The sequence below is a fragment of the Stutzerimonas degradans genome (genome assembly GCF_024448505.1).
In the GTDB taxonomy this organism is placed as follows: Bacteria; Pseudomonadota; Gammaproteobacteria; order Pseudomonadales; family Pseudomonadaceae; genus Stutzerimonas; species Stutzerimonas degradans.
Genome location: NZ_JAMOHV010000007.1, coordinates 114,288 through 171,958 on the forward strand (window position 1 = coordinate 114,288; position 57,671 = coordinate 171,958).

The window sequence follows — 57,671 nt, forward strand, 5'->3', positions numbered from 1 at the left end:
AAGCCGCAGGACTACGACAGCCTCTACACCTCCGGCCAGGTCGGCGTCGATCCTTCCACCGGCGAAGTGAAGTGGTTCTACCAGCACACCCCGAACGACGCCTGGGACTTCTCCGGCAACAACGAACTGGTGCTGTTCGACTACAAGGACAAGAACGGCCAGACCGTGAAAGCCACCGCCCACGCCGACCGCAACGGCTTCTTCTACGTGGTCGATCGCAAGGACGGTAAGCTGCAGAACGCCTTCCCCTTCGTCGACAACATCACCTGGGCCAGCCACATCGATCTGAAAACCGGCCGCCCGGTGGAGAACGAAGGCCAGCGCCCGCCCAAACCCGAACCCGGCGAGCAGCACGGCAAGTCCGTAGAGGTTTCTCCGCCCTTCCTCGGCGGCAAGAACTGGAACCCGATGGCCTACAGCCAGGACACCGGCCTGTTCTACGTGCCGGCCAACCACTGGAAGGAGGACTACTGGACCGAAGAGGTCAGCTACAAGAAGGGCTCGGCCTATCTCGGCCAGGGGTTCCGCATCAAGCGCATGTACGACGACCACGTCGGCATCCTGCGCGCCATGAACCCCACCACCGGCAAGGTCGCCTGGGAACACAAGGAAAAACTGCCGCTGTGGGCCGGCGTGCTGGCCACCAAGGGCAACCTGGTGTTCACCGGCACCAGTGACGGCTACTTCAAGGCCTTCGACGCGAAAACCGGCGACGAGCTGTGGAAGTTCCAGACCGGCAGCGGAATCATCTCGCCGCCGATCACCTGGGAGCAGGATGGCGAGCAGTACCTCGGCGTGACCGTCGGCTACGGCGGCGCCGTGCCGCTGTGGGGTGGCGACATGGCCGTGTTGACCAAGCCGGTCGCCCAGGGTGGTTCGTTCTGGGTGTTCAAACTGCCGGAGTGGGAGAAGAAGACCGCGCAGCGCTGAGTACCACGCCGTGCCCGCTACGGCCGGCACGGCGCTTCCCTATAAGACGGTTCGCGGAGCGTTCCCATGGCATGTCTGGCCCCGAGTTGGCGCTCTCGCCGGCGCGCCACGCGAGCCTCCGCGCAACCGCCCCTCCCTACCGCTTCGCAGGAGAACCGTCATGAAGACCTCCCCGCTACTGCTTTTGCCTCTGGCCCTGCTCGCCGGTAACGCCGCGTTCGCCGCCAGCGACCAGCCCGCGGTCATCAATGGCTGCGTCATCCAGCCGGAAAGCCAGTGTCCGAACGCCGATCTGCGCGGCGCGGACCTGAGCAATCAGGACCTGCGCAAAATCAATCTCGCCGGCGCCAAGCTGGCTGGCGCCAACCTGCGCCACGCCAACCTGGACCTGGCCAATCTGGAGAAGGCCGATCTCAGCGGCGCCACGCTCAACCGCGCCAGCCTGCAGCAGGCCAATCTGCGCCTGGCCAACTTCACCGACGCCCGGCTGGTCGCCATCCAGGGCTGGGGTCTGTTCGCTCAGGCTGCGCGCTTCAATGGTGCCGACCTCACTGGTGCCTATCTCGAATTTGCCCGCCTGAGCGGCGCGAAGATGCAGCGCAGCACCCTGCGTGCCGCCGATCTGGAAATGACCTGGCTGAGCAAGGCCGACCTCGCTGGCGCCGACCTGACCGACGCCAACCTGCAGGAAGCCAAGCTCAACGATGCCAACCTGGCCGACGCCGTGCTCAGCGGCGCGCGGCGGCATTACGCCACGTTCCAGGGAACCAACATGGAAGGCTGCAAGGATTGTCCGCACGACTGGGAAAAGTAGCCGGCGCCGGGTGGATTCGGCATCGACTTGCCCGCCGCGCTCGGCTAGCGTTGCCTGATCGCTGCCGCTGGCGAGCCCCGGAGCACCGACGATGCAGCCCATCCGCATTCCCCTTCCTGCCGACAACGCCACCCTGCCGACCTTCGCCGGGCTGACGCCCGCACACATCGTCATGCCCGCCGACGCCACGGCGCTGGCCAGCGCCATCGGCGAGCTGCGCGCCTGCCCCTGCGTCGGCTTCGATACCGAATCCCGGCCAACCTTTCGCGTCGGCGAAGTCTCCACCGGTCCGCACCTGATCCAGCTCGCCACGCCGACGCAGGCGTACCTGTTTCAGGTCATCGTGCCAGGCTGCGTCGAGGCGGCGCGCACGATTCTGCAGGCGCCAGATGTACTGAAGATCGGCTTCGGTCTGAAAGCGGACCGCAGCCGACTGCGCGGCAGGCTCGGCATCGAGCTGGCGAACTGCCTCGACCTCGGCACCGTGCTGCGCTATCAGGACCGCAAAGGTCAGGTCGGCCTGCGCGGCGCAGTGGCCGGCGTGCTGGGTGCGCGTATCCACAAGTCGCGCCGCGTGGCGACCTCGAACTGGGCCAGCGCCGAGCTAAGCGAGGCTCAGCAGGTCTATGCAGCGAATGACGCCTATGCCGCGCTACAGGTATTCCTCGGCCTGCCCGTCGAGCGGCAACATCTGCTGCTGCAGCTGGCCAGCACGCCGCCCCAACCGCGTCGCGCCAAGCCCAGGCAGCCGCTGCATGTAGACGGTTCGCGATGATCCTCCTGACGGTTCGCTGGCAGCGCTGATCGACGAACGCGGCCAGAGCTGCGGCCGTTGCCGCTCAACCGAGACCACGCGCGGTCCGCTGCAGCAGTGACAGCGCACCGTACGCCAGCACGCCCAGCGCGGCCGACAGCCACAGTGCGCCGCTGCCGTAATCATCGATCAACAGCGCGAAGACGAACGGCGCGAAGGCCTGGGCGAAACGCGCCGGCACCATCAGCAGCCCCTGGCGCAGGCCATAACCGTGCGGGCCGAAGATCACCAGCGGCAAGGTGCCCTTGGCGATGGTCAGGATGCCGTTGCCACCGCCGTGCAACAGGGCAAACCCGGTGGTCGCCGGTGCGCCGAACAGCATCACGCCGAGCGCACCGATGGGATGCGCGATGGCCGCCAGGCGTGCCGAGAGCAGCGGATGGAATCGCTGCAGCAAAACGAATTCCAGACAGCGCGCACCGACCTGCGCCGGCCCGACCAGCGCCGCGACGGCGATGGCCGCAGCCGCCGACAGCCCGGACTCCTGCAGCAGTCGCGGCAGGTGCGCCGCCATCGCCGTGCTGACGAACCAGGTGGCCGCGAAAACGAACGCCAGCAGCCCCATGGTCAGGCCGACGCCGGCAGGTTCCTGCACAGGCTTGTCGCCCGGCGGCGATGCGGGCTGGATACCCAGCGGAATCATCAGCCGGTTCAGCGGCAGACCGAGGACGATATGCGCCCCGGCCCAGACCAGGCAGGTGCCACGCCAGCCGAGCGCAGCCTCCAGCCAGCCGCTGATCGGCCAGCACACGGTACTGGCGAATCCGGCAAGCAAGGTAATCCCGGTGATCGCACCGCGCGCATCGCGGCCGTAGATGCCGGTGAGTGTGGAGAACGCCGACTCGTAAAGCCCCAGCGCCATGCCGATGCCGATCACCAGCCAGCCGAGCCAGAGCATCAGCGGCCCGTTCGCAAGGCCGAGGGTCGCCAGCCCTGCCGCGAAGACCAGACTGGAAAGCGCCAGCACATCACGCCCGCCGTGATGGTCGATGCGCTTGCCGCACAGCGGCCCGAGAACGGCCGTCACCACCAGCGCCAGGGAAAATGCGGCGAACACGGTGCCGGTGGCCAGGCCCAGCTCGCGCGCCATCGGCTCGGCGAGAATCGCTGGCAGGTAGTAGGTCGAGCCCCAGGCCAGCGTCTGCGCGCTGCCGAGTGCGAACACGACGCGCAGGCGCGACGAGCTGATCAACGCGTCTGGCCTGCCGCAGTCAGGTGTGACGACCTGGAACGGCGGATGACTGCACAAGCGTGGTTCATTGGGGCTCCGCTGGTCGCGCCGCACAGGATGGCGGCCAAGCACACCAGCATACGCAGTCTGCCGTGACTTTTTTGCGTCACGCCTGACACATCGCCCCGCAAAGCCGGCAAGCCGGACGCAAAAGACCCGTACGGTCTGCACGGGCCTTTATCCGTTCAGCTACAGCGCGTCCCATTGGTAGCGCACGCCCAGCCAGCCCGCGCGGGGTGCACCGGGGGCGATGAACTGCTCGTGGCGCCAGCCGTCCGGGTCGTCGGCGAAGGCGTTGCCGGCGCCGACGAAGGGGTTCTCCGCCAGCGCGCCGCTGGTGGCGTAACGCTTGTCGAACAGGTTGTCGACGCGTCCGAACAGCGTCCAGTCGCGGGCGAAACGGTAGTCGGCGGTGAGGTTGAGCACCGCGTAGCCCGGCAGCTTGCCACTGCCCTCGAACTCGCCGCTCGCCTGGTGGCGGTTGTTCTCGTTGCCGCGCACGTACTGTCCGGAATAGGCCAGCAACGTGGTGCCCAGGCGCAGGCGCTCGTTCAGGTTCCAGTCCAGGCCGAGCTTGAGATTGTGCTTGGGCAAGCCCGGCAGGTGGTCGCCGCTGGCGATACGGATTTCGTCATCCGGGCAGCCACCCTCGCCTTCGGTGCTGTTGTTCTCGGCGAGGATGCATGCCGAGGAGCGGAACGTCGCCTGCAGGTAGGTGTAATCCGCGCGCCAGTCGAATGCACCGTAGCTGCCGTTCAGCCCCAGCTCGATACCCTGGCGCCGGGTGCGGCCGAAGTTGGTGAAATAGCCCTGGCTGCCACCGGTGCCGACGAACAGCAGGTCGTCGTGGTTCATGCTGCGAAACGCGGTGACGTTCCACTCCGCCCCGCCGGCCAGCTGTCCGCGCACGCCGAGTTCGAGGGTACGGGTGACCACCTGCTCGAGGAACGGGTCGGCGGCCATCGCGTTGGGCAGGCTGCAGGGGTTCTGCGGATCGGCGCAGCCCAGCTCGATCGGCGTGGGCGCGCGATTGCCCTGCGAGAAGCCGCCATAGACGGTCAGCGCCGGTTGCAGCTGCCAGGCGAAACCCAGTGCCGGGTTGAGCTTGCGATAGGTGAAGTCGCCGTCGAGGTCATCGCCCATGCGATCGCTGTTGACCACGCGTGTGCGGTTGTAGCGCAGCGAGCCAGTCAGCTGCAGCGCCTCGGTCAGCGCCCAGGTGTCGGTTGCGTAAAGGCTGGAGGTGCGTGTACGACCGAGCAGGCTGTTGGCCTGTTCCTCGTCCTCGGTGGGCAGGATGCCGCGCTCGTCGGTCAGCTCGCCGCCCTGCTCGCTCTGGTGAAAGCTGGCGCGGGTGTTGTCATGCGACAGGCCGAAGGCGAACTGGTGATCGCCGGCATAACGCGTCCACTGCAAGGCCAGGCCGTAGGCGCGCTGCGCGGTGCGGGTACGGTTGAGCACGCCGCTTTGCGGGCCTTCGCCGATAAAGCCGGCGTCTTCCCACTCCTCGTACTCGTCTTCGTACTCGTCGTTGCCGTCACCGTTCAGCGTCGCGGTGCGGGTACGGCGCAGATAAACGGTGCCGGACAGCCGATCGGCATCGCTCAGCCAGTGACTGGCCGACAGCGCCATCAGATGGCTGCGGTTTTCGGTCTGGTCGGGATGGGTGAAGATCGCGTCGTGATCGCGGTCATGCATGCTCTCGGGCAGCAGGCCGTTGCCGATCAGGTCGTTGTCGGCGTGCGCCAGGGTCAGCGCGATGTCGGTGGTCGCGGTGGTCCAGGCGAACTTGCCGAACAGCTGGCCGACATCCGATGGCGAGTGATCGCGCCAGCCATCCTCCTCCATGCCCTCGGCCGCCAGATACCAGGAAAATTCTTCGTGCTGGCCGCCGTGCTGCACCGCGCCACCCTTGCGCCCGAACGAGCCGGCGTAAACCTCGGCGGAACCGCCGGGATGGGTGTCGCCGCGCTTGGTCTGCAACGCCAGCGCACCACCCAGGGTGTTCAGGCCGTACAACGGGTTGGAGCCGGGCACCAGCGCCATGTCGGCGATGGCGCTGCGGGGAATCAGGTCCCAGTGCACCACGTCGCCGAAGGCCTCGTTGACCCGCACGCCGTCGAGAAATACCGACAGACCCTGGGCGGTGCCCAACAGCGGCGATGCGGTGAAGCCGCGGTAGTTGAGGTCAGCCTGGTACGGGTTGCCCTGGGTCTCGTTCAGATTGACGCTCGGCAGCTCGCGCTGCAGCGCTTCGGCGAGCGACTGGCCGCCGAGCTTGCGCAGTTGCGCCTCGTCCAGCGTCTGGACGTTGGCCGGCAGGCGATCCTTGGACAGACCGATACCTGGCAACGGTGTGGTGGCGACGATTTCTTCGCTGGCCAGTTCGAACGGCTCGGCGGCATGCGCCATACCTGGCAGCAGGCTGGCGATGGCGAGCGAAAGCAGCGTACGCCGGGGCAACCCGCGGCGGCAGACCTGATACGACATGGATATTCCTTGTTGTTGTGCGGCGAATCGAACGGATCACGGCTGCATGCTGGCAACCTGCCAGACCGATTATCGAAAGCCGCCGAGTCGCGCCGACAGGGAAGAATTCCCGGTTCGCCCGGGAAAATTTCCCGAATCGCCGGCACTTGGTCGTACGACCGATGGCGCGGTACGGACCAAGACCTGCGTGGCGGCCAGGCGCGCGCAGGCCGCCCGCCTGCGGCGGCAGGCGGGTTCGCGAACAGGAAACAGTCGGGGGCGTGGCGGGGGCTCAGGCCTCGCAGAGCATGCGTTCGCCGACGCGCAGCAGGCCCTGATCGATGGCCAGGTGCACCAGCTCCGCCTGGGAGCTGACGTCCAGCTTGCTCTTGAGCAGAGCCATGTGATTGGAGACGGTCTTGCTGCTGATGCACAGCCGCTCGGCGATCTCGCGGTTGCCGATGCCACGGGCGAGCATGATGAAGATCTCCATCTCGCGCGGGGTCATCTCGGCCAGACGGCCCTGCATCGGTGAGGTGCTGGGACGCTGGCGGGCCAGTGCAGTGGCCAGCGGCTGCTCGATGAAGGGCTGACCGGCAAGCACCTTGCGCACTGCCTCGACCAGCACGTCCGGCGCGCAGCGTTTGGTCAGGTAGCCGGACGCCCCGGCATCCAGCGCCTGGCGTACCAGCGCCAGTTCGTCATGCATGCTGAAGATCAGCACCGGCAGCAGCGGCAGGCGCTGGCGCAGGCGCCGGCAGGTCTCCAGCCCGCTGATGCCAGGCAGCCCGAGGTCCAGCACGACGAGGCTGGGAATTTCCTCCTGCACGCGTTGCAGCGCCAGTTCACCGCTCTCGGCCTCGGTCACCACCACCTCGGGCAGCAGCGCGGTCAGCAGGCTGGCGTAGCCCTGGCGCACCACCGCGTGATCGTCCACCAGCAGGATTTTCATGCTGTCGCTCCTTTACACGGCAGGTTGAGATAAAGCGTCCAGCCCCGTCCCGGGCAGTGCCGCAAACGCAGGTTGGCGCCGAGGCAGCGAGCCCGCTCGCGCATCGAACGCAGACCGACCCCGGCACGCTGCGGCGGCTCGCCGTGGCCGTCGTCACGCAACAGCACACGCAGCCCATGCGCGCCGCCGCGCAGGCGCAGACGCACGCAACGGGCCTGCGCGTGGCGCGCGACATTGGTCAGCGCCTCCTGCAGCAGGCGGTACAGGTGCAGCTTGTCCTCGGTGGTGAACGCCGGAATCGCTCCGCACAGCTGGAGGTGGCATTCGATGCCCTGCGCACCCTGCCATTGCTCGACCAACTGGCCGACGGCCTCTTCCAGCGGCAGGTGTTCGAGCATCACCGGATAGAGATCGCGCACCAGCGTGCGAAACCCGTTCTGCAGATCGAGGCTGTGGCGTTCCAGATGCGCCGCGGTTTCACGCACCGCATCCGGCTGCTCGGCCTGGATGCGCAGCAGGCAGGCGCGGGCGCGAATGCCGGCGACGTACTGGCCGAGATCGTCATGCATCACCTGCGCCAGACGGGTGCGTTCGCGCTCCTGCAGTTCCAGCAGCGTGCCGGTGAGCCGCGCGTTCGCCGCCTCGGCCTCCTCCAGCGCGCCGGCCATCTGGTTGAAATGCCCGGCCAGCCGGCGTGCCTCCGGCAGCCGCCGCGCGACCAGCCGCGTGGCCAGCTGCCCGCGGGAAATCTGCCGCAGGCCGCCAAGCAGGTCTTCCAGCACGCCGAGCGCATGGCCGACCGCCCAGCGTATGGTCAGCAGGCTCAGCGCCAGCGCCAGGCCGAACAGGGCGAGCAGCTGTAACAGCGAATCCCAGACCTCTTCCACTTCGTCGTCGGGATTGACCGCCAGGCGAATCTGCTCGCCGTTGGCCCGTTCGATGACGCGCGCCGGCATCACCTGCGGGTACAACCAACGGCTCAGCCAGGGTCGATCGGATGGGCCGGCCGGCTGCTGATTGCCAGCCGTCACCCGTTCGATGCGGATATGCCGCAGGCTTCGCTCCAGACCGGCGGCCAGTGCCTGCGGCTCGTCGCGCAGACTCACCGCCAGGTAATCCACGACCTGCTGCGCGGCATCGAGCTCGCGCTGCACGTCATGCGCGGCCTGGCGCAGCAGCACGGCCGTGCAGACCAGCGTCACGGCGACGAAGAACAGCGCCACCAGCAGGTAGGTACGCCTGAGCGCACTCATGAGCGCGTCGTCACTTGATCACGAAGCGCCCTTCCATGCCCTTGTTCTGCAGGCCCTTGCAGTAGAACGGGTAGGTGCCGGGCTTGACCGGCAGGAAGAAGATTTCCGCCTCGCCGGCATCCTCGAACTCCAGCTCGACCAGCGTGACCGCCTTGATCTCCACCCCGCCGGCCTCGACCTTGCGCAGGAAGATCGACTGGGCGAACTCCGGCGCCTGGAAGGCGCACTCCTTCTGCCCGTCGGCAATCACCTTGAGCTGGTAGGCGACGCCCGTCTCCAGCTGGTACTCCTTCTGCGAGACGGCGTAATCGCTTTCTTCGGAGCCGAACTTGAGGTCCGGCAGCGCCTGGGTGCGCCGTGTGAGATCGCCGGCGGCCTGGCTCTGATCGAAACCGAGCAGGCTGCCGATAAACAGCAGATTGAGCAGCATGGCTTTGCATGTGGGCATGGCGATGGCCTCTTTATTGTTTTGGATGCCCCATCCTAGGCACCCGCGCGTCAACCACCCTCCTACCTTGGTACCGATCCGGCGCCGCCGCCCGCGTCCGCCGACGCGCATTGGAAAGGAAAAACGACGGAGTCCGAGAGCGATCCGATCCGTTGTCATCCGCTGCGCCCCGCAGCGCCACGCCTGCGGTGGCCCCCGCCCGAACCCGCACCGAAGGCCGCATCGCACGTACCGCTACTAACGCAGCAGTACCAAGGTAGCGATCAACTTATCAGCCGCCACGCCGCCACATTCGGGCACTCGGGATGCCGTTTTGCCATCGGCGATCTTCGGCCGCACTTCGGCGTTCAGGCACGCCCCCGCAGGTTCTTTTGCATTGCTCAGGAGTAGGAACCGTCATGACACTCAGGTCCATACAACAGCGAATCGCGCTCATCGGCGGGCTATGCCTGCTCGCAACGGCGGGCATACTCATTGGCTACAGCGTCTATCTCGCAAGCTCCACGCAGCAACTGGTGTCGAACCGCGTCAGCCAGCAAGCGCAGGATGAGGCGCTGCAAACCCTGCAACACCTCGGCGGCAAGTACGCAGGGGAAATCCGCGCGGAATTCACCAAGGCGCTGGAAGCCGCCCGCGGCATGGCCACGACCTTCGCCGTCGCGAAGATGGGCGCGGCCGACAATGGCGGCCTCGAGATCGGCCGCGACCAGGTCAATGCCGTCCTGCTGAACGTGCTCAAGAGTTACCCGGACTTCAACGGCACCTACTCGTGCTGGGAGCCGGACGCCATCGACGGCCAGGACGCGCTGTTCGCCGGTACGCAGAATGGCAACAACGACCAGACCGGGCGCTTCACGCCCTACTGGACGCGCGGCGCAGACGGCAAGATCGCCGTCCAGCCGCTGGTCGAATACGACACCATGGACAAGCACCCGAATGGCGTGCTGAAGGGCGGCTGGTATATCGGCCCGAAGGAGAACCGGCGCGAAAGCGTGCTCGGCCCGCTGCCCTACATCGTGCAGGGCAAGCAGGTGTGGCTGGCGACGCTTTCCGTACCCATCGTGGTCAACGGGCGCTTCATGGGCGTGGCGGGCACCGACTACAACCTCGATTTCGTGCAGAAGATCAGCCAGGAAGTCTCCGGCAAGCTGTTCGACGGCCAGGGCGAGGTGGCGATCATCAGCGATCAGGGTCTGGTCGTCGCGGAAAGCCGCCATCCCAACCTGATCGGCGAACACTTCAAGCAGGTGCTGCCCGATGACTGGCAAGCCGCGCTCGGCTCCATCCAGAAAGGCGAAGAGCTGGCACGGCTGGACGACAGCGGCATGGTGATCGTCTTCGCGCCCATCGCGCTCGGCCGGACCGGCAAGCCGTGGTCGATGATGCTCAAGATCGACAAAGACATCGTGCTGGCAAAAGCCGCCGCCCTCGAAGCGGAAATGCAGACTCAGAGCAGCCGGAGCATGCTGCAACAGATCGGCGTCGGGGTGTTCATCTCGCTGCTCGCGGTCATCGCGCTGTGGATCTCCTCGCGCTCGGTGGCGCTGCCGATCCGCAAGGCGGCGCAGCTCGCTGGCGCGATACAGCGCGGCGACTTTTCGCAACGCCTCGCACACCGCTCGGCGGACGAAGTGGGTCAGCTTTCCGCCAGCCTCGACCGCATGGCCGAGAGCCTGCAGCAACAGGTGCATGTCGCCGAGCGCATTTCCCAGGGCGATCTAACGGTGGACGTGCGCCTGGCCTCGGACGGCGACCAGCTCGGCCTGGCACTGCGGCGAATGGTCGACAACCTCAACGAACTGGTCTCCCAGGTGCAGCTCAGCTCGGCGCTGATCAACGACAAGGCCGGCGAAGTGACGCGCCTGAGCCATGACCTGTCCGGGGGCGCGACGGAGTCGGCCTCGGCGGTCACCGAGATCAGCGCCACCATCAACCAGATGGCTTCGCAGATCCGCCAGACTTCCGAGTACGCCGGCGAGGCCAATTCGCTGTCGCGCCACTCCGAACAATCCGCGCGTGGCGGCAATGAACTCATGGCGACGCTCAAGGGCGCGATGCAGGAAATCAACCAGTCCGGCCAGGACATCACCAACATCATCCGCGCCATCGAGGAGATTGCCACCCAGACCAACCTGCTGGCCCTCAACGCAGCGATCGAGGCGGCGCGTGCCGGCGAGCACGGACGCGGCTTCGCGGTGGTGGCCGATGAAGTCCGCCAGCTGGCTGCCCGCAGCGCCGAAGCGGCGCAGCGCTCCACCCGCCTGATTCAGGAATCCAACGCGCGGACCGTCAAGGGCATGGAGCTCACCGACGAAACCGCCCAGGCGCTGGAAGCGATCGTCCAGGGCGCCGCGCAGGTCTCGCAGCTGGTCGATGAGATCGCCTCCGCCTCCAGCCAGCAGGCGTCCGGCATCGAACAGGTCAGCCTGGCCATCGAGCAGATCGATCAGGTCGTGCACCACAACAGCAGCAACTCCGAGCAGTCGACCCAGGCCGCGCAGGAGCTGACGCAACAGGCCCAGCAGATGATCGTGCAGGTCGGTCGTTTTACCGTCAGACGCGCCCGCTGAGCACCCGAGCGGCACCCCTCGCGGGTGCCGCTTCGATCTGTCGCATTTCTACGACCTTGGTACACCACGACTGGTACTTTCTGCATATTCCCCCCTGGTGGAGCGCTTCCTATGCTGCCCGCAAGCCTCAGGAGTCGCCCCATGCATCCATTCGCGTTCCATGCCGCGGTCTGTCTGATCGCCCTCGCCTGCGCCGACGCGTTCGCCGCGCCGGCCGCGCCCGAGCCGCTGGAGGTACGCATCGGCTACCTGGGCTATCGGCCCGATCCGGGGCCGCTGCTGTCCAACGTCATACCCGAGCCGGAAGACGCCGGCCTGCGCGGCGCCGAGCTGGCCATCGTCGACAGCAACAGCACCGGACGCTTCCTCAAGCATCACTACCGGCTCGATTCCGCCACCAGCGAAACACCCGAAGCGCTGCTCGAGCAGGCCGCGCGGCTGCACGCCGACGGCCTGCGCCTGTTCGTGGTCAACGCCCCGGTCGACACGCTGCGCCAGCTGTCCGCGGCGCTGCCCGACAGCCTGCTGTACAACGCCGGCAGCGCCGACGATGCGCTGCGCAGCCAGAGCTGCCTGAACAACGTGCTGCACACCCTGCCCAGTCGCAGCATGCTGGCCGATTCCCTCGGCCAGTTTCTCGCCGCGCGGCGCTGGAACCGCTGGCTGCTGATCAGCGGGCCTACCGCGGAAGATCAGGCCTACGCCGACGCGCTGCGCCGTGCGGCCAAGCGTTTCGGCCACAAGATCGTCGCGGAGAAACCCTGGAGCTTCGAGAACGACCAGCGCCGCACGGCGCAGGCCGACATGCCGCTGTTCACCCAGACCACCGAGTACGACGTGGTCGTAGTGGCCGACGAACGCGGCGATTTCGGCGAGTACGTGCCCTATCACACCTGGTATCCGCGCCCGGTCGCCGGGACCCAGGGGCTGACGCCCACCGGCTGGCACAAGACCGTGGAAACCTATGGCGCCGCACAGCTGCAGAAGCGTTTCGAGGCGCACGCCGGGCGCTGGATGAACGACCGCGATTTCGCCGCCTGGATGGCGGTGCGCAGCCTCGCGGCCGCGGTGACCAAACTGCGTACCGCCGAGGTGACGACGATCCGTCAGCTGTCGCTGAGCGATGAGCTGCCGCTCGATGGCTTCAAGGGTCGCAAGCTGAGCTTCCGCTCGTGGAACGGCCAGCTGCGCCAACCGATCCCGCTGGTCCACCCGCGCGCGCTGGTCTCCACCTCGCCGCAGGACGGTTTTCTGCACCCCACCAGCGAGCTGGACACCCTGGGCTTCGACGCCCCCGAGAGCCGCTGCCGGCTGAACGAGGCCCAACCATGAAGCGCCTTCCCGTGGCCGCCCTGCTGGCATTGGCCGCCCTGCCCGGCACCTCGGCGCTCGCCGACGAACTGGGCTACGAGGCCTATGTCGACAGCCCCAAGCGCATCAAATGCCTGTACGGCTACGTCACCGCCAAGACCGGCAATTTCGAGGCGGCCAAGGCCATCTTCGAGGACTGCGTCGCGCGCTGGAACGACGTCTACTCGCTGATCTCGCTGGCGCAGATGTACGAGAGCGGCAACGGCGTGGAGCAGGACCTGTCCAAGTCCGCCGCGCTGCTCAAACAGGGCGCCGAACAACCCGACGACGCCAGCTACGTGAGCCTGGCGCGCTATCACTGGGGCGTCGCGCTGGCCGAAGGCCGCGGTGTGGAGGCCGACCGCGTCGCTGCGCGCGACTGGCTGCAACGCGCCGCCGCCGGCGGGCAGAGCGAAGCCGACGAATACCTGCTGCGCCTGGATGCCACCCGCGCGCCGGCCCGCTGACACGCCCACGCCTATAACAACAAAGGACTCCCTCATGCCCAGAACCCTGCTTGCCTCCGCCATCGCCTGCGCCCTGAGCTGCCTGGCCGGCTCCGCCCTGGCCGCCACCGCGTACGTTTCCAACGAGAAGGATGACAGCATCAGCGTCATCGACCTGGACAAGATGGAAACGGTCGAAACCCTCGAAGTCGGCATGCGTCCGCGCGGGCTGACCCTCTCGCACGACAACAAGCTGCTCTACATCTGCGCCAGCGATTCGGACACCGTGCAGGTGATGGACCTGGCCACGCGGCAGATCATCAAGCAGCTGCCGTCCGGTGCCGACCCGGAGCAGTTCGCCCTGCACCCCAACAACAAGTGGCTGTACATCTCCAACGAGGACGATGCACTGGTAACGGTGGTCGACGTCGACAAGGAAGAGGTGCTGGCACAGATCGACGTCGGTGTCGAACCCGAGGGCATGGCGGTCAGCCCGGACGGCAAGTGGGCGGTCAACACCAGTGAAACCACCAACATGCTGCACTGGATCGATACCGCTACCAACCAGCTGGTGGACAACACCCTGGTCGACCAGCGCCCGCGGCACGTCGAGTTCACTAAGGACAGCAAGACCCTCTGGGCCTCGGCCGAAATCGGCGGCACGGTCAGCGTGGTCGACGTGGACAAGCGCGAAATCCTCAAGACCCTGACCTTCAAGATCAAGGGCGTCCACCCGGACAAGGTCCAGCCGGTGGGCATCAAGCTCACCTCCGACGGCAAATACGCCTTCGTCGCGCTCGGCCCGGCCAACCACATCGCCGTGGTGGATGCGAAGACCTACGAGGTGCTGGATTACCTGCTGGTCGGCCGGCGAGTCTGGCACATGGCGTTCAATCCCGATGAAAGCCTGCTGCTGACCACCAACGGCGTGAGCAGCGACGTGTCGGTCATCGATGTCGCCAAGCTCAAGGTGACCAAGTCGATCAAGGTCGGCCGCTATCCGTGGGGCGTGGTGGTTGCGCCATGAACGCGCTGGAAGTCGAGGGCGTCCGCTTCGCCTACGGGCCGCGGCAGGCGCTCGACGACGTTACCTTCGCCACCAGCGCGGGGCGCTTTACCGCCCTGCTCGGCCCCAACGGCGCAGGCAAGTCGACGCTGATCGCCCTGCTGACGCGGCTGTACGACCTGCAGCACGGCGCCATCCGCATCGCCGGTGCCAGCCTGCGTCAGCAACCGCGCGAGGCGCTGCGCCGGCTCGGCGTGGTGTTTCAGCAGAGCACGCTGGACCTGGACCTGACCGTGGAGCAGAACCTGCGCTACCACGCCGCGCTGCACGGCATGCCGCGCGTGCTGGCCACCGAGCGCATCGAGCGCGAACTGGAGCGCCAGCAGCTCGGCGAGCGCCGCAAGAGCAAGGTACGCGAGCTCAACGGCGGTCATCGCCGGCGCGTCGAGATCGCCCGCGCGCTGCTGCACAAGCCCAGCCTGCTGCTGCTCGACGAAGCCAGCGCCGGTCTCGATCCGGCCAGCCGCCAGGCGCTCAACCGACATGTACGCGAGCTGTGCCGCACGGAGGGCATGAGCGTGCTGTGGACCACACACCTGCTCGATGAAGTTCAGACGGACGACGACCTGCTCATTCTCAACCGCGGCCGGCTGGTCGCGCAGGGCCGGGCCGACACCCTCGCTCAGGGTGATGCCAGCCTGGAACAGACCTTCGACCGCCTGACCCGTAATCCCGCAGCGGAGCCTTCCTCATGAGCCTGTACTGGGAATGCCTGCGCGGCATCGTGCTGCGCGAATGGCTGCGCTTCGTTCAGCAGCGTTCACGCTTCTTCAGCGCGCTGGTGCGACCGCTGCTGTGGCTGGTGGTTCGCCGCCGGTTTTCGCGCCGCACTGGGCATCGCCATCATCGAGCCGTACGACACCTACATCACCTACGAGACCTACATCGTTCCCGGTCTGGCCTGCATGATCCTGCTGTTCAACGGCATGCAGGGTTCGCTGTCGATGGTCTACGACCGCGAGATGGGCAGCATGCGCGTGCTGCTCACCAGCCCGCTGCCGCGCGGTTTCCTGCTGGCGAGCAAGCTGTTGGCCACGGCGTTGATTTCGCTGCTGCAGGTCTACGCCTTCCTCGCCATCGCCTGGGTGTATGGCGTGCAGCCGCCGCCGCTCGGCCTGCTGACTGCCCTGCCCGCGCTGCTGCTGGTGGCGCTGCTGCTCAGCGCGCTGGGGCTGCTGCTGTCCAACGGCATCCGCCAGCTGGAGAACTTCGCCGGCGTGATGAATTTCGTCATCTTCCCGATGTTCTTCCTTTCCTCGGCGCTGTATCCGCTGTGGAAGATGCGCGAGGCCAGCGAGTGGCTGTACTGGGTCTGCGCGGTCAATCCGTTCACCCATGCGGTGGAGCTGGTGCGCTACGGGCTGTACCAGCGCCTCGAACCGACGGCGATGGCCGTGTGCGTCGGCCTGACGGTGCTGTTCAGCCTGCTGGCGGTGGCCAGTTTCAATCCGCAGCATGCGGCGCTGCGGCGCTCGGCATAAGGCAACCGGTACTTTGGTACTGGTTGGCGCGTCCATCGTAGGATTTCAAAGACACCTCCTTTGCTCTGTAATCGACCCCACCGACGTACGGAGAACAAAGATAAATGCCCAGGTCGTTGCTGCCCCTGCTGTTCGTCGCCCTCACCGGGATCGGCCTGAGTCCGCTCGCTAGCGCGACCGAAGACCCGGCACTGTTCTCCGCCGATGGCTACCGCCAGACGCAATACCGCAGCCCCACCCCGGCGACCGCCGAAGGCGCGCAAACGGTGGATACCGCGACGCTCCAACGCCTGCTCGCCGAGCGCTCCGACATGCTGTTGGTGGATGTCTACCGCCGCCAATGGCTGGCCGGCCAGTTCATCGACAACGAGGCGCACGCCAACCTGCCGGGCAGTGTCTGGCTGGCCAACACCGGCGACGGCTCGCTCACACCGCAATGGGCGGACTATTTCAGCAAGAACCTGGCACGCATTACCGAGGGCGACCTGCAACGGCCGCTGGTGTTCTACTGCCGCTCCGACTGCTGGCTGGGCTGGAATGCCACCCGGCGCGCCCGTGCGCTGGGCTACACCGACCTGTACTGGTACCGTGACGGCATTGATGGCTGGGAGCAGGCTGGTCTGCCGCTGCACCCTGCGACCCCTGAGCCCGTGCAGAGCAGCCAGCACGCTGACTAAGCTCACCATAATCAAAACAAAGAGGTGACCGGCCTTGTACAAGATTCTGATTGCCGACGACCATCCGCTGTTTCGCGAGGCCATTCACAACGTCATCCGCGACGGTTTTCCGGACAGCGAAATCCTGGAAACCGCCGACCTCGACAGCGCCCTGGCGCTGACCCAGGAGCATGACGACCTCGATCTGGTGCTGCTCGACCTGAACATGCCCGGCATGCACGGGCTGAACGGCCTGATCAACCTGCGCAACGAGGCGCCAACCATCCCGGTGGTGATCGTTTCCGCCGAACAGGACAAGCAGATCGTGCTGCAGGCCATCACCTATGGCGCGGTCGGCTTCATCACCAAATCCTCACCGCGCGCGCAGATGACCGAAGCCATCGAGCAGATCCTCAACGGTAACGTCTACCTGCCTTCGGACATCATCCGTAGCCAAAAGGCCACCAGCCGCCATACCCATCACAGCGAACCGTCGATCCCGCCGGAGCTGCTGCAGGCGCTGACGCGCAAGCAGCTGCTGGTGCTGGAACGCATGACCAAGGGCGAGTCGAACAAGCAGATCGCCTACAACCTCGACATCGCCGAAACCACCGTGAAGGCGCATGTCTCGGCGATCCTGCGCAAGCTCAACGTGCACAACCGCGTGCAGGCGATCCTCTCGGCCGGCGATATCGATTTCACCGCGTACCTGCGGCGCTGAACGGCGCCGTAGCGCGCAACGCCAGCCACGAGCCGGCGAGCAAACATGCGGCTTCCCGATGAACGAAGCCCGGCATGACGACGCGACGCTAAGCAACCCCTCCGAACAGCGCCGGCAGCCGTCGCCGGCGCCATTCTCTCCCGAATCCCAACCCTCGCCCCCTAGGAGTCGCCCCGCTCAAACCGGCGGTTCGATACCCTGCAAGCGCATGCGGCGATACACCGTCGGCCGTGAAACACCCAGCTCCCGGGCGACCGCGCTGACGTTCCAGCGCTGGCGCCGCAGCAGGCTGCGCAGGTCGTCGTCCGCCTCCGGACCAGCGGTCGGCACAGCAACGCGCGTCACCGCGTGGGGCAAACATTCCTCAGGGAGGTCGTGCACGGTGATTTCGTTGCCCTCGCAGGTAGCCAGCGCGTACTGCAGCACGTTGCGCAGCTCGCGAATGTTGCCCGGCCAGGGATAGGCCAACAGCGCACTCATCGCATCGCCGCGCAGGTGCGGGGCATTGCTGCGCCCTTGGGCCAGCTCGGCGTAGACCCGTTCGATCAGGTAGCCCTTGTCGGCCCGTTCGCGCAGCGGCGGCAGTTTCAGCAGTGCGCCGTTGAGGCGGTAGAACAGGTCTTCGCGGAACTCGCCGGCCTCGACCATCTGCCGCAGGTCGCGGTGGCTGGCGGCGATCACGCGGAGATCCACTTTGACCGGCCGCTCGGCACCCAGCGGGGTGACCTCGCGCTCGGCCAGTACACGCAACAGGCGCGTCTGCAGATGCAACGGCATGTCGCCGATCTCGTCGAGGAACAGCGTGCCGCCGTCCGCCTGCTGGATCAGCCCACGCATGCCCTTGCTCCGTGCGCCGGTGAAGGTGCCCGGCGCGTAGCCGAACAGCTCGCTTTCTATCAGCGACTCGGGCACCGCACCGCAGTTGATCGCCACGAACGGCGCCTGGCGGCGGCTGCCGCTCTCGTGCAGGGCGCGCGCCAGACGCTCCTTGCCGGTGCCGGTTTCGCCGTTGAGCAGCACGTTGAGCGGCTCGCTGCACAGTCGACGGGCGCGGGCGAGCATCTTGCGCATCGCCGGGTCGTCGTCGGCCAGGGCATCGAGCGCGCAGCGCGGCGCGCCCTGGGTGCGCTCGGCCGGCAGCGACACGGCACGGCGCGGCTCCATCAGTGCGGCGAAGAACAAGCGGTTGTGCCGCTGGGTGCGGAAGGCGCGCACCTGGTCGTGGCTGGCGTAGGGAATGCTGAGGATGTCCGCCAGCTCGCAATCGAAGAATTCGTCGATGCGCGCCCGCGTCAGGCTGCCGAACGGCCCCGGCGTCATCAGCCCGTGCTCGGCCAGCAGGCCGCGGGCGGCAGTGTTGCCGGCCAGCAGCTCGCCGTCGTCGCCGAGTGCCAGCAGGTAGTGGCGGTTGATCAGCACGAACTCGCGCGAGGCGTCGAAGCAGAGAATCGGCCGATCGCGGTACAGGCGCAGGAAGTAGGCATCCTCGATCATCCGCGCGTACTGCTTGACCAGTTGCAGGGCAAAGGTCTGCGAGTCCTTGGACGGCGGCGAATACAGCGCGGAGATATCTAGCACCGCCAGCAGCTGGCCCTGCGGGTTGAACATCGGCACCGCGGTGCAGGTGAGGTTGGTGTGCCAGGCGCTGAAATGGTCGTGCTGGTGGCAGGTCAGCGCCTGCTGTTCCTTGATGCAGGTGCCGACCGCGCAGGTCCCGGCGTGATCCTCGCCCCAGTCGGAGCCAAGGTAGAGACCCGTCTTGCGGTGCGCCTTCTCATCGGCCGGATCGCCGAGAAACTGCACGGCGATGCCACGGCTGTCGGTGAGCAGGATGATGTAGCCGAGTTCAGCAACATGCCGGTAAAGCTGCTCGACGCCAGCGCGGGCGACGTTGATCAGCTCATCGGCGTGGTCCTGGTGTTCGCGCAACACCTGGCGCGGCACGAAACGCGCCTCGGCCGGGCGCGCCGGGTCCAATCCGTAGTCATGCACGCAACGCCGCCAGGAGCGGGCGATGATCGGATCGCGATCACCGAGCAGTTGCGATGCGTTGGCCAGTGACAGCACCGCCTCGATATGGCTAGCAGGGGTTGCAAGCGGCGTCATGCGTCCTCCTCGTCCCGAGGCGCGGTGCTCGGGGCGGATGATTCTTGTTGTTTTCATTTCAGTTCTGCGACTGCGCCAAGAATAAATGAAATGTTCCGGCAGGGAAGTTCAACTTTGGAACATGAAGGCCCAGATAAATTGTTCGTACGTTGTAAAGCACTTTACAACGACGTTACAGGTGTAAAGCCGATGAGCTTTACAGCGCAACTGGAAAGCCGCCGCACCTAGAAATTTAGTTCTTTATTTTCAATGTCTTGAAGAACTAAAAGCGTAATTAAGAAAGTTGGCACGCCATCTGCTCTTGAAGTATTTGCGGAACAAGCCCCCGCATAACAAGAGCGCCGCGTGCCTGCACTTCTTTCAGGCTCCGGCAATAAGTCAGGAGCTGAGCCATGCAAAAACCCAACTGCCATGAAACCGCCATCAATCGACGGCGCTTTCTTTCCCTCTCTGGTCAGACTGCGCTCGCCTTCAGTCTGGCGCAGCTGATTCCCGTGCGCCTGCTGGCCGAGGAAGCGCTGCCGGAGCTGCCACCCGGCCTGCTGCGCATGGGCCGCGACGTGTTTCCCCACGACGCCATCGACGACGCGCATTACGCCCGCCCGCTGGCGGAACTGGCGAACGAGCAGCCGAAACTGGTCGCCGACGGCCTGGCCGACCTGAATCGACGCGCCATCGAGGCCCATGACCGCCCGTTCGAAGCGCTCGATGAAGCGCAGCGCGTTGCCCTGCTGACCGAAGTCGAGCGCTCGCCGTTCTTCAAGGCCGTGCGCAGCAGCCTGATGTTCGGCCTGTACGACAACAAGGCGCTGTTCCCGCTGTTCGGCTACCAGGGCTCGTCGTGGGAATACGGCGGCTACGTCAACCGCGGCTTCGACGATCTGAACTGGCTCTGAGCGCCCGCCCGAACAGCACAACAACAAGAACAAGACGAGGAATACCCCATGGCAACGTTTGCCCAGGACGACGATGGCGTCGTGGTGATCATCGGCTCCGGCGCTGGCGGCGGCACGCTTGCCAACGCGCTGGCCAAACAGAAGATTCGCAGCGTGGTGCTCGAGGCGGGCAAGCGGCACACGCTGGAGGACATCGAGAACGACGAGTGGGCGATGTTCAAGAAGATCTCCTGGCTCGACAAGCGCATCGCCGCCGGCGACTGGCACCTGGCCGAGAACAACCCCAACCTGCCGGCCTGGATCGTCAAGGGCGTCGGCGGCAGCACCGTGCACTGGGCCGGCATCGCCCTGCGCTTTCGTGATTTCGAATTCAAGATGCGGAGCATCAACGGCGATATCGCCGGCGCCAACCTGCTCGACTGGCCGGTGACGCTCGAAGAAATGGCGCCCTGGTACGAGAAGGCCGAGAAGCACATGGGCGTGACCGGGCCGAGCACCGGCATGGCCTATCACCCCTGGCACAACTCCTTCAAGGTGCTGGCCACCGGCGCCAAGCGGGTCGGCTACAAGGAGATTCTCTCCGGGCCGATGGCGATCAACACCGAGCCCTACGACGACCGCGCCGCCTGCCAGCAGATCGGCTTCTGCATGCAGGGCTGCAAGATGGGCGCAAAGTGGTCGACGCTTTACACCGACATCCCGCGCGCCGAAGCCAGCGGCTACTGCGAGGTACGGCCGCAGTCGATGGTGCTGCGCATCGAGCACGACGCCAAGGGCAAGGTGAACGGCGTGGTCTACGCCGACGCCCAGGGCACCATCCAGCGGCAGAAGGCCCGGGTGGTCTGTGTGGCCGGCAACTCCATCGAGTCACCACGGCTGTTGCTCAACTCCGCTTCCTCGATGTTCCCCGACGGGCTGGCCAATTCCTCCGGCCAGGTCGGCAGAAACTACATGACCCACACCACCGCCGGCATCTTCGCCGTGATGCCCAAGCCGGTGAACATGCACCGCGGCACCACCTGCGCCGGGGTGATCTCCGACGAGTCCTACAACGACCCCTCACGCGGCTTCGTCGGCGGTTACCGCCTGGAAATCCTCGCCCTCGGCCTGCCCTTCCTCTCCGCTTTCCTCGACCCGACGCCCAAGGGCTGGGGCCGCCAGTTCGCCTCGCGGATGGAAAAGTACAACCACATGTCTGGCGTCTGGCTGTGCGGCGAGGACCTGCCGCTGGAAAGCAACCGCATCACCCTGCACGCCACCGAAAAGGACCAGTACGGCCTGCCGATCCCGGTGGTGACCAAGAGCGATCACCCCATGGATGCCGCCATGCGCAAGCACGGCGTCGCCGCCACCGCCAAGTGTTACGAGGCCGCCGGCGCCACCGACGTGATCGAGCTGCCGCCCTACCCGGCCAGCCACAACATGGGCACCAACCGCATGAGCGCCAAGGCCCGTGACGGCGTGGTGAACAAGTGGGGCCAGAGCCACGACATCCCCAACCTGTTCGTTTCCGACGGCAGCCAGTTCACCACCAGCGGCGGCCAGAACCCCACCCTCACCATCGTCGCGTTGGCCCTGCGCCAGGCCGAGCAGATCGGCCGGCTGCTCAACGAACGCGCGATCTGACCACCAACACAAGGGAGTCGACCATGACCCAGCCCAACAACTCGCAGCGCCTGTGGATGTACGAACAGATGCTGACCAGCCGCTACATGGAGGAATCCATCGAGCGCATCTACATGGAAGGCAAGACGCCGGTGTTCAATATGGCCAAGGGGCCGATTCCCGGCGAGATGCACCTTTCCAATGGCCAGGAGCCCTGTGCGGTGGGCGTCTGTGCCCACCTGAACGCCGAGGACATCGTCACCGCCACCCACCGCCCGCACCACATCGCCGTGGCCAAGGGCGTCGACCTCAACGAGATGATGGCCGAAATCTTCGGCAAGGCCACCGGGCTTTCCGGCGGGCGCGGCGGGCATATGCACCTGTTCGATGGCCGGGTGAATTTCTCCTGCTCGGGAATCATCGCCGAGGGCATGGGCCCGGCCGTTGGCGCCGCATTGTCGCGGCAGATGCAGGGCAAGCCCGGGGTGGCGGTGTCCTTTATCGGCGAGGGCGCGGCCAACCAGGGCGCCTTCCACGAAACGCTGAACCTCGCCGCGCTGTGGAAGCTGCCGGTGGTGTTCGTCATCGAGGACAACGCCTGGGGCATCTCGGTGGCCAAGGCCAGCGCCACCTGCATCAAGCAACACCACGTGCGCGCCGCGGCCTACGGCATGCCCGGTGTGTTCGTCGAGAACAACGACCCGGACGGCGTGTTCCGCGCGGCCGGCGAAGCCATCGAGCGCGCCCGCGCCGGGGGCGGCCCGACCCTGATCGAGATCGAGACCTACCGCCTGGCCGGCCACTTCATGGGCGATGGCGAAACCTACCGCCCCGAGGGTGAGAAGGACGGCCTGATGAAAAAGGACCCGATTCCCGGCTACCGCCAGCGCCTGATCGACGAAGGCGTGATGAGCGAGACGCAGGCCGAGGACATCGCGGCGCGTGCCCGCGGGCGCATCGATGAAGCCGTGCAGTTCGCCCGCGAAAGCCCGTACCCGCGGCCGGAAGAAGCGCTCGAGCAAGTGTTCGTGTGAGCCCGCCCGACAACAACACGAGGAACACCCCATGAACAGCCAAGCCACCATGACCGCCGCCGTCTGGCACGGTCGCAAGGACATTCGCCTGGAACAGGTGCCGCTGCCCGGCGCGCCGCAACCGGGCTGGGTGCAGATTCGCGTGCACTGGTGCGGCATCTGCGGTTCCGACCTGCACGAATACCTCGCCGGCCCGGTGTTCATCCCGGTGGACGCGCCCCACCCGCTCACCGGCATCAAGGGCCAGTGCATCCTCGGCCACGAGTTCTGCGGTGAGATCGTCGCCACCGGTGACGGCGTCGAGGGTTACGCACCGGGCGACAAGGTCGCCGCCGATGCCTGCCAGCACTGCGGTCAGTGCCGTTTCTGCAAGACCGGCCAGTACAACCTCTGCGAGCAGCTGGCCTTCACGGGTCTGATGAACAACGGCGCCTTCGCCGAATTCGTCAACGTACCCGCCGAGCTGCTCTACCGCCTGCCCGAAGGCTTTCCGCTGGAGGCCGGCGCGCTGATCGAACCACTGGCGGTCGGCATGCACGCGGTGAAGAAGGCCGGCAGCCTGCTCGGCGAGACGGTTGTGGTGGTCGGTGCCGGCACCATCGGCCTGTGCACCATCATGTGCGCCAAGGCCGCCGGCGCCGGCCAGGTGATCGCCCTGGAAATGTCCGCTGCGCGCAAGGCCAAGGCGCTGGAAGTCGGCGCCACGCGGGTCATCGACCCCAGCGAGTGCGACGCCATCGCCGAGATCAAGGCGCTCACCGGCGGCTACGGCGCCGACACCTCCTTCGAGTGCATCGGCCACAAGGCCACCGCCAAGCTCGCCCTCGACGTGATCCGCAAGGCCGGTCGCTGCGTGATGGTGGGCATCTTCGAGGAGCCCTCGGAATTCAACTTCTTCGAGATCGTCGCCACCGAGAAACAGGTGATCGGCTCGCTCGCCTATGCAGGGGAGTTCGCCGACGTCATCGCCCTGATCGCCGACGGCCGCATGGACGTCACCCCGCTGATCACCGGCCGCATCGGCCTGGACAACATCCTCGAGCAGGGCTTCGAGGAGCTGGCCAACCACAAGGACCGCAACGTCAAGATCATCGTCAGCCCCAGCGCGCTGGCCGGCTGAGCAGGAGACCACCATGACCACAGCAGTAAAGGAAAGAAAACTCACCGTCGCCCGCGCCATGGCCGAAGCCGTGGCGCAGGAGATGCGTCTGGACCCGCGCGTATTCGTGATGGGCGAGGACATCGGCCAGCTCGGCGGTGTGTTCGGCAACACCCGTGGCCTCTATGAAGAGTTCGGCAAGACGCGCATCCGCGACACGCCGATCTCCGAAACGGCCTTCATCGGTGCCGCGGTGGGCGCCGCTTCGGACGGCATGCGGCCGATCGTCGAGCTGATGTTCGTCGACTTCTTCGGCGTCTGCATGGACGCCATCTACAACCTGATGGCCAAGAACACCTACTTCTCCGGCGGCAAGGTGCCGGTGCCGATGGTGCTGATGGCCTCCACCGGTGCCGGCTACTCGGACGCCGCCCAGCATTCGCAGTGCCTGTACGGCACCTTCGCCCACCTGCCGGGCATGAAGGTGGTGGTGCCGAGCAATGCCTACGACGCCAAGGGCCTGATGACCGCGGCGATTCGCGATGACAACCCGGTCGTCTACCTCTTCCACAAGGCGCTGCAAGGCATGGGCTGGCTGGGCACCGAGAAAGGCGCCACGGTGCCGGTGCCGGAAGAGCCCTACATCGTCGAGATCGGCAAGGCCAGGACCGTGCGCGAGGGCCGCGACGTCAGCCTGGTCAGCCTCGGCGCTGGCGTGCACCACGCCCTGCGCGCCGCCGCGCTGCTGGAAAAGGATGGCGTCAGCGCCGAGGTCATCGACCTGCGCAGCCTGGTGCCGCTGGACCGCGAGCACGTCATCGCCTCGGTACGCAAGACCGGCCGACTGATCGTGATCGACGAGGACTACCACAGCTTCGGCGTCAGCGGCGAAATCATCGCCAGCGTCGTCGAGCACGACATCGGCATGCTCAAGGCACGCCCGCAACGGGTGGCCTTCCCCGACATCCCCATCCCCTTCACCCCGGTCATGGAGCAATGGGCCCTGCCCAACGCGGACAAGATCGTGGCCGCCTATCACGCCATGCATAAGGAATGACGTTTATGAGTACCCCCATCGTGATTGCAGACGACCTCTGGGAAGGCGACGCCGAAGCGGTGATCACCTCCTGGCTGGTCAGCGACGGCGCCGAAGTGGCCGCCGGTGACCTGGTCGCCGAGGTCATGTCGGAAAAGGCCCAGTTCGAGATCGAGGCGCCGGCTGCCGGCGTGCTGAAGATCATCGAGGAAGAAGACGCGGTGATCGCCAAGGGTGCGGTCATCGGCCAGGTGGAATAGCCATGACTCGACTGGAAATCCTGCCCGAGCGCGCCCCCGAACGGGTGCCGCTCAAGGGCATGCGCAAGATGATCGCGGCGAAGATGCACGAAAGCCTGCAGACCACCGCGCAACTGACCCACCACAGCGAATGCAGGCTGGATGCGCTGAAGACCCGCCGCGCCGAGCTGAAGGCCGAGGGCAGCGCGGTGTCCGTGCAGGACCTGTTGCTGCTCAAGGTGATCGAGACGCTCAAGGCCCACCCCAGCCTCAATGCCACGCTGGAAGACGAGGTGATTCACCAGCACGCGGCGGTGCATCTGGGCCTCGCCATCCCACTGCCGGGCGACCTGCTGGTCGCCCCGGCGCTGTTCAGTGCCGAACAGCTGGACGGCGAAGGCCTGTGCCAGGCGCGCAAGGCGCTGGTGGACAAGGCCCTGGCCGGCAAGCTGTCGGTCAAGGAACTGACCGGCGCCACCTTCACCGTATCCAACCTGGGGCTGTCGCGGGTGCATCACTTCACGCCGATCCTCAATCCGCCGCAGGTAGCGATTCTGGGTGTCGGTGGCATTCAGCGGCGGCTGGAACTCGGGCCGAGCGGCGAGCTGATGGAAGTCGAGTGGATGGGCCTGTCGCTGACCTTCGACCATCGCGCCGTCAACGGCTCGCCCGCGGCGGAGTTTCTCGATGATCTGTGCCGGCGTATCGAGGAGCACGCGGTATGAACGGCATCGCCCGGTTCAGCGTGGCAGCCGGTCTGAATGCCGAGCGGGCCTTGCTGCAGCGCGTCTGCGACGGACTGTTCGACTGCCAGCTGCTGCTCTGGCGCCCCACCGGCCAGGCGCTGGTGATGCCCGGCAGCTTCGAGCGCCGGCCCGGCTTCGCTCTGGCCAGCCAACGCTGCGCGGCGCAGGGCTGGCCGATCCTGCTGCGCGATACCGGCGGTGAACCGGTGCCGCAATCACCGGCCGTGCTCAATGTCGCCCTGGCCTGCGCCCTGCCGGCCAGCGACGAGATCGACAGGCGCATCGTCGTCGCCTACGAGCGTCTCCTCGATCCCCTGGCGCTGTGGCTAGCCGAACATGGCCTGCGGGCCGGAGTCGGCGCGGTGCCGGGTGCCTTCTGCGACGGCCGCTACAACCTGACGCTGGAGGGCCGCAAGCTGGCCGGCACCGCGCAGCGCTGGCGGCGCAGCCGCGACGGCCGCCCGGCAGTGCTCGCGCACGCGGCCCTGCTGATGGACGACTGGCGCGAGCCGATGGCCGAAGTCGTCAACCGCTTCTATCACGCCTGCGCCAGCGACCTGCGCTGCCAGGCCGACAGCCATCTGGCGCTCGGTGAGCGGCTGCCAGGCGCCTGGAGCGAAGCCGAGTCACTGTCCGACCGCTATCAACGTGTGCTGGCCTGGCAGGGTCTGGAGCTCGGCGCCCGCCCCTTGCCGTGCCCGGTCGCAAGCACGGTCGCCGGTCCACCCTCCCCCTTGCTTTGAACAACAACACGGCCGTCAACCGATCCGGCCATACATCGGAGGAAACACCATGAGCTACCCCACCCCCTCCCCGCCCAAAGGCAGCCTGCCCGGCCAGCGCGGGTATCCAACACTTCGCCCTGCCAGTCCAGGCGAAGCGGTGACATTTTTCCGTGGCTCGTCACCGCAGCGGGTCACAACGGCGAAGCAGGCCATATAAAAGTTTAAATAAATAATTTGAAAAGCCGTGATATGCGCATGCCATTACGCGCTATCACGGGGCGCAATACCGATACCGACTTAACAACAAAAGAAACACCACAAGAGCCTTTATTCATAAATGCTCGTTGTACCCACGCACGCCTGAAACCCTAAACAAGGAATAATAAAAATGAAATCCAAACAGTCAAACCTAAGGGTGCACCTAATCATGGCTGCCTCGCTTTTTGCGATCACGCCGCTGCATGCATCAGACAGAGTCATTACCGACAAGGAATTATCTGATGAATCAAATACTGCTGATTGGCTGGCTTATGGGCGAACGCACTCCGAGCAGAGGTTCAGCCCTCTCAAAGACATCAATGTAGATAACGTCAGCCAGCTCAAGCCTGAATGGTACGCGCCGCTGCCGGACCGTTCCGATATGGTCGGGACGCCCTTGGTGGTCGATGGCGTCATGTATTACGTGGGTGAAATGAACAGAACCCGTGCATTCGACGCTCGCTCGGGCAAGATGCTTTGGGAATATGATCCGCAAGTTTCCAAAGAGATCCTCGACAACAACATGAAGAAGGTCTTCTGGAAGCATAATCGCGGCCTTTCAACCTACGGCGACAAGTTATTCATTGCCACCTGGGATGGCCGCCTGATTGCAATCAACCGAAAAGACGGCAAGGAAGTCTGGCAGACCCGTACCTTCGATCACGACCAGCCGTTGAATATCACCGGCCATCCCAAGGCCTTCGACGGCAAGGTATTCGTCGGCAATGGCGGAACCGAACTTGGCCCGATGCGTGGGTATGTAACTGCCTACGATGCCGAAACCGGCAAACAGGTCTGGCGTTTCTATATCGTTCCCGGCAATCCTGCCGATGGATTCGAGGATGCCGCTCAGGAGATGGCGGCCAAGACCTGGAGTGGCCGGTGGTGGGAGAACGGCGGCGGCGGTAATGCCTGGCACGGCTGGACGTACGACGCCAAATACAACCAGCTCATCTTTGGTACAGGTAACGGCGGCCCCTGGAACATCAAGGTGCGTAGCCCGGAGGGTGGCGACAACCTGTTCCTGTGTTCTGTCGTAGCGGTAGATGCGGATACCGGCGAATACAAATGGCACGTACAAACTGCCCCAGGCGACACCTGGGACTACAACTCGAACATGGACATCGTGCTGGCCGATTTGAAAATCGATGGCAAGGATGTTGATGCGGTACTGCATGCGCCGAAGAACGGCTTCTTCTATACGATCGACCGCTCAAACGGCAAGGTACTGTCCGCCGAGAAATTCGCAGACGCCAACTGGTCAACCAAATATGACCTGAAAGAACAGCGCCATATTGTTGCTGAAGGCGCGAGATATCCTGATGGCGAGAAGAATATCTACCCCTCGGCATTCGGTGCGCACTCATGGCATGCGATGTCTTACAACCCCGAGTTGAATCTCGCCTTCATCCCCACCAACCACTTGGGCAACACCTTCAAGGACAATGGCAAGGACACGAAGCCTGGCCACAAGATGGCGAGTCACAAACTCTACCTGGGGCTGACTGGTTGGGAATTGACCAAAGACCCGCATGAATCACGCGGCTCCCTACAGGCCTGGGACCCGATCAAGAATGAGCGTGTGTGGCAAGTCAACCAGAAGAGCCCATGGGGTGGCGGAACCTTGACCACCGCCGGCAACCTGGTTTTCCAGGGCCAGCCTGACGGCCTGTTCAAAGCCTACGATGCCCGCACCGGCGACGAACTCTGGTCCTATGACGTGGGCCTCGGTATCTCTGCGCCACCGATTACCTACAAGCTCGATGGCAAGCAGATGGTTTCCCTGCTGGTGGGCCCCGGTGGTGCATTGGCCTCCAACTTCGGCGGCTCCGGTGAACTGGGTTTTGAAAGCCATGGCTGGAAATATGGTGCGCATGAGCGCCGCATCATGACCTTCTCGCTGGACGGAAAAGCGGTTATCCCCAAACAGCCGGCACCGCAGCTTGCCAAACCCATTATCGATGCGAAGTTTGAGATCGATGCCAAGAAAGCAGAGGCCGGCGCGGGTGTTTTTGCGGAAAACCTCTGCGTTGGTTGTCATGGCGCCGGAGCTGTTGCGGGTATGAAAGCACCCGACCTGCGGGAGTCGCCGATATTGCTCAAAGGCAATGAAAAGGCCTTTGAGAGTGTCGTTCGCGGTGGCGCGCTACTTGCCAACGGGATGCCTAAATTCCCGGATTTGACAGACGCAGAGCTTGAAAGCATTCGCCATTTCGTTCGCAGGCAAGCGCACGATGGAGTGAAGTCTGGCGGCGGACATTAGGCCAGCAATTCAAACGCCAACTGAACAAACCGGTAACGCCAACTAGCAATGTAGTCAGGCGTTACCAATGGGCAGAAGTGCACGCGAATATCGTTCATTACATAGGCCTTGCAACTAACGATATTCGCTGCACGCCGCACCGTTACATCCCAAAGGATCAAAACAATGACAACCAGCCTGCGCTTCGGCAGCGGCCTTCTCGCCGCCTGCCTGTTCACTGCTGCCCACGCGGCGGACTACTCACCCGACCAGTTCCTGCTCGGCGACTGGAACGGCAGCCGCACCCGCCTGCATGAGGCCGGCGTCGATCTGCAGATCACCTACGTCAACGAGCTGGCCTGGAACACCCAGGGCGGCGATGACCACACCGGCACCTACTCCGATCAGTTGATGTTTGATGCCGCGCTGGATCTGGAGAAATTACTGGGCTGGTCCGGCGCCGGTTTCCGCTTCACGGTGGTCAACCGCAACGGCGAGAACCTCAACGCCGAGGCGGACCTCGACGTGCTGCTGCAACCGCAGGAAATTTATGGCTACGGCAGCACCACACGGCTGGTGCAGTTCTATTACCAGCAGGCGCTGCTGGATGACCGCCTGCTGGTCAAGCTCGGTCGTCTGCCCATGAGCGGCGAGGTTTTCCCCTTCGCCTGCCCGTTCCAGAACCTCGGTTTCTGCGGCACGGTGCCCGGCTACATCACGCCCAACTGGTACACCTGGCCGATCAGTCAGTGGGGCGCCACCGCGCGTTATCAGTTGAACGAAGAATGGTCGTTGCAGACGGCGCTCTATCAGGTCAATCCGCGTTTCACCGAGCGCGGGCAGGGCCTGAACTTCGGCAGCCCGTCGGGCACCACGGGCTACCACGCGGTCGCCGAACTGGGTTGGACGCCGACCTTCGCCGGCCAGCCCGGCGCCTATCGGCTGGGCCTGTGGCGCAATACCGGCGACTTCGAGGATGTCTATCGGGACGCTGCCGGGCGTCCGATGGCGCTTTCCGGCGCGCCGGCCGCCGAGCATGACCAGGCCAGCGGCGGCTATCTGATGGCCGAGCAGCAGCTCTGGCAGAGCACCGCGGTGGCGGCCAGGCGCTTCAAGCTGTTCGCCCATTTCATCCAGTCCGACCCGGACGTGACCTACATCGAGCGGGTCTGGCAGGTCGGCGGCATCCTTTCCGCCCCTTTCGCCGGCCGCCCCGACGACGAAGTCGGCCTGGCCCTCGCACGGCTGGAAGTGAACGACGATTCGCGCCGCCGTCTGCGCGAACAAGGCGAGCCGGTACCGGACAGGGAGTACCCCGCCGAACTCTACTACCGCATCGCGGTGACCCCGGCGGTTTCGCTGAGTCCGAACATCCAGTACTTCCACCAACCCGGCGGCTATGCCGATGAGCGGGACAGCGTCGTGTTCGGCTTGAAGACCGTCATCAGCTTCTGAGCTGTTGGCACCCTTTGCGAAGCACCCGTCGTGCGCCAATTGGCGAGTTGAGACTAGGCTTGCTGGTCTGACTTGCCTGCATCGAACCGGTGCCACGTTTGCCCGCCCCTTCGTTCTTGCCCTCGCCGGCAGCGCAGCCTGGTTGCGCTGCCGGCGAGCCCGGAAGGCGAAAGACGGCGGCGCCAAGGAGAACTTCGTGAACCCTCCCAGTGTTTCGCAAAAGCGCGCCGCCTTTCGCGCGCTGCATCAGTCCGGTTGTTTCGTGCTGCCTAATCCGTGGGATGCCGGCAGCGCCAGCGTACTGGCCGGGCTCGGCTTCAAGGCGCTGGCCACAACCAGTTCGGGCTACGCCTGGTCGTGCGCCCGTGCGGATGGCCAGCTGCCCCGCGACGCGGTGCTGGCGCACCTGCGCTGCATGGCCCAGGCCACCCACCTTCCGCTGAACGCCGATTTCGAGAGTGGCTTTGCCGACACGCCCGAAGGCGTCGCTGAAAACGTGCGTTTGGCGATCGAGACCGGCGTGGCCGGCCTGTCCATCGAAGATTCGACCGGCGATGCGCAGGCACCGCTGCGCGACATTTCCGAGGCGGTCGAGCGCATCGCGGCCGCGCGCGCTGCGATCGATGCGCACGGCGGCGATACCGTGCTGATCGGCCGTGCGGAAAACTTCTTCGTCGGTCGCGCCGATCTCGACGACGCCATTTCGCGCCTGCAGGCCTATGCCGCTGCCGGCGCTGACTGCCTGTATGCACCGGGCATCCGCACGCGTGAGCAGATCAGCGCCGTCGTCGCCGCGGTCGCGCCTAAGCCGGTCAACGTGCTGATCGGCTGGGACAGCGAGCTGACCGTGCAGGACCTCGCCGACCTTGGCGTCCGACGCATCAGTGTCGGTGGCGCCCTGGCGCGGGCGGCTTGGGGCGGCTTTCTGCGCGCGGCACGCGAGCTCGCCGGGCACGGCCGCTTCGACGGCTTTGCCGATGCCGCCTCCGGTGCGGAACTCGACGCGCTGTTCGGCAAGCCGGGCCGGCCGTGAAACACCGGATAGCGGGCATTTGGCCACAGGTGAAGGGAACCCTGTGCCTGCGCGTGCCTCTACTGCTCGAACGTTTGCAAGGCGAAACGAATGAACAACCCTGACCGTCCGGTGGTAGTGATCTGCGGTGCCAGCGCCGGTGTCGGGCGTGCTGCTGCCCATGTTTTCGCCGCTGCCGGTTATTCCATCGGCCTGGTGGCGCGCAGCGACGAAGGTCTGGCGCTGACGCTGGAAGAGTTGCAGCCGTACGAGGTCGCGACGCTGGCGATCAGTGCGGACGTGGCCGACGCGCAACAACTGAACAGCGCTGCGCAGCGATTCGAGGCCGAACTCGGCCCGGTGGACGTCTGGATCAACTCGGCGATGGTGACGGTATTCGCCCCGGTCGACCAATTGCTGCCGGAAGAGATACGGCATGTCACCGAAGTGACCTACCTGGGCACTGTGCACGGCACGCTGGCGGCGCTCGAGCTGATGCGTCCGCGCAACCGCGGGCTGATCATCCAGGTCGGTTCGGCGCTGGCTTATCGCGCCATTCCACTGCAATCGGCCTATTGCGGCGCCAAATTCGCGGTGCGTGGTTTTACCGACTCGCTGAGGTGCGAGCTTATCCACCACGCCAGCAAGATCAGGCTGTGCATGGTTCAGCTGCCGGCGATGAACACGCCCCAGTTCGACTGGGCGCGCAACAAGCTCGGCAAGCGCGTTCAACCGGTCCCGCCGATCCACGATCCTTACGTCGCGGCGCGAGCCATCTTCAATGTGGTGAACGCGCCGCCGCGCGAGTTGTGGCTCGGGGCGCCGACCATCAAGGCGATCATCGGCACGCTGTTTTTTCCGGGGCTGCTCGATCGACTGCTGGCGCGCAGCGCCTGGTCCGGCCAGATGAGCGGCGACACGGAGCTGGCGCCGCAGGCGGGCAACCTGTTCGAGCCGGTCAACGGGCTGCACGACGCGCGCGGCCGGTTCGATCGCAATTCGCGCCAGCGTGCGTGGGGCCTGAGTTCGAGCCATGTCATCGCCGTGCTGATCGTCGCCACCGCGCTGGTGGCCTTGTTGATTCCGTAGCACGCACGGCCCGGTCCTTCTTCATAGAAAACCGGGGTCGCGGCTCAGCTCGTCCGTGAGCTTCGTCCCGCGCCATTCGATGCGTTGCGCGTTGCGGCCGAGCAGCGCGTCACCGTGCCCGGCAGCCTGTCGCTGACGGCGCATCCCCCTGATTTGAAAGGCATTACCGAACAGAAAACACTCAATTCGCAGCTAGCACCCGGCCAGCAAGGCGCCGCGCGAGTTGTTCTCGAGATATCAACGCCGTTATCCACAGCATCTGTGGATTAATCCCGGTCACCGTTCGGGTCGAATTTCATCAGCTCAATTCAGTCGCACTGTGGCGATAGCCCCACGGCTCGGTTCGGGCAGTTCTCGTGTAAGCGGACCGCCGGTCAGCCGAAGCTCATGCATCGCACCCACGCGCCGATAGAACGCCGTCGCCACGCCCATCTGCCGGGCCGGCTGTCTTAATGCTGAGGATTAGATGTTCGCTTTCAACACGATAAAGGCGCGTTACACCATCACCTTCATCGGCTTCGTGCTGCTTGTCATGCTGCTGACGATGCTTGGCATCCAGCGCTTCGTCGCGCCACAACTCATGGCTGCGGGCGAAACCATCGTGATGTCGCAGGTCACCGAAATCGGTGAGCACATCGCGATGGAGCTGGCGCGCGTCGAAGCCCAGGCACGCAGCATTACCCAGACCGTGCCGATGCTGGAAAGCGATGAGATCGACCGCATCCTGCCTGGCCTGATCGATCAGTACGGTGACGTGAAGGTGTTTGGTGGCGGAATCTGGCCCATGCCGGGTGCGCGAACCGCCGGACAGGATAAACACAGCACCTTCTATCACCGCGATCCGGCGGGAGAACTGATCGTCAACACGCACTGGAATTCGGCCGAATCGCTGAACTACTTCGACCAGCCCTGGCACCGTGGCGGCATGCAGGCTCCGCGCGGGAAATGCGTCTGGGCCGCGGCCTACAAGGACGACGCCAGCGCCGAGCCACGTACCAACTGCGCGATGACCATCTACCAGAACGGCACCGCCTGGGGCGTTTCGACGATCGACCTGACGCTCGGCTTCTTCAATCGACTGGTCGTCGAGAAGCAGGATGAGATCGGCGGCGAGGTGATGGTCGTCGAGGCCGACGGCAAGATCCTCAGCAACCAGCCGCAGCTGCCGGGCGACATGGTGCTGCGCAACGTCGCGGAGCTGGCCGGCCAGTCGCCGTTCATCGCCACCATCCAGCAGGCGCTCGCGGGTCGCTCGCAGCAGGAGCACACGACCTACAGCGCCAAGGACGGTGAAGCATTCAGCTTCTTCCTGACACCGATCGAAGGCACGCCCTGGCTGCTGGCGGCGGCGTTGCCCACCGCGCAGCTCGAAGCGCGCAGCGATGCCATGCTCAAGACGCTCGCATCGCTACAGATTCCCATGGTCGTCGTGCTGCTGGCGCTGATGATCGTCGCCCTCAACCAGCTGATGAAGCGCCTCGGCGTGCTGCGCTCGAACATCGATGCACTGTCGGCGGGCGACGCCGATCTGACCAAGCGAATCGCCATCAAGGGCGATGACGAAGTCGATCAGGTAGGACGTTCGGTCAACGGTTTCATCGGCTATCTGCAGAAGATGATGATCGATGTGAGCGACGCCACCACGCAGATCCACAGCGAGATCGGCCAGCTCAAGCAACTGTCCCGCACAACCAACGAGGCCCTGGCGCGGCATGCGCTGGAAACGGACCAGGCTGTCACCGCCATCAACGAAATGAGTTCGACGGCCGAATCCGTTGCGCAGAGCGCCAGCGATACCGCCACCTTCACCCAGACCGCCAATCACAACGCCCTCTCGTCGAAGCGGGTCGTCGACGATGCCTCCAGCAGCGTTCGGTCGCTGGTCAGCGAAGTTGAAAGCGCGACGGCGAAGGTGCAGGCGATGGAGGCCGACGCCCAGCGCATCAACGACGTGCTGGGCGTCATCGGTGACATCGCCGGACAGACCAACCTGTTGGCACTGAACGCGGCCATCGAAGCCGCACGTGCCGGCGAGCAAGGCCGCGGCTTCGCCGTGGTCGCCGATGAGGTCCGCGCCCTGGCCGCACGTACGCAGCAGAGCACCTCGGAAATCAACGAGACGCTGCAGCGACTGCAGGAGGCAGTCGGTTCCGCCGTGCAGGCCATGGAACAGACCAAGGTCAGCTGCCAGACCACGGCGGACAAGACCGCCCAGGTCACCGTCGGGCTGGACGAGATGGCCGGCTCGGTGGTGCACATCAACGACCTGAGCACGCAGATCGCCACGGCCGCCGAGGAACAAAGCGCGGTGGCCGAGGAGATCAACCGCAACATGGTGGCCGTGCGGCACGTCGTCGATGAGCTGGTGGAAAGTGGCGTGAGCGTCGACCGCAGCGCCGAATCGCTGCTGAACACCAACGGGCGCCTCACGGCTGTCGTCAACCGGTTCAAGGTGCGCTGAGTGCCCTCGGGGCATGGCGCTACCGCCATGCCCAACCTGCCCGACTCCAAGTGGCGCCCGCCGCAAGGGAGGCGAACAGCCGCTTGGCCTCCTGCGCAGGCAGTGCAGATCAGCTCAGCGGGTTATGGCTGCGCCATCGAGGAACATCCCCTCGAGCATGCCCGCGGAACTGGAGCTGGCCGCACGCCCGCGGCGCTCGGCATCGACCATGCCGTAGATCAGTGCGAGAAAGAGTTCGGTGAAGACCGCCGCGGTGATGTCGATACGCAGCACCCCAGCCTGCTGTCCGCGGAGAAAGAAGGCATCCAGCGCATCACTGTAGGGCTGCCAGCGGCCGTCGACAGCCGGGTCGAGGCTGTCCGGGCGGTACTGGAACATCAGGAAGACCAGAATCTCGCGATGCGTCAGGTGCTCGTGGATGAGCCTGCGCAGCGCGATCAGCGGCTCGGTGGTTTGCAGCTCGCAATCGCTGATCACCTGGTTGAGCACGCGCTCGCCGTAGCTCATGAGCATCTCCACCAGATTGTCACGCGTGCCGCAAAAACGATGCAGCGTCGCCTTGCTCACGCCGGCTGCTTCCGCCAGCTCCTTCAGCGTCGCGCGCGGGCGATCGACGATAGCCACGGCCAGCGCTTTGAGGAGTCGTTCATCATGAGCAGATAGCGTCATTCGTGGTCTCAGTCAGGTCGCGGTCACGCCTCATTGTGAAGAAGCGAACGGCGCTTTGTGAAGGACGCGATACGTTTTACACCTAAAATGATTCACTTGAGACTTTATTGACTCAAATAGATCGACCTAGGATCATGCGCGCCTTTTCGATCAAACGGACCCGGGTGAAAACATGGGCAGGTTGCGTGCGTTGGGAATAGCCGGTGCGCTGGTAGCGGTACTGGTGGGCTGCGAACAATCCGAAGCGCCGGAGCCGGCCGCCGAGACGGCCCGTCCGGTGGATGTGGTGACGGTAGCGACCGAGCCGCTCACGCTCACGTCGGAATTGCCGGGACGCATCGAGCCGATGCGCGTCGCCGAGGTGCGCGCGCGGGTGGCCGGCATCGTGGTGCAGAAGCGCTTCGAGGAAGGCGCCGACGTGAAGGCCGGCGACCTGCTCTTCCAGATCGACCCCGCGCCGCTCAAGGCCGCGGTGTCGCGCGCCGAAGGCGAACTGGCGCGCGCGCAGGCGGCGCAGCAGGAGGCCCAGGCACGGGTGAGGCGCTACGAACCGCTGGTAAAGATCGAAGCAGTGAGCCAGCAGGACTTCGATAGCGCCACCGCCGACCTGCGCAGCGCCCAGGCCTCGGTGCGCTCGGCCCAGGCGGACGTGGAAACCGCGCGGCTGAACCTGGGCTATGCCTCGGTCAAGGCGCCGATCTCCGGGCGTATCGGCCGTGCGCTGGTGACCGAGGGCGCGCTGGTCGGCCAGGGCGACGCCACGCTGATGGCGCGCATCCAGCAGCTGGACCCGATCTACGCCGACTTCACCCAGCCGGTGGCAGACGCCCTGCGCCTGCGTGAAGCCCTGCAGAGCGGCAACCTCGCCGCCGGCCAGAGCCAGGTCCTGCGCCTGCGCATCGAAGGCACGCCTTACGAACGCGAGGGCGAGCTGCTGTTCTCCGACATCTCGGTGGACCGCGGCACTGGTCAAGTCTCGCTGCGTGGCAAGTTCGACAATGCCGACGGCTTGCTGCTGCCGGGCATGTACGTGCGCGTTACAGCCCCCCAGGGTACCGACGCCAACGCCATTCTCGTGCCGCAACGCGCGGTGCAGCGCACCACCGATGGCAGTGCCCACGTGCTGGTGATCGGCGCCGACAGCCGCGTCGAGACGCGCCAGGTGCAGACCGGCGCCATGCATGGCTCGCGCTGGCAGATCAGCCAGGGCCTGTCCGGTGGCGAGCAGGTCATCGTCGGTGGCCTCATCGGCCTGCAGCCCGGCGCCAAGGTCGAGCCCCGTACCGCCCAGGAGTCACAGCAGGCATCGCGCCAGTAAGCCCATCGACGATCTTGCGAACCAGACCAAGGCGGATGCAGGTGAGAGAATGCCCCACCGCTCCGCCGCCGCGCCGCAGATCGTAAGCGAAGCCTCCGCGAGGAATTTCACATGTCACTGTTCTTCATCAAGCGTCCCAACTTCGCGTGGGTGGTGGCGCTGTTCATTACCCTGGCCGGTCTGCTGGCGATTCCCCTGCTGCCGGTCTCCCAATACCCCAGCGTGGCGCCGCCGCAGATCACCGTCACCGCCACCTACCCCGGTGCCTCGGCGCAGGTGTTGGTCGATTCGGTCACCAGCGTGATCGAGGAGGAGCTCAACGGCGCCAAGGGCCTGCTCTACTTCGAGTCCACCAGCAACTCCAACGGCATGGCCGAGGTGGTGGTCACCTTCCAGCCCGGCACCAACCCGGAACTGGCCCAGGTCGACGTGCAGAACCGCCTGAAGAAGGCCGAGGCGCGCATGCCGCAGGCCGTGCTCACGCAGGGGCTGGAAGTCGAGCAGACCAGCGCCGGCTTCCTGCTGATCTACGCGCTCAGCTACAAGGAAGGCGCACAGCGCAGCGACACCACCGCCCTGGGTGATTACGCGGCGCGCAACATCAACAACGAGCTGCGCCGCGTGCCCGGCGTCGGCAAGCTGCAGTTCTTCTCCTCCGAAGCCGCCATGCGCGTGTGGATCGATCCGCAGAAGCTGGTCGGCTACGGCCTGTCCATCGATGACGTGAGCAACGCCATCCGCGGGCAGAACGTGCAGGTGCCGGCCGGTAGCTTCGGCGCCTCTCCCGGCAGCAGCGAGCAGGAACTGACCGCCACCCTCGCCGTGAAAGGCACCCTGGATGACCCGGACGAGTTCGGCCGCATCGTCCTGCGCGCCAATCCGGACGGTTCTGCCGTGAAGCTGGCCGACGTCGCGCGTCTGGAGGTGGGCAGCGAAAGCTACAACTTCACCGCGCGTCTGGACGGCAAGCCCACCGTGGCCGGCGCCATCCAGCTCTCGCCCGGCGCCAACGCGCTGCAGACCGCCGCGCTGGTGAAGCAGCGGCTGGACGAGCTGTCAGCCAACTTCCCCGACGACGTCGAGTACTCGGTGCCCTACGACACTTCGCGCTTCGTCGGCGTGGCCATCGAGAAGGTCATCCACACCCTGATCGAAGCCATGGTGCTGGTGTTCCTGGTGATGTTCCTGTTCCTGCAGAACGTGCGCTACACGCTGATCCCGGCGATCGTGGTGCCGGTGTGCCTGCTGGGCACGCTGACGATGATGTACCTGCTGGGCTTCTCGGTGAACATGATGACCATGTTCGGCATGGTGCTGGCCATCGGCATCCTGGTGGACGACGCCATCGTGGTGGTGGAGAACGTCGAGCGGATCATGGCCGAGGAAGGCCTCTCCCCGCCCGCCGCCACGGTCAAGGCGATGGGCCAGGTATCCGGCGCGATCATCGGTATCACCCTGGTGCTCTCGGCGGTGTTCCTGCCGCTGGCATTCATGGCCGGCTCCGTCGGGGTGATCTACCAGCAGTTCTCGCTGTCGCTGGCGGTGTCGATCCTGTTCTCGGGCTTTCTCGCCCTGACCTTCACCCCGGCACTGTGTGCCACGCTGCTCAAGCCGATTCCCGAGGGCCACCACGAAAAACGCGGTTTCTTCGGCGCCTTCAACCGGGGCTTCGCTCGCCTGACCGAGCGCTATACCCGGCTGAATGGTGCGCTGGCGCGGCGCGCCGGACGCTACATGCTGATCTATGCCGGCATCGTCGCGCTGCTCGGCTACAGCTACCTGCGCCTGCCGGAATCCTTCGTGCCGGTGGAGGACCAGGGCTACATGATCGTCGACATCCAGCTGCCGCCGGGCGCCACCCGCGCGCGCACCGATGTCACCGGCCAGCAGCTGGAGCAGTTCCTGCAATCGCGCGAGGCGGTGGCGTCGTCCTTCCTGGTGATGGGCTTCAGTTTTTCCGGCATGGGCGAGAACGCCGCGCTGGCCTTTCCGACCTTGAAAGACTGGTCGGTGCGCGACCAATCGCAATCCGCCGAAGCGGAAACCGCCGCAGTGAATGAGCGCTTCGCCGGCATCAGCGACGGCGCGATCATGGCCGTGACGCCGCCACCGATCGACGGCCTGGGCAACTCTGGCGGCTTCTCGCTGCGTCTGCAGGACCGCGCCGGCCTCGGCCGCGAGGCTTTGCTGGCGGCCCGCGACCAGCTGCTCGGCCAGGCCAACGGCAATCCGAAGATTCTCTACGCCATGATGGAAGGCCTCGCCGAGGCGCCGCAGCTGCGCCTCAAGATCGACCGGGAAAAGGCGCGCACGCTGGGTGTCAGCTTCGAGTCCATCAGCAGCGCGCTGTCCACCGCGTTCGGTTCCTCGGTGATCAACGACTTCGCCAACGCCGGCCGCCAGCAACGCGTGGTGGTGCAGGCCGAACAGGGCGACCGGATGACGCCGGAAGCCGTGCTCAAGCTCTACGTACCCAACAGTTCCGGCGAGCTGGTGCCGCTGTCCGCCTTCGTCAGTACCGGCTGGGAAGAAGGCCCGGTGCAGCTGGCGCGCTACAACGGCTACCCGTCGATCCGCATTTCCGGCGACGCCGCGCCCGGCGTCAGTACCGGCGAAGCGATGGCCGAGATGCAGCGCCTGGCCGCCGAGCTGCCAACCGGCATCGGCTACGAATGGACCGGCCTCTCCTACCAGGAGAAGGTCGCCAGCGGCCAGGCCAGCCAACTGTTCGCGCTGGCGATCCTGGTGGTGTTTCTGCTGCTGGTAGCGCTTTACGAGAGCTGGGCGATTCCGCTGGCAGTGATGCTCATCGTGCCGATCGGCGCCCTCGGCGCGGTGCTCGCGGTGACAGCCACCGGGCTGCCCAACGACGTGTACTTCAAGGTCGGCCTGATCACCATCATCGGCCTGGCAGCGAAGAATGCGATCCTCATCGTCGAGTTCGCCAAGGAACTCTGGGAACAGGGCCACAGCTTGCGCGACGCCGCCATCCAGGCGGCACGCCTGCGCTTTCGCCCGATCATCATGACCTCCATGGCGTTCATTCTCGGCGTGGTACCGCTGGTGATCGCCAGCGGCGCCGGCGCGGCCAGCCAGCGCGCCATCGGCACCGGAGTCATCGGCGGCATGCTCAGCGCCACCCTGCTGGGGGTGATCTTCGTGCCCATCTGCTTCGTCTGGCTGCTGTCGCTGCTGCGTCGCCAGCCCAAAACTGCGCATCAACCCTCGGAGACCGCGCAATGACCGCCCTGCGCAAACCTGCCCTCATGCTGCTGGCCCTCACCCTGTCCGGCTGCTCGCTGGCGCCCAGCTACGAACGCCCCCTAGCGCCGGTGGCACAGAGCTGGAGCGCCGCCTCCCAGACGGGTACGGCGGCGGCCAGCCTGGAGTGGCAGCGCTTCATCGTCGACCCTGACTTGCGCCAGCTGGTGAGCATTGCCCTGGACAACAATCGCTCGCTGCGCCAGACCCTGCTGGACATCGAGCAGGCGCGCGCCCAGTACCGCATCCAGCGGGCCGACCGCGTACCCGGCCTGAATGGCTCCGCCAATGGCAATCGCCAGCGGTTGCCGGCGGACCTGTCCAACAGCGGCAGCTCGCGCGTCAGCAGCAGCTATCAGGTCGGCGTGTCGCTGCCCGAGTACGAGCTGGACCTGTTCGGCCGGGTGAAGAACCTGACCGACGCGGCGCTGGAGCAATACCTCTCTACCGAGGAAGCCGGCCGCAGCGCGCGCATCGCGTTGATCGCCGAAGTCAGCCAGGCGTATCTCACCTACGACGGCGCCCAGCGGCGCCTGTTGCTCACCGAGCAGACCCTGGCCAGCCGCGAAAACTCGCTGGGCCTGATCAGCCAGCGGCGCACCGCCGGCGCGGCTACCGCACTGGACTATCAGGAAGCGCTCGGGCTGGTCGAGCAGGCCCGCGCCGAGCTGGAAAGCAACGCACGGCAGAAGCAGCAGGCGCTCAACGCCCTGGTGCTGCTGCTCGGCACCGCGGACGCGGCACAGCACGTCCCGCAGGTGCCGCAGGACAAGCCCATGCTGATTCAGGACATCGCGCCGGGCACCCCGTCCGAACTGATCGAACGCCGCCCGGACATTCTCGCTGCCGAACATCGGCTCAAGGCGCGCAACGCCGACATCGGCGCGGCCCGCGCGGCGTTCTTTCCGCGCATCAGCCTGACCGGCAGCTTCGGCACGGCCAGCGCGGAAATCTCCGGGCTGTTCGATGGCGGTTCGCGTGCCTGGAGCTTCGTGCCGACGCTGTCGCTGCCGATCTTCGATGCCGGGCGCAACAGCGCCAACCTGGACCTGGTCAAGGTACGCAAGGACTCGGCCGTCGCGGCTTACGAAGGCACCATCCAGACCGCCTTCCGCGAAGTGGCCGACGCACTGAGCGCCACCGACACCCTGCGGCGCGAGGAAACCGCACGGCGGAACCTGGCCAACACCAGCAACGCGACGCTAAAGCTCGCCAAGGCGCGCTACGAGGGCGGCGTGGATAGCCACCTGCGCTACCTCGATGCGCAGCGTAGCCACTTCACCAATGAGTCCGACTACATCGAGACCAGCACACGACGACAGATCGCCCTGGTCGACCTGTTCCGCAGCCTGGGCGGCGGCTGGAGCAACGGCACGCCGTTCGCGAATCGGTGAAGGCTGCTTCGCGATGCACATCGCCAGCGCCGATGAGACAAACAGGATGAAACGCACTATGTGGTCAATACTCCGCGAACAGCCGTAACGCTGACTCAGGTCAGTTCTGACGCAGCGATACAAGCGCTTGATAGCTGGGAATCGACGATAGGGAGCGTTTTCGAATGTCTCAATCTGCGCAAAAGCTGCGCCTGAGCGCGCTGGTTGCACTCGTGGTCGGCTCGATGATCGGCGGCGGCATCTTTTCGCTGCCACAGAACATGGCGGCCAGCGCCGGCGCTGGCGCGGTGCTGATCGGCTGGGCAATCACCGGGGTCGGCATGCTAACGCTGGCGCTGGTGTTTCAGACGCTGGCGAACCGTAAACCCGAGCTGGACACCGGCGTCTATGCCTACGCCAAGGCAGGCTTTGGCGACTACATGGGCTTCTCGTCGGCCTGGGGTTACTGGATCAGCGCCTGGATCGGCAACGTGAGCTACATGGTGCTGTTGTTCAGCACCCTCGGACTGTTCTTCCCAGCCTTCGGCGAGGGCAATACCGGGCTGGCGATCGCCTGTGCGTCGGTGTTGCTCTGGGCCATCCACTTCCTGGTGCTGCGCGGCATTCGCGAGGCCGCCTTCCTCAACCTGATCACCACCATCGCCAAGGTCGTCCCGTTGGTGCTGTTCATCGTGCTCGCAGCGCTGGCCTTCAGGTTCGACATTTTCGTCGCCGACTTCTGGGGCAAAGGCAACCTGGAACTGGGCAGCGTCATGAACCAGGTGCGCGGGATGATGCTGGTCACCGTCTGGGTATTCATCGGTATCGAAGGCGCCAACATCTACTCGGCACGGGCGCAGGATCGCCGGGACATCGGCAAGGCGACGGTGATCGGCTTCTATGGCGTGCTGCTTCTGCTGGTGCTGGTGAACGTGCTTTCGATGGGCATCATGAGCCAGCCGGAACTGGCGGCGTTGAAGAACCCGTCGATGGCCGGCGTGCTGGAGCATGTGGTCGGGCGCTGGGGGGCCTTGCTGGTCAGCGTCGGCCTGATCGTCTCGTTGCTCGGCGGCCTGCTGGCCTGGACGCTGCTTTGCGCCGAGATTCTCTTCGCCGGCGCAAGGGATCACACCATGCCGGCGTTCCTGCGCAAGGAGAACGCTCGGCAAGTCCCGAGCAACGCGCTGTGGCTGTCCAACGGGCTGATCCAGCTGATGCTAGTGATCACCCTGTTCAACGACGCCACCTACCTCAAGTTGCTGTACCTGGCGACGTCGATGATCCTGGTGCCCTACTTCTGGTCAGCTGCCTATGCGGTACTGGTGAGCTGGCGCGGAGAAAGCTACGAGAACGAACCGGGCGAGCGCCGCAAGGACCTGCTGATCGCTCTGGTCGCTCTGCTCTATGCCGCGTGGCTGCTGTATGCCGGTGGTGTTCAGTACTTACTGCTGTCGGCCCTGCTCTATGCCCCTGGCGCGTTGCTGTTCGCCAGAGCCAGGCGTGAGTGTGGCCAGCCGGTGTTCACACTGCTGGAAAAGCTGATCTTCGCCGGCGTGCTGATCGGTGCACTGATCGCCGCCTACGGCCTGTATGACGGCTTCCTGACCCTTTGATCGGCCTGGCCTGCCGTCGGGCAAGGCCAGGGGCATGACAGGAGATTTCCTCATGGCTATTCCCACCGCACCCCTGGGCGTGCACTCGGAAGTCGGCAAGCTGCGCCAGGTGCTGGTCTGCTCGCCGGGCCTGGCCCATCAACGTCTCACGCCATCCAACTGCGACGAACTGCTGTTCGACGATGTGCTGTGGGTCAGCCAGGCCAAGCGTGACCATTTCGACTTCGTCACCAAGATGCGCGAGCGCGGCGTCGAGGTGCTGGAAATGCACAACCTGCTCACCGAAACCCTGCACAACGCCGACGCCAAGCGCTGGCTGCTCGACCGCAAGCTGACGCCCAATCTGATCGGCCTCGGCCTGCATCACGGGGTGCGCGCCTGGATGGAAGAACTGGAGCCACGCCGACTGGCCGAATACCTGATCGGCGGCGTCTGCGCCGACGACCTGCGCGGGACGCAGAGCAGCGAGATCGTGCAGATGTTTCGCGACTACCTGGGCCACTCCAGCTTCATCCTGCCGCCTTTGCCGAACACGCTGTTCACCCGCGACACCACGTGCTGGATCTACGGCGGCGTGACGCTGAACCCGATGCACTGGACCGCGCGCCGGCAGGAAACGCTGCTCGCCGCCGCCATCTACCGCTTTCACCCGACCTTCGCCCATGCCGATTTCCAGGTCTGGTACGGCGACCCGGAGCAGGATCACGGCCTCGCCACACTCGAGGGCGGCGACGTGATGCCGCTGGGCAATGGTGTGGTGCTGATCGGCATGGGCGAGCGCTCCTCGCGCCAGGCCATCGGCCAGCTGGCGCAATCGCTGTTCCAGCAGGGCGCCGCCGAGCGGGTGATTGTCGCCGGGCTGCCGGTAAGCCGCGCCGCCATGCACCTGGATACCGTGTTCAGCTTCTGCGATCGCGATCTGGTGACCATCTACCCCGAAGCCGTGCAGGCGATCACCCCCTTCAGCCTGCGCCCGGACGAGAGCAGATCCGGCGGGATCGACGTGCGCCGCGAAGAAAAGAGCTTTCTCGGGGTGGTCGCCGAAGCCCTCGGCATCCAGAAGCTGCGCACCGTGGCAACCGGCGGCGACAGCTACGAAGCCGAGCGCGAGCAGTGGGACGACGGCAACAACGTGGTCGCGCTCGAGCCCGGCGTGGTCATCGGTTACGACCGCAACACCTATACCAACACCCTGCTGCGCAAGGCCGGCGTCGAGGTCATCACCATCGATGCCAGCGAACTGGGCCGCGGCCGTGGCGGCGGCCACTGCATGACCTGCCCGATCATCCGCGATCCGGTCGACTATTGAGGAGGCAACCCGATGGCCTTCAACCTGCACAACCGGCACCTGCTCAGCCTCACCCACCACAGCGAGCGCGAGCTGCGCTACCTGCTCGATCTGGCGCGCGATCTCAAGCACGCCAAGTACAGCGGTACCGAGCACCAGCACCTCAAGGGCAAGAACATCGCGCTGATCTTCGAGAAGACCTCGACCCGCACCCGCTGCGCCTTCGAGGTCGCCGCCTACGACCAGGGCGCCAACGTCACCTACATCGACCCAACGTCTTCGCAGATCGGCCACAAGGAAACCATGAAGGACACCGCCCGCGTGCTCGGGCGCATGTACGACGCCATCGAATACCGTGGTTTCAGCCAGCATGTGGTCGAGGAGCTTGCGCAGTTTTCCGGCGTGCCGGTGTTCAACGGCCTGACCGACGAGTACCACCCCACCCAGATGCTCGCCGACGTGCTGACCATGCGCGAGCACAGCGACCAGCCGCTGCACCAGATCCGCTACGCCTATGTCGGCGATGCGCGCAACAACATGGGCAATTCGCTGCTGCTGGTCGGCGCCAAGCTGGGCATGGACGTGCGCATCGGCGCGCCCAAGGCGCTCTGGCCGCATGAAGAACACCTGGCCGCCTGTCGCACCTTCGCCGCGCAGTCCGGCGCGCAGCTGACACTGACCGAGGACCCGCGCGAAGCGGTCCGCGACGTCGACTTCATCCACACCGATGTCTGGGTGTCGATGGGCGAGCCGGTCGAAGCCTGGGGCGAGCGCATCGCCCTGCTGCTGCCCTATCAGGTCAACGCTGCGCTGATGCAGGCCGCCGGCAATCCGCGGGTGAAGTTCATGCACTGCCTGCCGGCGTTCCACAACGCCGAGACCATGGTCGGCAAGGAGATCGCCGAGCACCATCCCGAGCTGGCCGGCGGGATCGAAGTCACCGACGAGGTGTTCGAGTCGCCAGCGAGCATCGTCTTCGACCAGGCCGAGAACCGCATGCACACCATCAAGGCCGTGCTGGTGGCCACGCTCGGCGGCATCTGAGCATCCTCAGCGCAGCAGGCAGCGCGCCTGCTGGGGATGCCTCCGATGCCTCGGTCGCCGCATCTACAGGGTGCCGGTGACCGCGGCGCGAATGTCATCGGCCAGCTGCCGCACGCGGGCCTCGCTGGTGTCCCAAGAGCACATGAACCGCGCCCCCCCGACCCCGATGAAGGTGTAGAACATCCAGCCGCGACTTCTCAGCGCGTCCAGCGCGGTTGGCGGCAGGCTGACGAAGACGCCGTTGGCCTGCACCGGAAACATCAGCTCGACGCCCGGCAGGTCCTGTATCAGCTCGGCCAGCAGCCGGGCACAGCGGTTGGCGTGTTCGGCGTATTTCAACCAGGCGCCGTTTTCCAACAGGCCAACCCAGGGCGCCGAAAGAAAACGCATCTTGGAGGCGAGCTGACCGGCCTGCTTGCAGCGGTACTCGAAATCGGTCGCCAGTTCGCGATTGAAAAACAGGATGGCGTCGCCTACCGCCATGCCGTTCTTGGTGCCACCGAAGCAGAGCACGTCGACGCCAACTTTCCAGCTGAGCTCCGCCGGCGACAGACCCAGGTGCGCGCAGGCGTTGGCGAAGCGGGCGCCATCCATGTGCAGGTGCAGCCCGAGCTCCCGGCAGGTCGCGCTGATCGCACGCAGCTCGTCGGGCTGGTAGACGGTGCCGACTTCGGTGGCCTGGGTCAGGCTCACCACGCGGGGCTTGGGGTAATGGATGTCCTTGCGCTTGAGCGCGACCTCGCGAATCGCCGCCGGCGTCAGCTTGCCCTGCTCCGTCGGGGCCAGCAGCAGCTTGGAGCCGTTCGAGAAGAACTCCGGGGCACCGCATTCGTCGGTTTCGATATGAGCGATGTCACCGCAGATCACGCTGTGGTAACTCTGGCAAAGCGACGACAACGCCAGGGAATTGGCCGCCGTGCCGTTGAAGGCGAAGAACACCTCGCAGTCGGTTTCGAACAGCTGGCGAAAGTGATCGGCCGCGCGCGTGGTCCACTGGTCGTCGCCATAAGCCCTTTCGTGGCCCTGGTTTGCGCGGGCCATGGCCTCCCAGGCTTCGGGGCAGATGCCGGAATAGTTGTCGCTGGCGAATTGCTGATTGGCGATTGTCATCACATCCTCGTCATATGACGCTGCGGGGCGGTTGAGGCAGTAGGTTCGATTGTAGAACCCCGCGAGCCGACTCTCGCAGTGAAGACTTCGCGGGCAGCGAAAGCGTTCCGGCCAGAGGCTAGTACACGCTCTCACCACGCGTTGTTGCCCGTCGCCGCGCTCAGCGCTCTCCTTCGTCAGCCGCCGTGCCACCGGGCTGCACGTTCCGGGTCTTGTACATCGACACGATGACGCCTCCGGCCAGCAATGCGACGGTCACGCTCAAGGAGATGACCGACGGAATCTTGCCGATGATGCCTACCAGGAAGATCTTCGCGCCGATGAATACCAGTACCAGCGCCAGTGCGTATTTCAGGTACGCAAAGCGATGGATCATCGCGGCGAGCGCAAAATAGAGCGCCCGAAGCCCGAGGATGGCGAAGATGTTCGACGTATAGACGATGAACGGATCCTGGGTAATGGCGAAAATCGCCGGGACGCTGTCGACCGCGAAGACCAGGTCGGCACACTCGATCAGGATCAGCGCGAGGAACAGCGGCGTCGCCCACAGTACGGGCTTGCCCGTCGCGTCGGGCTGACGCACGAAGAAGCGCTGCTCGTGCAGTGTGTTCGTGACCCGCAGATGCTTGCGCAGAAACCTGACCAGCAGGTTGCGCTCGAGATCCGGGTGATCATCAACCTTGCTGAACAGCATCTTCAGACCGGTCACGGCGAGGAAGAGCCCGAACACGTAGAGAATCCAGCTGAATTCGTGGATCAGGGTCGCGCCCAGACCGATCATCAACGCCCGCAGCACGAGCACGCCCATGATTCCCCAGAACAGCACCTTGTGCTGGTACTGCCGCGGAATCGCCAGGAAGCCAAAGATGGTGGCCATGAGAAAGACGTTGTCCATCGACAGCGATTTCTCGATGAGGAAGCCGGTCAGGTAATCCATGCTGGCATCGCTGCCCTTCTGGAAATACACCCACAGGCCGAACAGCAGACCGGCGCTGATGTAGCCCGCCGACAGCAGCAGGCTCTCGCGCACGCCGATTTCGTGATTGTCCCGGTGAAGGACTCCCAGATCGAAGGCGAGCAGCGACACCACAACGGCGATGAAAACCAGCCACAGCCAAGTGGCCGTGCCGAGAAATTCGGCAAGGAGAAACGGTTCTAGGGCAGTCATCGAGCCCCTCCTTTCAGTCATAGTCAAAACGACTGTGACTCCGACATCGCGGTACGAAACCGCCAGAGGGGCCCGGTGTCACCCCGCTACTCTAGTGAGGCGAAGCGTCACGCCACAAGCGCGAGGTATTGCGAAGTATTTCTCATGTTTTGCCACATTGGACGCCCTGAATCGGCGCTTACGGAGGGCACTTTTCGCTAGAGACAGGTCAGTATCAATCGATCGGCCACCCCTCCCCCGGAATCGGCGCCACGATCAGGAGGCACTTCGCAATCTGACGCACCGGTCACGCTGCGATTTCAACCTGCGCCGCTTCCTTTCAAATTGAAATCCGAAGAATTCAGAATTCACCTTTAAAATCAATAATTTAATAGTTGGCAGGCTCTTTGCTAATTCAGGTCAGAGGACCGTTGAATGAAATAGCGAGGAGCCGCAATGACGAATCGTATAAAAATCATCATCCCGATCCCTATGGATCAGGCTGCCGCGGCCAATCGGGCCAGCCAGCTTCCACCTCACTTGATTCTTCCCGGGTTTCACCCCGAGTTCGTACCGGTCGTCCGTGGGGCCTCGCTGGCCGACAGCCCCTACGACGTCCTGCTGATGGATTTCTCCGTGGTCGAGGCGGGTCTGCGCGCCGAGGAAGAAGGCTATGACGCAGTGTGCATCGACACCGTCAGCGACTCCGGCCTGGCTGCCCTGCGCTCGCGTCTGAATATCCCGGTGGTTGCACCCGGCATGTCGGCGTTTCACATGGCCTGCATGCTCGGCAAGAAATTCAGCGTGATCACCATGTGGGAACCGTGGTTCGCGCTCTACGAAAAGACCCTCACCGAATACCAGCTGTGGCCTCGCGTGGCCTCGATCCGTTCGATCAAGACGCGTCCGGACCTGAAGGAGCTACTGGGCGGCAAGGAAGAAGTGGTGTTCGCCAAGCTCGAAGCCGAAGCACGTCTGGCAATGGAGGAAGACGGCGCGGATGTCATCGTGCTGGGCTCGACCACCATGCACCAGTCCCACGCCTACCTCAGCGAGCGCCTGCCCATCCCGGTGATCAACCCCGGTCAGGTGGCCTACAAGCTCTGCGAGCTGATGCTGACCCTGGGCCTCAAGCCCAGCCGCAAGGCCTATCCGGCACCGGAAAACCCCAACGATGCCGCCTACCACGCGTTCACTCGCTGACAACAAGAACAAGAGAGGAAGGAAATCATGTCCCAGCTGACCCGTGACGAGCTGATCGAACTGGCCACCCAGAAGTACTTCGCCAACGTCGATCGCAAGGCGATGGAGCCAGTGCTCGACTGCTGCAACGAGGATGTGCAGTTCACCATCCAGACCGACAACCTGACGCACAGCGGCCATGCCGGGGTGCGCAAGATGTTCGAGAACCTGTTTTCCGGTTACGAGGAGATCTGGCACGGCGATTTCGAGGTTGCTGCCGACGAGCAGACCCAGACGGTCTGTGCGCGCTTCAACGTCTATCTCAAGGATCACCAGGGCAACGAAACGCGCCTGAAGAACTGCAATTTCTGGTACGTCGAGAACGGTCGCTTCAGCCGGGTGTTCGTCTTCATGAGCGGCGACAACGTGCTGCGCTGAGCCGCGGCCCCCACATAGCCTGATCGCTCACACGCGCAACCGGCCCGGTTGCGCCGAGGAATAACAATGTTCAGTGACCAGATGATCGTCTTGACCTACGTGATCCGCCACGACGCCGACCGGCGCGGGTACAACCCCTGGCTGCGCGGCGTCGACAACCCGTTCTTCAACTCCGTGTCGCAGATCGACCGGTACGAGAACTGGAAGCTCGCCGATGCCACCGGCGACCGCCCGCGCTGGACCCACTTCGACCTGCTGCACCCGGCCAAGGGTGTCGCGCCACAGGAGGTTTTCCACATTCCCGTGGTCGCGGAATTCGCCGCCAACTGGTCGCGACTCTGGGGCGTCGACCCGGCCGCCGCAGACCAGTCGGTGAACTACCAGATCCACATCCTCGAGCGGGTACGCCAGGGCAAGCGCGCGCGCGGCGGGCTGCTGGCGCTGATCGTCGACCCCGATCTGGAGCGGCTGCCGGCCGACGCCGAGCTCTGGCGCACGCGCAGCATGGTGGTGGGCGACAACCAGCTTGGCGAAGTCTTCGCCCTGCAGCCCCTGGCGCTGACCGATGGCCAGGCCGATGCCGGCTGGGGCCGCCAGGTGCTGGTCGGCGAATGCATCGCCAGCCCGAACTACCCGTGAAACCGCACCGACAGGCGTCACCCGACGCCTGCTTCGACTGACTTCCGCCCCAAGGCACAACGAGTAGCCGACATGACCGAGAACAACAAGAAACCGGGCGAAATCGCCTACCCGCATCTGTTTTCACCCCTGCGGATCAACTCCATCACCGTGCGCAACCGGCTGATGCAGACCGCGCATGCCAAGGGCTTTCATTCCGGCTCGGGGCTGACCAACAACCGCGACATCTACTACCAGGCTGAGCGCGCCAAGGGCGGTATCGGCCTGATCGTCACCGGCGCGCGCCACACCCATCCCAGCTCCACCGGCCCGAACCGCTCGCTGGCGCGTGGCAATCGCCCGGAGATCATCGAGCGCGACGCCGAGATGGTCCGCGCCGTGCACGCGTTCGGCGGCCACATCATCGCGCAGATCATCCATTTCGGCCCGCAGGGTCGCAGCGGCGCGCTGGACGATTACCGCGAACTGTGGGGACCGTCGACGATGAAGTCGCCGGCCTACAACGAATGGGCGCGGGAGATGACCCGCGAACAGATGCGCGAAGTCTCCGAGCACTTCGCCCAGACGGCGCTCAACTCCAAAGCCGCCGGCTTCGACGGCGTGGAACTGCACTACTCCCACGGCTACCTGCACCAGCAGTTTCTGTCCTTCGTCTACAACAAGCGCACCGACGAATACGGCGGCACGCTGGACAACATCGTCCGTTTCCCGATCGAGACCATGCAGGCCGTGCGCGATGCCGTGGGGCCGGATTTTGTCGTCGGCATTCGCATCTCGATGGATGAATGCACGGTGGGTGGCATGAAGGCCGATACCGCCATCGAGATGACCTGCAAGCTGGTGGAGACCGGGTTGATCGACTACGTCAGCGCGACCGCCGGAACCTACGCCGCCCACGCCGACCAGATTCCGCCTGGGGACTACGCCGAAGACTGGCTGGTGGAGGACGGCGCCCGTCTGCGCAAGGCGGTTCAGGCCATCCGCGACATCCCGGTGTTCATCGTCGGGCACATCGTCGATCCGAAGAAGGCCGAGGCACTGGTGGCCGAAGGCGCCGCCGACATGATCGCCATGACCCGCACACAGATCGCCGACCCGGCCTTCGCCAACAAGCTGCTCGAAGGTCGCGAGGACGAGATCAACCACTGCATCCGCTGCAACCAGGCCTGCATCGCCCGGCTGATGGCTGGCAACGCCATCTCCTGCGTGGTCAACCCCGCCGCCGGGCGCGAACAGCGCTTCGGCAGCCACACCATCGAGCCGGCCGCCGCGCCGGGTCGATGGCTGGTGGTGGGTGGCGGCCCGGCGGGCATGCGCGCGGCGCTGGAGCTGGCCAACCGCGGTCATGCGGTCGAGCTGGTAGAGGCATCGGAACGACTTGGCGGGCAAGTCAACCTGGCGGCCATGCTGCCACGTCGCCACAAGTTCGGCTTCATCCCCCGCGACCTGCAGCGGCAACTACACAAGGCGGGCGTGAACGTGCGCCTGAACACACGCATGACTGCCGACGAAATCGTCGCGCACGACGCCGACGGGGTCATCGTCGCCACCGGCTCCACGCCGCTGAAGACCGGTTTCACCTCCACCCGACCGGCTGTGGATCAGGTCCCCGGCATGCAACAGGCAAACGTGTTCAGCGTGGTCGAGGTGCTGGAGGGCAAGGCGCCGCTGGGCAGGTGCGTGGTGCTGTTCGACGAGGACGGCGGCCGCTATGCCCTGGGCACCGCCGAGTACCTGCTCGACCGCGGCCACGAGGTGCATCTGGTCAGCCGCTTCAACGCGCTGTCGCCGAATCTCGCGCTCACGCTCGATCTGCCGGTGAACTACCGGCATGTGTTCGCCAAGGGCCTGCGCTACACGCTCAACAGCTGGGTGCGCCGCATCGAGGGTGGTACTGCGCAGCTGTTCAACCTGTTCACCGACCAGGACGAAGCGCGGCTGCAGGCCGACAGCTTCGTGATCGCTGCCGGCCATCGTGCCAACGACACGCTGTACCACCAGCTGCTCGGGCGCGTGGAGCGGCTCTATTGCATCGGCGACGCTCGCCTGCCCCGCCCGCTGCAGGACAGCCTCTACGAAGCGATGCTGGCCGGACGCGAGCTGCTGGACGCCCCCAACCGCTTCATCGAGCAGGGCGAACTGGAGGGCTTCGACCTCCAGTGGCAAGAGACCCTGATCACGCGTGCTTCCTGAACACGCCGCCGACCTGACCTGACGAGGGAACAATCATGACTGTCGAACGCTATCCCAACCTGTTCCAGCCGTTGCAAATCGGCAACATCACCGTGCGCAACCGCATCATGCAGTCCGCCCACGCGATGTCGTTCAACTCGCCGGACGGCCTGACCAACGACCGCGACATCCACTACCACGCCGCCCGCGCGCGCGGCGGCATCGGCCTGATGATCACCGGCAACCGGCTGATCCACCCCACCTCGAACACCTTCTGCCGCGGCTACTCATACGGCTACCGGGAGGAGATGGTCGAGCGCGACCGGGCGCTGACCGACACCGTGCACCGCCTCGGCTCGCACATCTTCGCCCAGCTCAACCACTTCGGCGTGATGGGCGAAACCCACGCGATGGATGACTACCGGGTGCTGTGGTCGTCCTCCAACATCAAGTCGCCGGTGTTCGGCGAGATGGCCAAGGCGATGGAACGCAGCGACATGGACGAAATCGTCGAGGGCTGGGTGCGCTCGGCCGAGTACTCCAAGCTCGCCGGCTTCGATGGCGTCGAGGTGCACCTGGCGCACAGCTACCTGCTGCACCAGTTCATCTCGCCGCTGTTCAACAAGCGCGACGACGAATACGGCGGCAGCTTCGAGAATCGCATGCGCTTTCCGCTGGAGGTGATCCGTGCGGTGCGCGAGCGGGTCGGCCGCGATTTCATCGTCGGCATCCGCCTGTCGATGGACGAGATGGTCCCGGGCGGCATGGAGGTCAACGACTGGATCGAGGTGGCACGCACCGTCGAAGCCACCGGCGACATCGACTACATCATGGCTACCGCCGGGGTGTACCAGTCCGCCACCTACATCATGCCGCCGTACGACGTGCCCAACGGCTGGCTGGTCAATCCGGTCGCACGCTTGAAGCGCGCGGTGAACATCCCGGTATTCTGCGTCTCCGGCATCGGCAGCGCTGGCGAGGCCGAAGCCATCCTGGCGCGCGGCGATGCCGACATGGTCGCCATGACCCGCGCACAGATCGCCGACCCGGAATTCGCCAACAAGACCCGCGAAGGCCGCGAGGACGAGATCTACCACTGCCTGCGCTGCAATCAGGGCTGCGTCGGCCGGCTGTTCCAGGGCACGTCGATGACCTGCCAGATCAACCCGGCCACCGGTCGCGAAGAGGTATTCGGTCCGCAGACGCTGAAACCGGCCACCGCGCAGAAGCACTGGGTCGTGGTCGGCGGCGGGCCAGCCGGCATGAAGGCCGCGGAAGGGCTGGCCAAGCGCGGCCACCGCGTCACGTTGCTGGAGAAGTCCGGCGAGCTGGGCGGCCAGGTCAACTACGTGGTGCGCATGCCGCGGCGCGACTCCTTCGCCTGGATCACCGAAGACCTCAAGGTGCACATGACCAAGGCCGACGTCAGCGTGCGCCTGAACCACACGGCCACGGTCGAATCGGTGCAGGCCCTGGCACCGGACGGCGTCATCGTCGCCACCGGATCGCTGCCGGACCGCAGCGGCTATTCGGACATCAACCCGCTGGTCGAGCGGGTTCCCGGCATCGACGCCGACCACGTGTTCACCGCGCTGGATGTGCTGGACCACCCGGAGCGCCTGGGCAAGCGGGTGCTGGTGATCGACGACGAAGGCACCCGCTATTCCGCCGGCATCACCGAACTGCTGGTGGACAACGGCCACCAGGTGCATGTGCTGACGCGCTGGAACGCGCTGTTCCACAAGCTCGGCGTGACCCTGGACCAGCCCGTGATCTACGCCAACCTGTTCGCCCAGGGCCTGACCTACACGCTGAACGCCTGGGTCAACCAGATCCGCGGCGCGGATGTGGACATCTTCAACCTCTACACCGGGGACGAGGAAACCCTCGCCGGCTTCGACAGCATCGTCCTGTGCATCCGTCACCTGCCGCAGCAGCAGCTCTATTTCGACCTGAAGGCGGCGCTGCCCAACGTACACCGGGTCGGCGACTGCGTGACGCCCCGGCGCACGGACCACGCCATCTTCGAGGGCTTCCTGGCCGGCCGGGAAATCTTCGACAACTGGCAGCGCTACATCGAGCCGGGTTCCATCGAGCGCTTCAGCGGGCCGCTGGCGGACGACGCATTGGGCTGATCCTGGGGTCGTGTTGCCTGGAGCCAGGGAAGGCTCGCCTTTTTTGCACGAATCGAACGCCACGACCATGCGCGCCAGAACGAGCGCCCGCACAAGGAATTGGATCATGCTGGACAGCCACCACCTCCACGATCTGCGTGAGATCCTCGGCCAGGACGCCCTGCTGGCGGACGAACCCTCACGTCAGTATTTTTCCACCGACCTCAGCTTCCAGCCCGAGGCCATCGCCGGGGCCGTGCTCCAGCCCACCACGGTAGAGGCGCTGGCGCAGGCGGTCGCCTACTGCCACGAACAGAACATCGCCCTGGTGCCGCGCGGCGGCGGCATGTCCTACACCCGCGGCTATGTGCCGACCCGCGCGCGCAGCGTGATCGTCGACCTGCGCGGGCTCGATCGCATCCTGGAGATCAACGAGCAGGACATGTACGTGCGGGTGCAGACCGGCTGCACCTGGAGCGAACTCTACGAGGCGCTGAAGGCCAAGGGCCTGCGCACCCCCTACTACGGCCCGCTGTCAGGCATGTACGCCACCGTTGGCGGCGCGCTGTCGCAGAACAGCCTGTTTCACGGCTCGGGCATCCACCATACGGCGGCGGAGAGCTGCCTGGGCCTGAAGGTGATCCTCGCCGACGGTCAGGTGGTGCAGACCGGCTCCTCGGCCCATCTGCACAGCAACGGCTTCTACCGGCATTTCGGTCCCGATCTGACCGGCCTGTTCACCGCCGATACCGGTGCCTTCGGCCTGAAGGTCGAGGCCTGTCTGCGGCTGATCAAGATGCCCGCCGAAACCCTCTGCGCGTCTTACGGCTTCGAAACCCTGCAAGCCATGTTGCAGGCGCAGACGGCCATCGCCCGCGAGGGCATCGCCAGCGAGTGCTACGGTTTCGATCCGTTCTACAACGCCGGCTTCGAGGACAAGGGCTTCACCCTCGGCGAAGGCCTGTCGGTGCTGGCCGACGTGACAACCTCCAGCAAGAGCCTGCTCAGCGGCCTGAAGAATGCGGTGAAGATCGCCACCCAGGGCCGCAAGCTGCTGAGCAAGGTCAACTACTCGCTGCACATCGCGGTGGACGGCCCGACCCCGGAAGCCGTCGCCAGCATGCTGCTGATCGCCGAAACCATCGTCGGTGAAAATGGCGGCGCGCCGATCGGCAACGCCATTCCGCTGGCCTTCCGCTCCCAGCCCTTCGGCGGGGTACGCACCATCCTGCTGGGCAGCCGGGGCGAAGTGTGGATCCCGGTGCATGGCTTCTTCCCGCTGTCGCGCGCGGTGGATGCGGCGCTCACCACCGAGCGCTTCTTCGCCGAGAACGCCGAGCTGATGCAGCGCCACAACATCAAGTATTCGTACCTGACCTGCTTCTCCGGCGCTGAATTCGTCATCGAGCCCAGCCTGTACTGGTTCGATGAACTCGGGCAGTTCCGCCTCGACCTCATCGAACCGTCGTACCGCAAGGACTGGGGTGCCATCCCGGCCGACCCGGCAACCCGCGAGGTCGCCCTCGGGCTGCGCGAACGCCTGCGCGAGCTGTACTTCGAGCTGGGTGCCTGCCACCTGCAGCTGGGCAAGTACTACCCTTTCCAGCGCTCCATCGGCAACACCGGCACCCGCCAGTTGCTCGAGCAGATGAAGCGCACGGTGGATGCCAAGGGCCTGATGAACCCCGGCGCGCTGGGGCTGGAGTGAAGCCATGTCGACGGTGAAGAAAACCTACGTGGATGTGGCACACGGGCAGATTCATCTGCGCTACGTCGCCGGCCGGCAGACCGTGCCGACCGTCTTCCTGCACCAGACGGCCAGCTCCTCGGCCATGTACCAGGCGGTCATGGAGCAGCTCGGCGACCTCGCCCCGCTCTACGCCCTCGATACGCCGGGCTTCGGCGGGTCCTACCGGCCGCCGGTGGTTCCCACCACCGACTACTACGTCCGCACCCTGCTGGAAGCCATCGACGCGCTGGGCATCGAGCGCTTCAACCTGTTCGGCCATCACACGGGCGCGGCCCTGGCCTGCCAACTGGCGGCGCAGCACCCGCAACGGGTACGCCGGCTGGCGATGATCGGGCCGGTACAGCTCACCGAACAGGAGCGCAGTCTCTGGCGCGACAGCGCGGTGAAACCGCTGACCATTGACGATCATGCCACCCATCTGGCCGAGGTGTGGCAGCGCGTCACCCACCTCGACCAGCAACCGATCACCTATCCACCGTCGACGGCGCTGGCCACTCGCGAGGCCATCGACACCCTGATCGCCGGGGATCGCTGGCACGAGGCCTACGCGGCGGTATTCGCCCAGGACTTCCCTGCCTGGTTGGCGCAGGTCGATTGCCCGCTGCTGCTGATCTGCGGCGACGGCGATGTGCTTCACCCCTACTTCCAGCGCGCCTGCCAGGCGCGGCCGGACGCCGAAGTGCTGGAACTGGAAGCCGGGGCCTATGTGCTGGATCAGCAGCCGCAGTACATGGCGCAGGTGATCCGCACGTTCTTTCAACAGGCCGGGACACCGGCAACGACGGCTTGAACGACGAGGTGCAACGCGATGCAGACGATAAACGACACCACAACGCAATATCGGCACGACGTCCTGGTCGACATGACCCACGACGAGGAGGCGCGCCAGGAGTTCGTGCGCTCCTTCAAGCAGTACCTGGCGCTGCACGTCTCGCCCGGCAACCGCAAGGTCTACGAGGAAAAGGTCGAGCCGCAGCTGCAGGCCAAGGGCCAGGAGCCGAGCCTGGTGGACATCGAACGGCTGATGAAGCGCGAGGAGTACTACCGCTTCTGGAGCAGTCTGCAGCGCTGCAGCCAGGAAATGATGTGGAACTCGGTGCAGATTCCGGTCGAGCGGCAACTGCCCGGCCTGGTCGAGGCCGCCCGCGAGACCCGCGCCAAGCCGGAACTGGGCAGCCTGACGCTCAACCCCGAGCTGAAGATTCCCGACTACCACACCGCGATCGACATCCACTGCATGCCCGGCGGCTATCACTCCGAGTTCGGCACCGACGATGTTGCCGCCGGGGCCGTCTATGACCGCGCCGTGTACATCTACTCGATGGGCCGCATGGGACCGTTCAACGACG

At 65.3% G+C, this 57,671-nt stretch carries 46 protein-coding genes and 1 pseudogene (2 of these 47 cut by a window edge); 38 read left to right on the forward strand and 9 right to left on the reverse strand.

Annotated elements, in window-relative coordinates:
- The 3 genes from exaA to NAV27_RS11375 all read left to right on the forward strand — a co-directional run.
- Positions 1–930, forward strand: partial view of a quinoprotein ethanol dehydrogenase gene (exaA, locus tag NAV27_RS11365; RefSeq protein ID WP_102828327.1) — the final stretch only. Its footprint begins 930 nt before the window's first position; only the last 930 of its 1,860 coding nucleotides appear in the window; its start codon lies off the left edge, out of view; its stop codon occupies positions 928–930.
- 160 nt (positions 931–1,090) lie between these two features.
- Positions 1,091–1,744: a pentapeptide repeat-containing protein gene (locus NAV27_RS11370; protein ID WP_102828326.1), complete on the forward strand. Its 654-nt coding sequence runs from the start codon at positions 1,091–1,093 to the stop codon at positions 1,742–1,744.
- A 91-nt stretch (positions 1,745–1,835) separates the two neighbouring features.
- Entirely contained in the window at positions 1,836–2,519 is a 684-nt protein-coding gene (locus NAV27_RS11375; protein WP_102828325.1) for a 3'-5' exonuclease, read from the forward strand.
- A gap of 64 nt (positions 2,520–2,583) precedes the next feature.
- Here the strand turns inward: NAV27_RS11375 and NAV27_RS11380 are convergent, their stop codons facing one another.
- From NAV27_RS11380 to NAV27_RS11400, 5 genes are all read right to left on the reverse strand, one after another.
- Positions 2,584–3,750 carry an MFS transporter gene (locus NAV27_RS11380; RefSeq protein WP_102828324.1) on the reverse strand — a complete coding sequence of 389 codons (1,167 nt, stop codon included), beginning with the start codon at positions 3,748–3,750 and terminating at the stop codon, positions 2,584–2,586.
- A 228-nt stretch (positions 3,751–3,978) separates the two neighbouring features.
- Positions 3,979–6,279 (reverse strand): TonB-dependent receptor, encoded by a 2,301-nt coding sequence (locus tag NAV27_RS11385; protein ID WP_102828323.1) that lies wholly within the window; start codon positions 6,277–6,279, stop codon positions 3,979–3,981.
- Between the two features lie 271 nt (positions 6,280–6,550).
- On the reverse strand, positions 6,551–7,210 hold the full coding sequence (locus NAV27_RS11390; RefSeq protein ID WP_008567927.1) for a response regulator: 660 nt from the start codon (positions 7,208–7,210) through the stop codon (positions 6,551–6,553).
- Positions 7,207–8,463 carry a HAMP domain-containing sensor histidine kinase gene (locus tag NAV27_RS11395; RefSeq protein ID WP_102828322.1) on the reverse strand — a complete coding sequence of 419 codons (1,257 nt, stop codon included), beginning with the start codon at positions 8,461–8,463 and terminating at the stop codon, positions 7,207–7,209. Before NAV27_RS11395 ends, NAV27_RS11390 begins: the two co-directional genes overlap by 4 nt.
- 10 nt (positions 8,464–8,473) lie before the next feature.
- Positions 8,474–8,911, reverse strand: a complete 438-nt coding sequence (locus tag NAV27_RS11400) for a cupredoxin domain-containing protein (RefSeq protein ID WP_102828321.1) — start codon at positions 8,909–8,911, stop codon at positions 8,474–8,476.
- Positions 8,912–9,309: 398 nt separating this feature from the next.
- On the opposite strand from NAV27_RS11400, the gene NAV27_RS11405 reads away from it, so the two are divergent.
- The 8 genes and pseudogenes from NAV27_RS11405 (at position 9,310) to NAV27_RS11440 (ending at position 17,201) form a co-directional block, all read left to right on the forward strand.
- A complete protein-coding gene (locus NAV27_RS11405; protein ID WP_102828320.1) occupies positions 9,310–11,481 on the forward strand; it encodes a methyl-accepting chemotaxis protein in 2,172 nt (723 codons plus the stop codon).
- A 141-nt stretch (positions 11,482–11,622) separates the two neighbouring features.
- Positions 11,623–12,813, forward strand: a complete 1,191-nt coding sequence (locus NAV27_RS11410) for an ABC transporter substrate-binding protein (RefSeq protein ID WP_102828319.1) — start codon at positions 11,623–11,625, stop codon at positions 12,811–12,813.
- Entirely contained in the window at positions 12,810–13,298 is a 489-nt protein-coding gene (locus NAV27_RS11415; RefSeq protein ID WP_102828318.1) for a tetratricopeptide repeat protein, read from the forward strand. The genes NAV27_RS11410 and NAV27_RS11415 overlap by 4 nt, the downstream gene beginning before the upstream one ends.
- A gap of 34 nt (positions 13,299–13,332) precedes the next feature.
- Positions 13,333–14,304, forward strand: a complete 972-nt coding sequence (locus NAV27_RS11420; protein WP_043295705.1) for a YVTN family beta-propeller repeat protein — start codon at positions 13,333–13,335, stop codon at positions 14,302–14,304.
- Positions 14,301–15,038, forward strand: coding sequence for an ABC transporter ATP-binding protein (locus NAV27_RS11425; protein ID WP_043295707.1), 738 nt, complete (start codon positions 14,301–14,303; stop codon positions 15,036–15,038). Before NAV27_RS11420 ends, NAV27_RS11425 begins: the two co-directional genes overlap by 4 nt.
- Positions 15,035–15,824: pseudogene (locus NAV27_RS11430) on the forward strand (ABC transporter permease). The gene NAV27_RS11425 and the pseudogene NAV27_RS11430 overlap by 4 nt, the downstream one beginning before the upstream one ends.
- A 104-nt stretch (positions 15,825–15,928) precedes the next feature.
- Positions 15,929–16,501, forward strand: a complete 573-nt coding sequence (locus NAV27_RS11435; protein ID WP_043295711.1) for a PQQ-dependent catabolism-associated CXXCW motif protein — start codon at positions 15,929–15,931, stop codon at positions 16,499–16,501.
- Positions 16,502–16,535: 34 nt separating this feature from the next.
- The gene (locus tag NAV27_RS11440; protein ID WP_043295713.1) at positions 16,536–17,201 is read left to right on the forward strand and encodes a response regulator transcription factor; all 666 of its coding nucleotides are present in this window, start codon (positions 16,536–16,538) and stop codon (positions 17,199–17,201) included.
- Between the two features lie 177 nt (positions 17,202–17,378).
- Here NAV27_RS11440 and NAV27_RS11445 read toward each other — a convergent pair whose 3' ends face one another.
- Positions 17,379–19,307: a sigma-54-dependent Fis family transcriptional regulator gene (locus NAV27_RS11445; protein WP_102828317.1), complete on the reverse strand. Its 1,929-nt coding sequence runs from the start codon at positions 19,305–19,307 to the stop codon at positions 17,379–17,381.
- A gap of 392 nt (positions 19,308–19,699) precedes the next feature.
- Here NAV27_RS11445 and NAV27_RS11450 point away from each other — a divergent pair, with 392 nt between their 5' ends.
- From NAV27_RS11450 to NAV27_RS11510, 13 genes are all read left to right on the forward strand, one after another.
- Positions 19,700–20,203 carry a gluconate 2-dehydrogenase subunit 3 family protein gene (locus NAV27_RS11450; protein WP_102828316.1) on the forward strand — a complete coding sequence of 168 codons (504 nt, stop codon included), beginning with the start codon at positions 19,700–19,702 and terminating at the stop codon, positions 20,201–20,203.
- A 48-nt stretch (positions 20,204–20,251) separates the two neighbouring features.
- Entirely contained in the window at positions 20,252–21,829 is a 1,578-nt protein-coding gene (locus NAV27_RS11455; RefSeq protein WP_102828315.1) for a GMC family oxidoreductase, read from the forward strand.
- A 23-nt stretch (positions 21,830–21,852) separates the two neighbouring features.
- Positions 21,853–22,842, forward strand: a complete 990-nt coding sequence (locus tag NAV27_RS11460; RefSeq protein WP_102828314.1) for a thiamine pyrophosphate-dependent dehydrogenase E1 component subunit alpha — start codon at positions 21,853–21,855, stop codon at positions 22,840–22,842.
- Positions 22,843–22,891: 49 nt separating this feature from the next.
- The gene (locus tag NAV27_RS11465) at positions 22,892–23,962 is read left to right on the forward strand and encodes a 2,3-butanediol dehydrogenase (RefSeq protein ID WP_102828659.1); all 1,071 of its coding nucleotides are present in this window, start codon (positions 22,892–22,894) and stop codon (positions 23,960–23,962) included.
- Between the two features lie 13 nt (positions 23,963–23,975).
- Positions 23,976–24,998, forward strand: a complete 1,023-nt coding sequence (locus NAV27_RS11470) for an alpha-ketoacid dehydrogenase subunit beta (protein ID WP_102828313.1) — start codon at positions 23,976–23,978, stop codon at positions 24,996–24,998.
- Positions 24,999–25,003: 5 nt separating this feature from the next.
- Positions 25,004–25,237: a lipoyl domain-containing protein gene (locus NAV27_RS11475; protein ID WP_023444395.1), complete on the forward strand. Its 234-nt coding sequence runs from the start codon at positions 25,004–25,006 to the stop codon at positions 25,235–25,237.
- A 2-nt stretch (positions 25,238–25,239) separates the two neighbouring features.
- Positions 25,240–25,941, forward strand: a complete 702-nt coding sequence (locus tag NAV27_RS11480; protein ID WP_077683432.1) for a 2-oxo acid dehydrogenase subunit E2 — start codon at positions 25,240–25,242, stop codon at positions 25,939–25,941.
- Positions 25,938–26,705 (forward strand): lipoate--protein ligase family protein, encoded by a 768-nt coding sequence (locus NAV27_RS11485; protein WP_043295727.1) that lies wholly within the window; start codon positions 25,938–25,940, stop codon positions 26,703–26,705. Before NAV27_RS11480 ends, NAV27_RS11485 begins: the two co-directional genes overlap by 4 nt.
- 370 nt (positions 26,706–27,075) lie before the next feature.
- Positions 27,076–29,208, forward strand: coding sequence for a PQQ-dependent dehydrogenase, methanol/ethanol family (locus NAV27_RS11490; protein WP_102828312.1), 2,133 nt, complete (start codon positions 27,076–27,078; stop codon positions 29,206–29,208).
- A gap of 165 nt (positions 29,209–29,373) precedes the next feature.
- Entirely contained in the window at positions 29,374–30,642 is a 1,269-nt protein-coding gene (locus tag NAV27_RS11495) for a carbohydrate porin (RefSeq protein ID WP_102828311.1), read from the forward strand.
- A gap of 196 nt (positions 30,643–30,838) precedes the next feature.
- Positions 30,839–31,675 (forward strand): isocitrate lyase/PEP mutase family protein, encoded by an 837-nt coding sequence (locus tag NAV27_RS11500; RefSeq protein ID WP_102828310.1) that lies wholly within the window; start codon positions 30,839–30,841, stop codon positions 31,673–31,675.
- A gap of 90 nt (positions 31,676–31,765) precedes the next feature.
- Positions 31,766–32,743: an SDR family oxidoreductase gene (locus tag NAV27_RS11505; protein WP_102828309.1), complete on the forward strand. Its 978-nt coding sequence runs from the start codon at positions 31,766–31,768 to the stop codon at positions 32,741–32,743.
- 466 nt (positions 32,744–33,209) lie between these two features.
- The gene (locus NAV27_RS11510; protein ID WP_102828308.1) at positions 33,210–35,204 is read left to right on the forward strand and encodes a methyl-accepting chemotaxis protein; all 1,995 of its coding nucleotides are present in this window, start codon (positions 33,210–33,212) and stop codon (positions 35,202–35,204) included.
- 114 nt (positions 35,205–35,318) lie between these two features.
- Here the strand turns inward: NAV27_RS11510 and NAV27_RS11515 are convergent, their stop codons facing one another.
- Complete coding sequence (locus NAV27_RS11515; RefSeq protein WP_102828307.1) at positions 35,319–35,873, reverse strand: TetR/AcrR family transcriptional regulator; 555 nt, start codon at positions 35,871–35,873, stop codon at positions 35,319–35,321.
- Between the two features lie 172 nt (positions 35,874–36,045).
- Here NAV27_RS11515 and NAV27_RS11520 point away from each other — a divergent pair, with 172 nt between their 5' ends.
- The 6 genes from NAV27_RS11520 to NAV27_RS11545 all read left to right on the forward strand — a co-directional run bounded on the left by NAV27_RS11520 (position 36,046) and on the right by NAV27_RS11545 (position 45,770).
- A complete protein-coding gene (locus NAV27_RS11520) occupies positions 36,046–37,191 on the forward strand; it encodes a MexC family multidrug efflux RND transporter periplasmic adaptor subunit (RefSeq protein WP_102828306.1) in 1,146 nt (381 codons plus the stop codon).
- Positions 37,192–37,302: 111 nt separating this feature from the next.
- Complete coding sequence (locus NAV27_RS11525) at positions 37,303–40,434, forward strand: multidrug efflux RND transporter permease subunit (RefSeq protein WP_102828305.1); 3,132 nt, start codon at positions 37,303–37,305, stop codon at positions 40,432–40,434.
- A 5-nt stretch (positions 40,435–40,439) separates the two neighbouring features.
- Positions 40,440–41,846 (forward strand): efflux transporter outer membrane subunit, encoded by a 1,407-nt coding sequence (locus tag NAV27_RS11530; protein WP_102828658.1) that lies wholly within the window; start codon positions 40,440–40,442, stop codon positions 41,844–41,846.
- Positions 41,847–42,010: 164 nt separating this feature from the next.
- The gene (arcD, locus tag NAV27_RS11535) at positions 42,011–43,438 is read left to right on the forward strand and encodes an arginine-ornithine antiporter (protein ID WP_008567957.1); all 1,428 of its coding nucleotides are present in this window, start codon (positions 42,011–42,013) and stop codon (positions 43,436–43,438) included.
- A gap of 52 nt (positions 43,439–43,490) precedes the next feature.
- Entirely contained in the window at positions 43,491–44,747 is a 1,257-nt protein-coding gene (gene arcA, locus NAV27_RS11540) for an arginine deiminase (RefSeq protein ID WP_102828304.1), read from the forward strand.
- 12 nt (positions 44,748–44,759) lie between these two features.
- Positions 44,760–45,770 carry an ornithine carbamoyltransferase gene (locus NAV27_RS11545; protein WP_008567959.1) on the forward strand — a complete coding sequence of 337 codons (1,011 nt, stop codon included), beginning with the start codon at positions 44,760–44,762 and terminating at the stop codon, positions 45,768–45,770.
- Positions 45,771–45,833: 63 nt separating this feature from the next.
- Here NAV27_RS11545 and NAV27_RS11550 read toward each other — a convergent pair whose 3' ends face one another.
- Both NAV27_RS11550 and NAV27_RS11555 read right to left on the reverse strand, forming a co-directional pair.
- A complete protein-coding gene (locus NAV27_RS11550) occupies positions 45,834–46,880 on the reverse strand; it encodes a threonine aldolase family protein (RefSeq protein ID WP_102828303.1) in 1,047 nt (348 codons plus the stop codon).
- 160 nt (positions 46,881–47,040) lie between these two features.
- Positions 47,041–48,048: a TerC family protein gene (locus NAV27_RS11555; RefSeq protein ID WP_102828302.1), complete on the reverse strand. Its 1,008-nt coding sequence runs from the start codon at positions 48,046–48,048 to the stop codon at positions 47,041–47,043.
- A 435-nt stretch (positions 48,049–48,483) separates the two neighbouring features.
- Between NAV27_RS11555 and NAV27_RS11560 the strand changes: the two genes are divergently transcribed.
- The 8 genes from NAV27_RS11560 to NAV27_RS11595 form a co-directional block, all read left to right on the forward strand.
- A complete protein-coding gene (locus tag NAV27_RS11560) occupies positions 48,484–49,230 on the forward strand; it encodes an aspartate/glutamate racemase family protein (protein WP_102828301.1) in 747 nt (248 codons plus the stop codon).
- A 27-nt stretch (positions 49,231–49,257) separates the two neighbouring features.
- On the forward strand, positions 49,258–49,647 hold the full coding sequence (locus NAV27_RS11565; protein WP_102828300.1) for a nuclear transport factor 2 family protein: 390 nt from the start codon (positions 49,258–49,260) through the stop codon (positions 49,645–49,647).
- 66 nt (positions 49,648–49,713) lie between these two features.
- Complete coding sequence (locus NAV27_RS11570) at positions 49,714–50,286, forward strand: hypothetical protein (RefSeq protein ID WP_102828299.1); 573 nt, start codon at positions 49,714–49,716, stop codon at positions 50,284–50,286.
- A gap of 72 nt (positions 50,287–50,358) precedes the next feature.
- Positions 50,359–52,479, forward strand: a complete 2,121-nt coding sequence (locus NAV27_RS11575; RefSeq protein WP_102828298.1) for an oxidoreductase — start codon at positions 50,359–50,361, stop codon at positions 52,477–52,479.
- 35 nt (positions 52,480–52,514) lie between these two features.
- Positions 52,515–54,593, forward strand: coding sequence for an oxidoreductase (locus NAV27_RS11580; protein WP_102828297.1), 2,079 nt, complete (start codon positions 52,515–52,517; stop codon positions 54,591–54,593).
- A 106-nt stretch (positions 54,594–54,699) separates the two neighbouring features.
- Positions 54,700–56,280, forward strand: a complete 1,581-nt coding sequence (locus NAV27_RS11585; RefSeq protein WP_180981421.1) for an FAD-binding oxidoreductase — start codon at positions 54,700–54,702, stop codon at positions 56,278–56,280.
- Between the two features lie 4 nt (positions 56,281–56,284).
- The gene (locus NAV27_RS11590) at positions 56,285–57,112 is read left to right on the forward strand and encodes an alpha/beta fold hydrolase (RefSeq protein WP_102828295.1); all 828 of its coding nucleotides are present in this window, start codon (positions 56,285–56,287) and stop codon (positions 57,110–57,112) included.
- Between the two features lie 18 nt (positions 57,113–57,130).
- A protein-coding gene (locus NAV27_RS11595) for a class I SAM-dependent methyltransferase (protein ID WP_102828294.1) crosses the window boundary here: on the forward strand, positions 57,131–57,671 show its beginning. It continues 638 nt past the right edge of the window; only the first 541 of its 1,179 coding nucleotides appear in the window; it begins with the start codon at positions 57,131–57,133; the stop codon falls past the right edge of the window.

What these genes read in the sequence shown, in the direction of transcription:
- NAV27_RS11520 (WP_102828306.1), top strand. Translation starts at nt 36,046, where the DNA reads ATGGGCAGGTTGCGTGCGTTGGGAATAGCCGGTGCGCTGGTAGCGGTA.
- NAV27_RS11370 (WP_102828326.1), top strand. Translation starts at nt 1,091, where the DNA reads ATGAAGACCTCCCCGCTACTGCTTTTGCCTCTGGCCCTGCTCGCCGGT.
- NAV27_RS11565 (WP_102828300.1), top strand. Translation starts at nt 49,258, where the DNA reads ATGTCCCAGCTGACCCGTGACGAGCTGATCGAACTGGCCACCCAGAAG.
- NAV27_RS11585 (WP_180981421.1), top strand. Translation starts at nt 54,700, where the DNA reads ATGCTGGACAGCCACCACCTCCACGATCTGCGTGAGATCCTCGGCCAG.
- NAV27_RS11425 (WP_043295707.1), top strand. Translation starts at nt 14,301, where the DNA reads ATGAACGCGCTGGAAGTCGAGGGCGTCCGCTTCGCCTACGGGCCGCGG.
- arcA (WP_102828304.1), top strand. Translation starts at nt 43,491, where the DNA reads ATGGCTATTCCCACCGCACCCCTGGGCGTGCACTCGGAAGTCGGCAAG.
- NAV27_RS11445 (WP_102828317.1), bottom strand. Translation starts at nt 19,307, where the DNA reads ATGACGCCGCTTGCAACCCCTGCTAGCCATATCGAGGCGGTGCTGTCA.
- NAV27_RS11580 (WP_102828297.1), top strand. Translation starts at nt 52,515, where the DNA reads ATGACTGTCGAACGCTATCCCAACCTGTTCCAGCCGTTGCAAATCGGC.
- NAV27_RS11555 (WP_102828302.1), bottom strand. Translation starts at nt 48,048, where the DNA reads ATGACTGCCCTAGAACCGTTTCTCCTTGCCGAATTTCTCGGCACGGCC.
- NAV27_RS11525 (WP_102828305.1), top strand. Translation starts at nt 37,303, where the DNA reads ATGTCACTGTTCTTCATCAAGCGTCCCAACTTCGCGTGGGTGGTGGCG.
- NAV27_RS11435 (WP_043295711.1), top strand. Translation starts at nt 15,929, where the DNA reads ATGCCCAGGTCGTTGCTGCCCCTGCTGTTCGTCGCCCTCACCGGGATC.
- NAV27_RS11515 (WP_102828307.1), bottom strand. Translation starts at nt 35,873, where the DNA reads ATGACGCTATCTGCTCATGATGAACGACTCCTCAAAGCGCTGGCCGTG.
- NAV27_RS11505 (WP_102828309.1), top strand. Translation starts at nt 31,766, where the DNA reads ATGAACAACCCTGACCGTCCGGTGGTAGTGATCTGCGGTGCCAGCGCC.
- arcD (WP_008567957.1), top strand. Translation starts at nt 42,011, where the DNA reads ATGTCTCAATCTGCGCAAAAGCTGCGCCTGAGCGCGCTGGTTGCACTC.
- NAV27_RS11475 (WP_023444395.1), top strand. Translation starts at nt 25,004, where the DNA reads ATGAGTACCCCCATCGTGATTGCAGACGACCTCTGGGAAGGCGACGCC.
- NAV27_RS11455 (WP_102828315.1), top strand. Translation starts at nt 20,252, where the DNA reads ATGGCAACGTTTGCCCAGGACGACGATGGCGTCGTGGTGATCATCGGC.
- NAV27_RS11395 (WP_102828322.1), bottom strand. Translation starts at nt 8,463, where the DNA reads ATGAGTGCGCTCAGGCGTACCTACCTGCTGGTGGCGCTGTTCTTCGTC.
- NAV27_RS11490 (WP_102828312.1), top strand. Translation starts at nt 27,076, where the DNA reads ATGAAATCCAAACAGTCAAACCTAAGGGTGCACCTAATCATGGCTGCC.
- NAV27_RS11510 (WP_102828308.1), top strand. Translation starts at nt 33,210, where the DNA reads ATGTTCGCTTTCAACACGATAAAGGCGCGTTACACCATCACCTTCATC.
- NAV27_RS11420 (WP_043295705.1), top strand. Translation starts at nt 13,333, where the DNA reads ATGCCCAGAACCCTGCTTGCCTCCGCCATCGCCTGCGCCCTGAGCTGC.
- NAV27_RS11465 (WP_102828659.1), top strand. Translation starts at nt 22,892, where the DNA reads ATGACCGCCGCCGTCTGGCACGGTCGCAAGGACATTCGCCTGGAACAG.
- NAV27_RS11390 (WP_008567927.1), bottom strand. Translation starts at nt 7,210, where the DNA reads ATGAAAATCCTGCTGGTGGACGATCACGCGGTGGTGCGCCAGGGCTAC.
- NAV27_RS11385 (WP_102828323.1), bottom strand. Translation starts at nt 6,279, where the DNA reads ATGTCGTATCAGGTCTGCCGCCGCGGGTTGCCCCGGCGTACGCTGCTT.
- NAV27_RS11485 (WP_043295727.1), top strand. Translation starts at nt 25,938, where the DNA reads ATGAACGGCATCGCCCGGTTCAGCGTGGCAGCCGGTCTGAATGCCGAG.
- NAV27_RS11545 (WP_008567959.1), top strand. Translation starts at nt 44,760, where the DNA reads ATGGCCTTCAACCTGCACAACCGGCACCTGCTCAGCCTCACCCACCAC.
- NAV27_RS11575 (WP_102828298.1), top strand. Translation starts at nt 50,359, where the DNA reads ATGACCGAGAACAACAAGAAACCGGGCGAAATCGCCTACCCGCATCTG.
- NAV27_RS11375 (WP_102828325.1), top strand. Translation starts at nt 1,836, where the DNA reads ATGCAGCCCATCCGCATTCCCCTTCCTGCCGACAACGCCACCCTGCCG.
- NAV27_RS11560 (WP_102828301.1), top strand. Translation starts at nt 48,484, where the DNA reads ATGACGAATCGTATAAAAATCATCATCCCGATCCCTATGGATCAGGCT.
- NAV27_RS11450 (WP_102828316.1), top strand. Translation starts at nt 19,700, where the DNA reads ATGCAAAAACCCAACTGCCATGAAACCGCCATCAATCGACGGCGCTTT.
- NAV27_RS11495 (WP_102828311.1), top strand. Translation starts at nt 29,374, where the DNA reads ATGACAACCAGCCTGCGCTTCGGCAGCGGCCTTCTCGCCGCCTGCCTG.
- NAV27_RS11400 (WP_102828321.1), bottom strand. Translation starts at nt 8,911, where the DNA reads ATGCCCACATGCAAAGCCATGCTGCTCAATCTGCTGTTTATCGGCAGC.
- NAV27_RS11570 (WP_102828299.1), top strand. Translation starts at nt 49,714, where the DNA reads ATGTTCAGTGACCAGATGATCGTCTTGACCTACGTGATCCGCCACGAC.
- NAV27_RS11405 (WP_102828320.1), top strand. Translation starts at nt 9,310, where the DNA reads ATGACACTCAGGTCCATACAACAGCGAATCGCGCTCATCGGCGGGCTA.
- NAV27_RS11480 (WP_077683432.1), top strand. Translation starts at nt 25,240, where the DNA reads ATGACTCGACTGGAAATCCTGCCCGAGCGCGCCCCCGAACGGGTGCCG.
- NAV27_RS11415 (WP_102828318.1), top strand. Translation starts at nt 12,810, where the DNA reads ATGAAGCGCCTTCCCGTGGCCGCCCTGCTGGCATTGGCCGCCCTGCCC.
- NAV27_RS11410 (WP_102828319.1), top strand. Translation starts at nt 11,623, where the DNA reads ATGCATCCATTCGCGTTCCATGCCGCGGTCTGTCTGATCGCCCTCGCC.
- NAV27_RS11590 (WP_102828295.1), top strand. Translation starts at nt 56,285, where the DNA reads ATGTCGACGGTGAAGAAAACCTACGTGGATGTGGCACACGGGCAGATT.
- NAV27_RS11550 (WP_102828303.1), bottom strand. Translation starts at nt 46,880, where the DNA reads ATGACAATCGCCAATCAGCAATTCGCCAGCGACAACTATTCCGGCATC.
- NAV27_RS11460 (WP_102828314.1), top strand. Translation starts at nt 21,853, where the DNA reads ATGACCCAGCCCAACAACTCGCAGCGCCTGTGGATGTACGAACAGATG.
- NAV27_RS11470 (WP_102828313.1), top strand. Translation starts at nt 23,976, where the DNA reads ATGACCACAGCAGTAAAGGAAAGAAAACTCACCGTCGCCCGCGCCATG.